The following is a 57,065-nucleotide window of genomic DNA, read 5'->3' as shown; positions in this document are numbered from 1 at the left end:
GACGGTTAATACCACGAAATCCAACAATCTCAACGCGTTCGAGAATCATATAGCCTCCGGAAATGCTAACTTTTTCCTTCAAGTTATCAGGAGTATAACGGCAAGCGGCGCTCAGGACACCCGATATCATCAGGAGGTTAATCGTAGGACCCCATAATATAAGAATATTCTTCTTATGTTTTACCTTGAATATTATTTCCGGACTCAATCATCGTCTTTTGTTAATTGAACTATGCTTCATTCATCCAATATTCAAAAAGGAATCACAACATATTGCCTTAAATCAAATTTTTTCATCAATTTAACTGGCGAAGGGATGATGTTTTTTTCTAAAATACCCGCTCTTTCATCATCGTCCCTTTTAGCGATGAATTACCGGGCGAGAAACACGAACCCGGAACTTTTAATTGAGGTGGTTATGTTCAGGAAATTAGCAGCCGAATTCTTCGGTACGTTTTGGCTCGTCTTTGGTGGGTGCGGCAGTGCAGTTTTGGCAGCCGCATTCCCGGAGTTGGGTATTGGGTTTGTCGGTGTGGCATTGGCGTTTGGTCTGACCGTACTGACTATGGCATTCGCGGTAGGTCATATTTCTGGTGGACACTTTAACCCAGCGGTAACCTTCGGTTTATGGGCTGGCGGCCGATTCCCGGCAAAAGACGTTATTGGTTACGTTATTGCTCAGGTTGTTGGCGGTATTGTTGCCGCTGCGGCTCTGTATCTTATTGCCAGCGGTAAAGCGGGTTTTGATGCAACAACCAGTGGTTTTGCCTCGAACGGCTTTGGTGAACATTCTCCGGGCGGTTATTCCATGCTTTCTGCCGTAGTGATTGAAATTATTCTGACCGCTGGTTTCTTATTAGTGATCCACGGCGCGACCGATAAACATGCTCCGGCAGGTTTTGCCCCCATTGCAATTGGTCTGGCGTTAACCTTGATCCACTTGATCAGTATTCCGGTTACCAACACGTCGGTGAACCCGGCGCGTAGTACCGCTGTCGCCATCTTCCAGGGCGGCTGGGCATTACAACAATTGTGGTTCTTCTGGGTTATGCCGATTATCGGTGGGGTCCTCGGCGGTCTTATTTACCGCACTCTGCTGGAAAAACGCGATTAATCGCTAACAAAAAAGGCCTGGCGTAAGTCAGGTCTTTTTTATCCTCTCTATATTTCCTTTTATTTGCAACTTTACTCCCCTCTTTGCTTTGAGTAGTGTGTGCTGGCGCATTTCGTCTTACTTCTCAGCAAGGATCTGATTTTCATGTTTTCAGGGCTGTTAATCATTCTGGTTCCCCTTATTGTGGGCTACCTTATTCCGCTTCGGCACAGGGCTGCATTAAAACTCATCAATCGCCTGTTAAGCTGGATCGTTTACCTTATTCTCTTTTTTATGGGTATCAGTCTGGCATTTCTGGATAATCTCGCCAGCAATCTGTTAGCCATTCTTCATTATTCTGCCGTCAGCGTGACGGTCATTTTGCTGTGTAATATTGCCGCACTGTTCTGGCTGGAGCGCTCGCTGCCCTGGCGACACAATCATAAGCAAGAAAAGCTACCTTCGCGAATCGCAATGGCGTTGGAGTCTCTCCAGCTGTGTGGCGTTGTCGTCGTGGGTTTCCTGCTCGGCCTCACCGGTATTTCCATTCTGCAGCACGCCACCGAAGCCAGCGAATATACGCTCATATTTTTACTGTTCCTCGTGGGTATTCAACTGCGCAACAGCGGCATGACCTTAAAGCAAATCGTGCTGAATCGCCGGGGGATGATTGTGGCGGTGGTCGTCGTTGCCAGTTCGATGTTGGCGGGGATTATCAATGCGTTGATTCTCGACCTGCCGATGAAAACCGCGCTGGCGATGGCATCAGGTTTTGGTTGGTACTCCCTGTCCGGTATTCTGTTGACCGAATCGTTCGGACCGGTGATTGGTAGCGCCGCTTTCTTTAACGATCTGGGTCGAGAACTGATCGCTATTATGTTGATTCCAGGCCTGGTCGGTCGCAGCCGCTCTACCGCGTTAGGGCTATGTGGCGCGACATCAATGGATTTCACCCTGCCCGTATTACAACGTAGCGGCGGTCTGGAAATGGTTCCCGCAGCCATCGTTCACGGCTTTATCCTGAGTCTGTTAGTGCCTCTGTTGATGGCCTTTTTCTCCGCCTGATACACAGACAAATACCTCTCTGGCGGTAGTCAGCTACCGCCAAAATTGCGCTAAATCAATCTCCCTGCAAGTTGTAGCAGAAATCTCTTTTATCCCTTCGCGCACAGGCATAACCTAAAACATGTATATCAAATATAACTTTAAAAGGTGTGACCATGTTTTGTGTGCAATGTGAACAAACCATCCGTACTCCGGCAGGAAACGGCTGCTCTTACGCGCAGGGTATGTGCGGTAAAACGGCCGAAACCTCCGATTTGCAGGATCTGCTGATTGCTGCCCTACAAGGTCTGTCTGCATGGGCTGTTAAAGCACGTGAATACGGCATCATCGACCATGAGGTTGATAACTTTGCGCCGCGTGCATTCTTCTCCACGCTGACTAACGTAAACTTCGATTCCCCGCGTATTGTTGGCTACGCGCGTGAAGCCATCGCCATGCGCGATGCCCTGAAAGCACAATGCCTGAATATCGACGCGAACGCAGCGGTCGCTAATCCGATGGCCGATCTACAACTGGTCAGCGATGATTTAGGCGACCTGCAACGTCAGGCGGCTGAATTTACCCCAAATAAAGATAAAGCAGCCATTGGCGAGAACATTCTCGGCCTGCGTCTGCTGTGCCTGTACGGCCTGAAAGGTGCCGCTGCCTATATGGAACATGCGCACGTTCTCGGCCAATACGACAACGCTATTTACGCGCAGTACCACAAAATCATGGCGTGGTTGGGTACCTGGCCTTCCGATATGAACGCTCTGCTGGAGTGCTCAATGGAAATCGGCCAGATGAACTTCAAAGTGATGAGCATCCTGGATGCTGGTGAAACCACGAAATATGGCCACCCGACCCCGACTCAGGTCAACGTTAAAGCAACCGAAGGTAAATGTATTCTGATCTCCGGCCACGACCTGAAAGATCTGTACAACCTGCTTGAGCAAACCGAAGGGACCGGCGTGAACGTCTATACCCACGGTGAAATGCTGCCGGCGCACGGCTACCCGGAACTGCGTAAGTTCAAACACCTGATCGGTAACTACGGCAGCGGCTGGCAGAATCAGCAGGTTGAATTCGCCCGCTTCCCAGGTCCAATCGTGATGACCTCTAACTGCATCATCGACCCAACCGTTGGCGCTTACGATGACCGTATCTGGACGCGTAGTATCGTCGGCTGGCCAGGTGTGAGCCACCTTGAAGGTGACGATTTCGGTCCGGTTATTGCTCAGGCGCAACAGATGGCTGGCTTCCCGTATAGCGAAATTCCGCACCTGATCACCGTTGGTTTCGGTCGCCAGACCTTGCTGGGTGCTGCTGATACGCTGATTGACCTGGTCAGCCGCGAAAAACTGCGTCATATCTTCCTGGTGGGCGGTTGTGACGGCGCACGCGGCGAACGTAACTACTTCACCGACTTCGCGACCAGCGTGCCAGACGACTGCCTAATCCTGACCCTGGCCTGTGGTAAATACCGTTTCAACAAACTGGATTTCGGTGATATTGAAGGTCTGCCGCGTCTGGTGGATGCCGGTCAGTGTAACGATGCTTACTCTGCCATCATCCTGGCGGTAACCCTGGCTGAGAAACTGGGTTGTGGCGTGAACGATCTGCCGCTGTCTCTGGTGCTCTCCTGGTTCGAACAGAAAGCGATTGTTATTCTGCTGACCCTACTGTCGCTTGGCGTGAAAAATATCGTTACTGGCCCGACTGCACCTGGTTTCTTCACGCCAGACCTGCTGGCAGTGCTCAACGAGAAGTTTGGTCTGCGTTCCGTAACCACTGTTGAAGAAGACATGAAGCAACTGCTGAGCGCGTAAGGAGTAAAGAATGACAATGCCAACTCATCAGTGCCCATGGCGGATGCAGGTTCATCACATCCATCAGGAAACGCCGGATGTATGGACAATTTCGTTGCTGTGCCACGACTATTATCCGTACCGCGCCGGGCAGTATGCACTGGTCAGCGTACGTAATTCAGCGGACACGCTGCGTGCTTACACTCTTTCTTCGACGCCGGGCGTTAGCGAATATATTACGCTGACTATCCGCCGGATTGACGAGGGTGCAGGTTCACAGTGGCTGACCCGCGACGTGAAACGCGGCGACTATATCTGGCTGTCCGATGCCATGGGTGAATTCACCTGTGAAGATAAAGCAGAAGACAAGTTCCTGATGCTGGCAGCCGGCTGCGGCGTTACGCCAATCATGTCAATGCGTCGCTGGTTGGCAAAATACCGCCCGCAGGTTGATGTGCAGGTGATCTTTAACGTTCGTTCGCCGCAGGATGTCATTTTTGCTGACGAATGGCATGAATATCCGGTGACGATAGTCGCTGAAAACAACGCCACTCACGGCTTTGTTTCTGGTCGACTGACTACCGAACTGCTGGAAAGCGTGCCAGATCTGACTTCGCGTACGGTAATGACCTGCGGCCCGGCGCCGTATATGGATCTGGTCGAAAAAGAAGTGAAAGCGCTGGGCGTGACGCGCTTCTTTAAAGAGCAGTTCTTCACCCCAGTGGCAGAAGCTGCCACCAGTGGTCTGAAGTTCACCAAACTGCAGCCGGCGAAAGCGTTTTACGCGCCGGCGGGTAGCACGCTGCTGGAAGCACTGGAAAGCAATAAAGTCCCGGTTGTCGCTGCCTGTCGTGCGGGCGTTTGCGGCTGCTGCAAAACCAAAGTGGTTGACGGTAACTACACGGTCAGCAGCACCATGACGCTGACCGACGCGGAAATCGCTGAAGGGTATGTGCTGGCCTGCTCCTGTCATCCGCAGGGTGATTTAGTGCTGGCGTAATTCGCTGACCTCTGATGTACAAAAGGCTGCCAGGCTCAACCGGGTAGCCTTTTTTTTATGCTGACAGGCGCTGCAAAATTCCGATTTTTCCCCCGCTTCGACAAAATTTTTCCTTCATCCCACAATTTATCGACCACACTTACTCTGCACTGATTAAGCAATATTCCCGACTACCACGTCGAACTTTCTACAAGGACCCCCATGAAAAAAGTGGCCATCGTCGGCGTCGGTCCCACCGGAATCTATACGCTTCATGCCCTGGTGGAACGTGGTGAACCGCTGGAAATAGAGCTTTATGAGCAAGTTGAGGAAGCAGGCGTCGGCATGCCTTACAACAGCGACAACAACGCAGACTTCATGCTGGCAAATATAGCCAGCATTGAGATCCCACCGATTTATATCAGTTATCTGACGTGGCTACAGAATCAAAGTGATGACTATCTGGCGCAGTTTAGGATTGAACGGACGTCTCTGCATGAACGGCAATTTTTACCCCGCGTGATCCTCGGTGACTATTATCGCGATCGTTTATTCGCTATCGTCGAGAAAGCGCGAGGCTCAGGCTTCACGATTAGCATAAACGAATCAAGCGAAGTCACCGACCTGCGCGCAAACCCGAATGGCGTCTCGCTGTGGATCAATCATGCTTCACAGCCAGTCGAGGTGGATTTCGCCGCCATTGCCACCGGTCATCTGTGGCCTGAAACGGATGTACAGACGCGGAAGTTTTTCCCCTGTCCGTGGACCGGTCTGATGGATGTACAGATTAGCGCTTGCCGGGTGGGAATTCTTGGCACCTCGCTCAGCGCGATTGACGCGGCGATGGCCGTGGCCTGCCAACACGGAGCCTTCACTACCGGGGCTGATAACGCACTCCAGTTTATCTGTAAATCCGACAGCCAAAGCCTGAAGCTGACCCTGATGTCGCGCAGCGGCGTGCTGCCTGAAGCGGATTTTTACTGCCCTCTGCCCTATGAATCGTTGAATATCGCAACGCCAGAAGCAATTGAAGACGCCATTGCCCGTGGGCAAAAAGGATTACTGGACCGTATTTTCCGGATTATTGCGCAACAATTACAAGATGCCGCTCCACAGTGGAGTCGAGAGATAGCACTTGAGGAACTTAATGCCGATACATTCCCAGAGGCCTACTTTGCCGACAGGCTCGAGCACGATCCTTTTGAATGGGCGAAGCGCAACCTGATTGAAGTTGAACGCAACAAACAGGAACAGCGCACCGTTGCGTGGCGCTATACCCTGCTACGACTACACGAGGTTATCGAAGAGATCGTCCCACATCTTGATCCGCTTGATGAAAAACGCTTTAAGCGAGGACTGGCGCGCGTATTTATTGATAACTATGCGGCAATCCCTTCTGAATCAGTACGCCGACTGCTGGCGCTCCACGACGCCGGACTGATTGAGATCCTCACACTTGGTGCGGATTATGAGCGCACGAATGCACAGGAAATGACGGTAATTTATCACCACGGCCGACGCAGCGAATTTGATGTGTTTATTGACGCCCGAGGGCAGCGGGCATTGCAGAGCAAAGATATCCCTTTCCCAACGTTACGCGCTCAGTTGCTGGCCTGTGGCGATAAGATCCCGGATATCGGTGAAGATTACACGCTGCAAGCGCCAGAAAATGCCCGCAACCGCCTTGCCTTTGGCGGGTTGCCGTGGTTAATGCACGATCGTCCCTTTATTCAGGGTCTGGTGGTTAGCGCTGAGATAGGCGCCGCGATGGCAAAGGCACTGACGCAACGTGCGCAAAGGCGTCGGCACAATCTGTGGGACACTGGCGAGCTGGATGAGTAAATGGATTTAATGGCGAGGCGGGCAAAATGTTAACGCGTTGCTGCCTCAGTATTGACGCTCAGATAGCAAACTACCGCCAGGTCGAATTCCCGGCAATGGAAAAAAGCCCGGGAAACCTTTCGCTATCAGCATGCCGCTGATGCCATCAATACCCGCGAACAGTTTATGCAGCCCATGAAACAGCATCAGTCAACCGACAGCAAGGCGTAACAAAAACTTGCCAAAACCCGCATGATCCCGCATCCAGTTAACTGTATTTAATAGTTTTATAACCATTTGAATTTATTACTTGTTTCACTATGTGCAATTAACAAACTACAGTTAATACAGATTAAATGAAACCTGCCGGAAATAAGGGGTAATGAGAAGCATAACGATTATCTTCATCTAAACTTGTAACCGGTATCACATCAGAGGAGAAGGAAAACCATGAAACAAACGGTTGCCGCTTTTATTGCTAAAACACTCGAACAAGCTGGCGTAAAACGCATTTGGGGTGTAACGGGTGACTCACTCAATGGCCTTAGTGACAGCCTTAATCGTATGGGAACAATTGACTGGATGCCAACCCGTCATGAAGAGGTTGCGGCCTTCGCCGCGGGCGCTGAAGCACAGTTATCAGGCGAGCTGGCTGTCTGCGCAGGCTCGTGTGGACCCGGAAACTTGCACCTGATCAACGGCCTGTTTGATTGCCACCGCAACCACGTCCCGGTGCTGGCGATTGCCGCGCATATTCCATCCAGTGAAATAGGCAGCGGTTATTTTCAGGAGACCCACCCGCAAGAGTTGTTCCGTGAATGTAGCCACTATTGCGAGCTGGTGTCCAGCCCTGAGCAGATCCCCCAGGTGTTAGCTATAGCTATGCGTAAAGCGGTGCTCAACCGTGGCGTCTCCGTGGTGGTATTACCCGGCGACGTGGCGCTGAAGCCCGCCCCTGAAAGCGCCACCACGCACTGGTACCATGCGCCGCTCCCGGTAGTCACCCCGGAAGAGGAAGAGCTGAGAAAACTGGCGCAACTGCTGCGCTACTCCAGCAACATCGCCCTGATGTGCGGCAGCGGCTGCGCCGGTGCGCATAAAGAGTTGGTTGAGTTTGCGGCTAAGATCAAAGCCCCGATCGTGCACGCTCTGCGCGGGAAAGAGCATGTTGAGTACGACAACCCTTACGACGTGGGTATGACCGGGTTAATTGGCTTTTCATCCGGCTTCCATACCATGATGAATGCCGACACGCTGATTTTGCTCGGCACCCAGTTCCCCTATCGCCCGTTCTATCCCACCGACGCCAAGATTATTCAAATTGATATCAACCCTGCAAGCATTGGTGCGCACAGTAAAGTTGATATGGCGCTGGTAGGCGATATTAAATCCACCCTCCGCGCCCTGCTGCCTTTGGTGGAAGAAAAAACCGAGCGGCAGTTCCTGGATAAAGCGCTGGAACATTATCGCGAAGCACGCAAAGGGCTGGATGATTTAGCCAAACCCAGTGATAAAGCCATTCACCCGCAATATTTGGCACAACAAATCAGCCACTTCGCCGCTGACGACGCCATCTTCACTTGCGACGTGGGCACACCAACGGTTTGGGCGGCGCGCTATCTGAAAATGAACGGCAAACGCCGCCTGATCGGCTCCTTTAACCACGGGTCGATGGCCAATGCCATGCCGCAGGCACTCGGCGCACAAGCGACTGAACCGGGACGTCAGGTCATCGCCATGTGTGGTGACGGCGGCTTTAGCATGCTGATGGGCGATTTTCTGTCGGTGGTACAAATGAAATTGCCGGTGAAAATTATTGTCTTCAACAACAGCGTGCTGGGATTTGTAGCGATGGAGATGAAGGCTGGTGGTTATCTGACCGACGGCACCGAACTGCACGACACGAATTTCGCGCGGATTGCCGAGGCCTGTGGTATCACGGGCATTCGCGTGGAGAAATCTTCAGAGGTTGATGAGGCGCTGCAAAGGGCGATGTCAATTGACGGTCCGGTGCTGGTCGATGTGGTGGTGGCAAAAGAAGAGCTGGCGATCCCGCCGCAGATCAAGCTCGAACAAGCCAAAGGTTTTAGCCTGTATATGCTGCGCGCTATCATCAGCGGACGCGGTGATGAAGTGATCGAACTGGCGAAAACTAACTGGCTCAGGTAAAACATCCTTATTAAACCACACACAAAATCATTCATGATGCATCAAGGCGGCAAGCCCGAAAATCCCCAGGAGCATAGGAATACTATGTGACTGGGGTTTGAGGGTGCGGCCAACGGCGAGGCAGCTTGAAGGATGAAGTGTAATAAGGAGATACCATGATTGATTTACGCAGTGATACTGTCACCCGACCCAGTCGCGCCATGCTCGAAGAGATGATGGCCGCCCCGGTCGGGGACGACGTCTACGGTGATGACCCTACCGTCAATGCCCTCCAGCAATACGCAGCCGAGCTTTCTGGTAAAGAAGCCGCAATTTTCTTACCTACCGGCACTCAGGCGAACCTGGTGGCCCTGCTCAGCCATTGTCAGCGCGGCGAAGAGTATATCGCCGGTCAGGGCGCGCATAACTATCTCTACGAAGCGGGTGGCGCAGCGGTGCTCGGCAGCATTCAACCGCAACCCATCGATGCCGCGCCGGATGGCTCCCTGCCGCTGGACAAAGTGGCAGCAAAAATCAAAGCAGACGATATCCATTTTGCCCGCACCCGTCTGCTCAGTCTGGAAAACACACATAACGGCAAAGTGCTGCCGCGTGAGTATCTGAAAGAGGCCTGGGAATTCACCCGGGAGCGCAACCTTGCCCTGCACGTCGACGGCGCGCGTATTTTTAACGCCATCGTCGCCTATGGCTGTGAGCTTAAAGATGTCACACAATACTGCGACTCGTTCACCATTTGTCTTTCCAAAGGTCTGGGAACGCCGGTAGGCTCGCTGCTGGTCGGCAGCCACGAGTACATCAAGCGTGCCATTCGCTGGCGAAAAATGACCGGCGGCGGAATGCGCCAGGCTGGTATTCTGGCGGCGGCCGGGCTGTATGCGTTGAAAAATAACGTGGCGCGTTTGCAGGAAGACCATGACAACGCTGCCTGGATGGCTGAACAGCTGCGCGAAGCAGGTGCGGACGTCATGCGCCACGACACCAACATGCTGTTTGTTCGCGTTGGCGAAGAGCACGCTGCCGCGCTGGGCGAATACATGAAAGCACAAGGCGTGCTGATTAACGCCTCGCCGATTGTGCGCCTGGTGATGCATCTGGACGTATCGCGTGAACAACTTGCTGAAGTCGTCGCCCACTGGCGCGCTTTTTTAACCCGCTAAGGAGATAGGTGTGCCGCAACGGATTTTGGTTCTTGGCGCCAGTGGCTACATTGGTCAGCATCTGGTAAAGGCACTCAGCCAACAAGGGCATCAGGTGCTGGCTGCGGCACGCCGCATTGAACGGCTGGAAAAGCAGCAACTCGCCAACGTCAGTTGCCATAAGATCGATTTAAACTGGCCAGATAATCTTGCGCCGCTGCTGATCGGTGTTGATACGGTCTATTATCTGGTCCACGGTATGGGTGAAGGCGGTGATTTTATCGCCCACGAACGCCAGGTGGCGATGAACGTACGCGATGCGCTACGTAATACCCCGGTCAAACAGCTTATTTTCCTGAGCTCATTGCAAGCTCCCCGGCATGAACAATCCGATCATCTGCGTGCGCGGCAAATAACCGCCGATACCCTGCGTGAATCAGGCGTACCGATGACGGAATTGCGTGCTGGCATCATCGTCGGGGCAGGTTCCGCTGCCTTTGAAGTGATGCGCGACATGGTCTACAACCTGCCGGTACTCACTCCTCCACGTTGGGTGCGTTCGCGAACAACACCTATCGCGCTGGAGAATTTGATGTATTACCTGGTGGCGCTGTTGGATCATCCCACACAACATAACCGCGTACTCGAAGCCGCCGGACCGCAGGTGTTGAGCTATCAGGAACAGTTCGAACATTTTATGGCGGTCAGCGGTAAACATCGCCTGCTGATCCCCATTCCCTTTCCTACCCGCTGGATTTCGGTTTGGTTTTTAAACGTCATTACGTCGGTGCCGCCGACCACGGCAAAAGCACTGATCCAGGGCTTAAAACACGACCTGTTGGCCGATGACACCGAATTACGTGCGTTGATCCCGCAAAAGCTGATTGCCTTTGATGACGCAGTGCGCAGCACGTTGAAGGAAGAGGAAAAGCTGGTCAACTCCAGCGACTGGGGTTACGACGCGCAGGCGTTTGCCCGCTGGCGTCCTGAATATGGCTATTTCGCCAAACAGGCTGGCTTTAGCGTCGAAACCTCCGCCAGCAAAAAAGCGCTGTGGCAGGTCGTGAATCAACTTGGCGGCAAAGAAGGCTACTTCTTTGGCAATATTTTATGGAAAACGCGTGCGGCGTTAGATCTGTTGGTCGGCCATAAGCTCGCTAAAGGCCGACCGCAACACCCGCTGTTACAAGTTGGCGATACTGTCGATAGCTGGAAAGTTATCATTGTTGAACCCGAGAAACAGCTGACGCTGCTGTTTGGAATGAAAGCGCCAGGTTTGGGTCGCCTGAGCTTCACGCTGGAAGATAAAGGCGATCACCGACGCATTGATGTACGCGCCTGGTGGCATCCACACGGCATGCCAGGTCTCTTCTACTGGTTGTTGATGATTCCAGCCCATCTGTTTATTTTCAGAGGTATGGCGAAGCGTATTGCCAAACTTGCAGAACAAATCACAGACTAATGCGAAAAAGAGACTGTATTCTTTCATGTTTCCCATTGCATACAGACGTAATTCACGGAAGAATGCGCACGACGTTTTTTAAACACAGTGGATTGATATGAAGGTACTGGTTACCGGAGCCACCAGCGGCTTAGGCCGAAACGCGGTTGAGTTCTTATGTAGCAGAGGCGTCAGCGTCAGAGCGACCGGTCGCAACGAAGCGATGGGCAAGCTGCTGGAGAAAATGGGCGCAGAATTTGTGCATGCCGATTTGACCGAGCTGGTTTCCTCGCAGGCAAAAGTGATGCTTGCCGGCATTGACACGCTGTGGCACTGCTCCAGTTTTACCTCACCGTGGGGAACTCAGGAAGCCTTCGATCTGGCCAACGTCCGCGCAACTCGCCGTCTGGGCGAGTGGGCAGTGGCCTGGGGCGTTCGTAACTTCATTCATATCTCCTCGCCGTCGCTCTATTTTGATTATCACCACCATCGTGATATCAAAGAGGACTTTCGTCCCCACCGCTTCGCCAATGAATTTGCCCGCAGCAAAGCGGCTGGCGAAGACGTGATCGCGTTGCTGGCACAGGCCAACCCGCAGACCCGTTTTACGGTATTGCGTCCGCAAAGTCTGTTCGGACCTCACGATAAAGTATTCATTCCCCGTCTGGCCCATATGATGTACCACTATGGCAGCATCCTGTTGCCGCACGGCGGAAGTGCACTGGTGGATATGACCTACTACGAAAATGCGGTGCACGCGATGTGGCTGGCAAGTCAGCAAGCCTGCGATAAGCTGCCGTCAGGTCGCGCGTACAACATTACCAACGGCGAGCATCGCACTCTGCGCAGCATTGTGCAGAAGCTCATCGACGAGCTGAATATTGATTGTCGGATCCGCTCCGTTCCCTACCCGATGCTGGACATGATTGCCCGCAGCATGGAACGTTTAGGCAATAAATCGGCAAAAGAGCCAAAACTGACGCATTACGGCGTCTCGAAGCTAAATTTTGATTTTACCCTGGATACTACCCGCGCTCAGGAAGAGTTGGGTTATCAGCCCATTGTGACGCTGGATGCAGGAATTGAACGTACCGCGGCCTGGTTACGTGACCACGGTAAGCTGCCGCGTTAGCCCTGCCCGTATTTCTCCAGTAACGCTTCGGCAATCGCCTGAGTTTCTGCATCCGCCACGCCGTTCCACAACGTCGGGCGGAAGTGCATCTGGAAGGCCATAATCACCCGCTGCTGTTCACGCGGCGTCATATCAGATTTTATCTCATAGCCGTAACGCGACAGCAGATCGAGTAAAGATTCGGTTGCTACCGGCGTGTGAGGCGCTCGCCCGGCAAGATAAAATGCCACACGCTGAGGGTCCGGCCACGCGCCAATGCCCTGTTCGGCCAGCACTTTCCATGGGAAAAGCGGTCCGGGATCGTCCTTTCGTTGCGGGGCGATGTCCGCATGGGCTACCACGTTCTGCGGTTTGATGTCGTAGCGGGCGATAATATCTTTCGCTAATGGGATCAGCGCCTGAATCTGCGCAGGCTCAAACGGCGCAAAATATTTTATCCCTGCCGATTTTTGCCAGCCGCGGTTTTCCAGCTCAATGCCAATTGAGGTATCGTTGATGCGCGTAGCGCCGCGCCAGAAGCTAATCCCCGCATGCCAGGCCAGATCTTGTTCGGGGACCAGTTGCCAGATGCGCGGTTTGCCGTGGTAGAGCGGCGGCACAGCCGGGATCAGATAGTGCGAACTGACGTTTTTATCCGTCAGCGTAGCCAGAGAAGAATCAAAATCATCCGCCGTGTAATGGATAACCAGCACTTTAATGCGCGGGTAAGCAGCCTGCGCCTTACGGCGGGTGTCTAACTGATACCCTTCTTTGTCGACAATGCCTTTTTCGCCAGCGCATCCCACCAGCAGCAGCGTAAATGCCAGTAGATACAGCAGACGCTTCATCGGCGGGTTTTCACCGCAGTGCCGCTGACGCTCACCATCAGCATACTGCCGTCTTTGCCCACGGTTTCGTAATCGATATCGATACCGACAACGGCATCAGCACCCAGCGCTTTAGCCTGTTCACCAAGCTCCTGAAAAGCAATTTCGCGCGCTTTTCGCAGCTCTTTTTCATACGCGCCGGAGCGACCGCCGACAATATCGCGGATGCCAGCAAAGAAATCGCGGAAGATATTCGCGCCTAGAATGGCTTCACCGGTAACAACACCGCAGTATTCCACGATGCTTTGCCCTTCCAGCGTAGGGGTAGTCGAAAACTGCATGTTTAATCTCCTTTTTGCGCTAAGAGCACGATCTCAAAAGCATTATCGAACCGATCCACTATCATTGAAAGGATATATTCTATCAACGTAGAACACTAATAGTAGAAAGCTAATAAGGAAATCATTATGCGCTACTCGAAACTCTCTCTGCTGGTCCCCTGTGCACTCCTTCTCAGCGCCTGTACTACCGTGACGCCGGTTTATAAAGATAACGGCGCACGTAGTGGTTCATGCGTAGAAGGTGGGCCAGACAGCGTGGCTCAACAATTCTATGATTACCGTATTCAGCATCGAAACAATGATCTTACCCCACTTCGTCCATACCTTAGTGACAACCTGGCTAAACTGCTGAACGATGCCAGTCGCGATAACGCGCATAGCGCTCTGTTTAACAGCGATCCGTTCTCCAGCCGCGCCACACTTCCGGACAGTGCCAGCGTCGCCAGCGCATCAACTATTCCGAATAGTGATGCACGCAACATCCCGCTACGCGTAGAGCTTAAACAAGGCGATCAAAGCTGGCGTGATGAAGTGCTGATGATCCGTGAGGGCCAGTGCTGGGTCATTGATGATGTCCGCTATTTGGGCGGCAGCGTACACGCGCCAGCCGGGACGCTGCGCCAGTCTGTCGAAAACCGTTAATCGCCCCATTTACTCGCCCAAATCATAACCCCCATTAATTGTCTGGCATTCTGCATAGAATGCCGACAATTATTCTTGCCCGCTGGTAGCCCCGCTATTTTGTGCTATGTTTAGATAAGAATGCGGTTTGCATTTAACTTTTAACGCATAAATATTGCATAACTATTCTGTCAAAGGTAGTATCTGCGGCTTCAATAGCTATCAGACTGCCAGTATCGAGTGTCAATGAGTATTCAATTAAACGGCATTAACTGCTTCTACGGCGCACATCAGGCGCTGTTCGATATCACGCTGGATTGCCCTCAGGGTGAAACACTGGTGTTACTTGGCCCAAGTGGAGCCGGGAAAAGCTCGCTACTGCGCGTACTCAACCTGCTTGAGATGCCGCGCTCGGGCACGCTCTCTATTGCAGGTAACCGTTTCGACTTCACAAAAACCCCGTCAGATAAAGCCATTCGGGATCTGCGTCAAAACGTCGGCATGGTCTTTCAGCAATATAATCTTTGGCCGCATCTCACGGTGGTGCAGAACCTGATTGAAGCGCCCTGCCGCGTACTGGGTCTGACAAAAGAGCAAGCGATGGCGCGTGCCGAGAAACTGCTGGAACGTCTGCGCCTTAAGCCATACAGCGATCGCTATCCGCTGCATCTCTCCGGTGGTCAGCAACAGCGTGTCGCCATTGCCCGTGCGTTGATGATGGAACCGCAGGTGCTGCTGTTTGATGAGCCTACCGCCGCGCTTGATCCGGAAATTACCGCCCAAATCGTCAGCATCATTCGTGAACTGGCGGAAACCAATATTACTCAGGTGATCGTCACCCACGAAGTGGAAGTTGCTCGTAAAACGGCCAGCCGTGTGGTGTACATGGAAAACGGTCATATCGTCGAGTTTGGGGATGCGAGCTGCTTTGCCAACCCGCAAACCGAAGCGTTTAAAAACTATCTTTCTCACTAAGATTCGGGACAATACAATGAAAAAAGTTCTGATTGCCGCGCTAATCGCAAGTTTTAGCCTTTCCGCTACCGCAGCCCAAACCATTCGTTTCGCCACCGAAGCGTCTTATCCTCCGTTTGAATCGATCGATGCTAACAACAAGATCGTAGGGTTTGACGTTGATCTGGCGAATGCGCTGTGTAAAGAGATTGACGCTACCTGTACCTTCACCAATCAGGCCTTCGACAGCCTGATCCCGAGCCTGAAATTCCGCCGTTTTGACGCGGTAATGGCCGGCATGGACATCACGCCTGAACGTGAAAAACAGGTTTTGTTCACCACTCCGTATTACGACAACTCTGCACTGTTTGTTGGCCAACAGGGTAAATACACCAGCATTGATCAGCTGAAAGGCAAAAAAGTTGGTGTTCAAAACGGTACTACGCACCAGAAATTCATCATGGATAAACATCCGGAAGTGACCACCGTGCCGTATGACAGCTACCAGAATGCCAAACTCGATCTGCAAAACGGGCGTATTGACGGCGTCTTTGGTGATACCGCTGTAGTGACTGAATGGCTGAAAGACAATCCAAAACTGGCCGCGGTTGGCGACAAAGTCACGGATAAAGATTACTTCGGCACCGGTCTGGGCATCGCTGTGCGCCAGGGCAATACCGAGCTGCAGCAGAAATTTAACGCTGCGCTGGAAAAAGTGAAAAAAGATGGGACTTACGAGACCATCTACAACAAATGGTTCCAGAAGTAATATTTGATGAATGAATTTTTTCCTTTAGCAAGCGCCGCCGGGATGACCGTCGGCCTTGCCGTTTGTGCGCTGATCATCGGCCTCGCGCTCGCCATGTTTTTTGCCGTCTGGGAGTCAGTAAAATGGCGCCCGGTGGCATGGACGGGTTCTGCCCTGGTCACCATCCTGCGCGGTCTGCCGGAAATTCTGGTGGTTCTGTTTATCTATTTCGGCTCCTCACAGCTGCTGCTGACGCTGGCCGATGGCTTTACGATCAATCTCGGTTTTGTACAAATCCCGGTGCAGATGCAGATCGAAAACTTCGACGTCAGTCCATTCCTGTGCGGTGTCATTGCACTGTCATTGCTGTATGCCGCTTACGCGTCGCAAACGCTGCGTGGCGCGCTCAAGGCCGTACCACTCGGGCAATGGGAGTCAGGTCAGGCGTTAGGTTTGTCTAAAGCTGCGATCTTCTTTCGTCTGGTGATGCCGCAGATGTGGCGTCACGCGCTGCCGGGACTGGGAAACCAGTGGCTGGTATTGCTGAAAGATACTGCGCTGGTCAGCCTTATCAGCGTCAACGATCTGATGCTGCAAACCAAGAGTATCGCCACGCGTACCCAGGAGCCATTTACCTGGTACATTGTGGCGGCGGCTATTTACCTGGTGATTACGCTGGTGAGTCAGTACATTCTCAAACGCATTGACCTGCGCGCGACACGTTTTGAGCGGAGACCGGGCTGATGCTTGAGTATTTACCTGAATTGTTGAAAGGGCTGCATACCAGTCTGACGCTGACGGTCGCCTCCATCGTAGTTGCTCTGGTGCTGGCGCTGATTTTCACTGTCATCCTGACGCTTAAGACGCCGATCGTGGTCTGGCTGGTTCGCGCCTATATCACGTTGTTTACCGGTACACCGCTGCTGGTGCAAATATTCCTGATCTACTACGGGCCAGGGCAGTTTCCGACGTTGCAGGAGTATCCGGTTCTATGGCATCTGCTCTCTGAACCGTGGCTGTGCGCTTTAATTGCCCTGTCGTTAAACAGTGCGGCCTATACCACCCAGCTGTTCTATGGCGCTATCCGTGCAATCCCGGAAGGCCAGTGGCAATCCTGCAGTGCGTTGGGGATGAGCAAGAAGGATACGCTGGCGATTCTGCTACCGTACGCCTTTAAACGCGCCCTATCTTCGTATTCCAACGAAGTGGTGCTGGTGTTTAAAAGTACTTCACTGGCATACACCATCACACTGATGGAAGTGATGGGCTATAGCCAGCTGCTGTACGGTCGTACTTATGACGTGATGGTTTTCGGCGCGGCTGGCGTGATTTATCTGATCGTTAACGGCTTGCTGACGCTGATGATGCGCTTAATTGAACGTAAAGCACTGGCGTTTGAACATCGTAATTAAGCGAAATAACTGCATAAACCTAAAAACACAAGACGGGCAAGTCTCATAACAGCCCGTCTTTTTTTACGTCAATAAAAATATTTAATCATTTTTATTGCATATAAATTCATTAAGTGGCATTGTTAGTCCACGCCGCAGACACGGTAAATAATCATAAGATAGACAGACGGGAGTTCCACCATGAAAAAGTTAGTACTGGCTGCATTACTTGCTACTTTCGCCGCTGGCGCCTCAGCTGCTGATAAAATTAATTTCGGTGTATCAGCGACTTACCCGCCATTTGAGTCGCTGGACGCCAGCAATAAAATTGTCGGTTTTGACATCGACCTGGCAACGGCGCTGTGCAAACAAATGCAGGCTGACTGTACTTTCACCAATCACGCTTTCGACAGCCTGATTCCCGCGCTGAAATTTAAGAAATATGATGCGGTAATTTCCGGAATGGATATTACGCCTGAGCGTAGCAAGCAGGTTGCATTTACTCAGCCTTACTATGCCAACTCCGCGCTGGTGATTGCGAAAAAAGACACCTATAAAACCTTTGCCGACCTGAAAGGTAAACGCATCGGTATGGAAAACGGCACCACGCACCAGAAATACCTGCAGGACAAGCATCCTGAGGTGAAAACCGTGGCCTACGATAGCTATCAGAATGCGATTATCGACCTGAAAAATGGTCGTATTGATGGCGTATTTGGCGATACCGCCGTGGTTAACGAGTGGCTGAAAACCAATCCGCAGTTAGGCGTAGCCACTGACAAAGTGACCGACCCACAATACTTCGGAACAGGCCTTGGCATCGCGGTTCGCCCGGATAACAAAGCCCTGCTGGAAAAACTAAACAGCGCGCTGGCGGCCATCAAAGCGGACGGCACGTACCAGAAAATCAGCGATCAGTGGTTCCCCCAGTAACGTCTGTCCAATCTGAAAAGCCGCTCTCTGCGGCTTTTTTTATCTCTTCGCCTGCGCTTTCAGTCAGTTCTTACGCCATAAATGCATTCCTGGCATACACTTGTTAAAACGAAAAAAAGTGAGGCAAAAGGATGATAGCATTCCCTGCCAGTTTACTGATCCTCAATGGAAAAAGTGCTGATAATCTTCCCCTGCGTAACGCTATTACACAGTTGCGTGATGAGGGCGTGGAAATCCATGTTCGCGTTACCTGGGAAAAAGGTGACGCCCAACGCTACGTTGATGAAGCTCGTCAGTTGGGCGTTGAAACGGTGATTGCCGGCGGCGGCGACGGCACAATAAACGAAGTCTCGACGGCGCTAATCCAGTCGCAGGGCGGCAATATACCGGCGCTGGGTATTTTACCGTTAGGAACGGCAAATGACTTTGCCACCAGCGTAGGTATACCCGACGACATTGATAAGGCATTAAAGCTGGCTATCGCCGCAAATGCGACGGCGATCGATATGGTGCAGGTCAATGATAAAACCTGTTTTATCAACATGGCGACCGGCGGCTTCGGCACACGCATCACTACCGAGACACCAGAAAAACTCAAGGCTGCGTTGGGTGGCGTATCATACTTTATCCACGGATTAATGCGCATGGATACGCTCAAACCCGACGTCTGCGATATTCGTGGAGAAGATTTTCACTGGCAGGGTAAGGCGCTGGTGATTGGTATCGGTAATGGTCGTCAGGCTGGTGGCGGGCAACAGCTTTGCCCGACGGCGCTGATCAACGATGGTCTGCTGCAACTGCGCATTTTTACCGGCGAAGAACTGTTGCCAGGGCTGCTTTCGGCGTTAACACAATCCGAAGACAACCCTAACATCATCGAGGGCGCATCATCATGGTTTGATATCCGCGCCCCACACGAAATTACCTTTAATCTCGATGGCGAACCGCTCAGCGGACAGGAGTTTCATATTGAAATCCTGCCCGCGGCGTTACGTTGCAGACTGCCGCCGGGTTGTCCACTGTTGCGCTAACACGACAACATCCCGGCTGGAATCAGGCGATAGTGACTTTGCTGTCCAGATAAACATCCTGCACGGCGTTAATCAGCTTAACGCCGTCGGCCATGGTTTTCTTGAATGCTTTGCGTCCAAGAATCAGCCCCATGCCGCCTGCTCGTTTGTTAATCACTGCCGTACGTACCGCATCACTGAGATCGGTTTCGCCGCCAGCCGCGCCGCCGGAGTTAATCAACCCGGCACGCCCCATATAGCAGTTCGCCAGTTGATAACGCACCAGGTCAATTGGGTTGTCGCTGGTCAGCTTACTGTAGACGCGATCGTCGGTGTAGCCAAAGTTAACCGCTTTATACCCGCCGTTGTTTTCCGCCATTTTCTGCTTAACAATATCCGCCCCAATAGTGGCCGCCAGATGGTTAGCCTGCCCGGTGAGATCGGCAGAAACATGGTAATCCACGCCGTCTTTCTTAAACGCTGAGTTACGCAGGTACGCCCACAGTACGGTGACCATCCCCAGCTCATGAGCACGCTCGAACGCGGCAGAAATCTCCTCAATCTGGCGACGAGACTCTTCTGAACCGAAATAGATGGTTGCCCCTACCGCTACCGCGCCCATATTGAATGCCTGTTCTACGCTGGCATACAGCGTCTGATCGAACGTATTAGGGTAGCTCAGCGTTTCGTTGTGGTTAATCTTCACGAGGAACGGAATGCGGTGCGCGTAGCGACGGGAAACAGAAGCCAGCACGCCATAGGTCGACGCCACACAGTTACACCCTGCTTCAATAGCCAGCTCCACAATATTCTTCGGATCAAAGTACAGCGGGTTAGCCGCAAATGATGCCCCAGCGGAGTGCTCCACGCCCTGGTCCACCGGTAGAATCGACAGATAACCTGTCCCGGCCAGTCGCCCCGTGTTATACAGCGTCTGCATATTACGCAGCACGGCTGGCGGACGGTTGTTATCCACCATCACGCGATCGACGTAATCATGTCCGGGCAGGTAAAGTTGGTCAGAAGGAATGGTCATACAACGATGCTGTAAAAGGTTGTCGGCGTCTTTGCCAAGCAACTGCGCAATATCAGTCATAGCTATGCTCCCGTAATTTCCGATTTGAAACCGGAATGTGGATTGTCCTGACCCGCTTTGTTGCGGGCAGCAATAAGCCTGGTACCGACTGCCCTTTTTTTCCATCTTTAGCGCACTTTTCAGCAACTTCTGCTGGCTCGATTCAGGAGGAAATAATGTTAAGGCGGTCAAATTTAGACCACAAAGGTATTTTAAAGGTATTATCAAATGGTACTATCAATGCGTACCTTACCTGTCATGAAGGATTTAAAGATGAAAACTACAGTTAAGCTGTCGTTCATGATGTTTGTAGAGTGGTTTATCTGGGGCGCCTGGTTTGTACCGCTGTGGCTATGGCTGAGTAAAAGTGGCTTTAGCGCCGGGGAGATCGGCTGGTCTTACGCCTGTACCGCGATAGCCGCGATCCTGTCACCCATCCTGGTCGGCTCTGTCACTGACCGTTTTTTCTCCGCACAAAAAGTCCTTGCGGTGTTGATGTTCGTCGGCGCTGTTTTGATGTACTTCGCCGCACAACAAACCACCTTCGCCGGTTTTTTCCCGCTGTTACTTGCCTATTCGCTGACCTATATGCCGACGATTGCGCTGACCAACAGCATTGCTTTTGCCAACGTCCCGGACGTTGAACGTGATTTCCCGCGTATCCGCGTGATGGGCACCATTGGCTGGATTGCTTCAGGTTTAGCCTGCGGTTTCTTACCGCAAATGCTTGGCTATAGCGACATCTCACCCACCAATATTCCTCTGCTTATTACTGCCGGAAGCTCAGCACTGTTGGGCGTCTTTGCGTTCTTTTTGCCGGATACACCGCCGAAAAGCACCGGCAAAATGGATTTCAAAGTCATGTTGGGTCTGGATGCGCTGATCCTGCTGCGGGATAAGAACTTCCTCGTCTTTTTCTTTTGCTCTTTCCTGTTTGCGATGCCGCTGGCGTTCTATTACATCTTCGCCAACGGTTACCTGACGGAAGTCGGGATGAAAAACGCCACCGGTTGGATGACACTGGGCCAATTCTCTGAAATCTTCTTTATGCTGGCGCTGCCGTTTTTCACCAAACGTTTTGGCATTAAAAAGGTATTACTGCTTGGTCTTATTACTGCGGCTATCCGCTACGGATTTTTCGTTTACGGCGGCGCGGAAGAATATTTCACTTATGCCCTGCTATTTCTCGGCATTCTGCTTCATGGCGTCAGTTACGACTTCTACTATGTCACGGCCTACATCTATGTCGACAAAAAAGCGCCGGTACATATGCGCACCGCAGCGCAAGGGCTTATCACCCTCTGCTGTCAGGGATTCGGCAGCCTGCTCGGATACCGTCTGGGCGGCGTAATGATGGAAAAAATGTTTGCTTACAAGGAGCCAGTTAATGGTCTTACCTTTAACTGGGCAGGCATGTGGGGATTTGGCGCGATCATGATCGCCATTATTGCCGTGCTGTTTATGATTTTCTTTCGCGAATCAGATGGAGAAATCACCGCCATTTCGGTGGATGATCGCGATGTAGCATTGAAACAAGGGGAAGTAAAATGAAAGCAGAACGTATTCTCGGAGCTCTTTATGGGCAGGCGTTAGGGGATGCGATGGGCATGCCATCGGAACTGTGGCCAAGAACCCGGGTTAAAGCCCATTTCGGTTGGATCGACAGTTTTTTGCCTGGTCCGGCTGAAAATAATGCCGCCTGCTACTTTAACCAGGCAGAGTTTACTGATGATACGTCTATGGCACTGTGCCTGGCAGATGCCCTGCTTGAGTGCGATGGAGAGATTGTACCCGATGTTATTGGCCGCAATATTCTGGCCTGGGCAGAGCGTTTTGATGCCTTTAATAAAAACGTGCTCGGCCCGACCTCAAAAATTGCACTCAAAGCCATTCGCGACGGCAAACTTGTCGCCGAACTGGAGAATAATGGTGTGACCAACGGGGCGGCAATGCGCGTTTCACCGCTGGGTTGCCTGCTGCCCGCCCGCTGTCTTGATGCGTTTATTGATGATGTAGCATTGGCCTCCAGCCCGACGCATAAATCGGATCTGGCGGTGGCCGGTGCGGTCGTGGTCGCATGGGCGGTATCACGCGCCATTGATGGCGAAAAATGGTCAGAGATTGTCGACGCGCTGCCTGCCATTGCCCGGCATGCCCAGCAAAAAAGGATCACCACCTTTAGCGCCTCGCTCTCGGCACGCCTTGAGCTGGCACTGAAAATCGTCCGTAATGCCGACGGCATTGAGTCCGCCTGCGAGCAGCTGTATCAGGTGGTGGGAGCCGGAACCAGCACCATTGAATCCGTGCCTTGCGCCATCGCCATGGTCGAACTGGCGCAGACCGATCCCAACCGCTGCGCCATTCTGTGTGCGAATCTGGGGGGCGATACTGACACCATCGGGGCGATGGCAACCGCCATTTGTGGCGCGCTGCACGGCATAAACGCGATTAACCCGGCCCTGAAACATGAGCTCGATGCGGTAAATCAGCTGGACTTTATGCGCTACGCCAGCGGATTACTGCGACTGCGCGAGCAACGGGAGGCGCTATGAGCACCACGCGTCTGCAACAACTTCTCCCGCAGTTACGCACACAGCGGCCGGTGACGGTGGTAGGCGCGGCGGTGATTGATGTCATTGCCGATGCGTATGCCCTTCCCTGGCGCGGATGTGACATTGAACTCAAACAGCAAGGGGTGAACGTTGGCGGCTGTGCGCTCAATATTGCCGTAGCGCTCAAACGTTTAGGTATCGACGCCAGTAATGCGTTACCGCTGGGTCAGGGGGTATGGGCCGATATTATCCGCAACCGGATGGCAAAAGAGGGACTGCAAAGTTTAATCGACAATGCTGAAGGCGATAACGGCTGGTGCCTGGCACTAGTGGAGCCTGATGGTGAACGTACCTTTATGTCCTTTAGCGGCGTTGAGAATCAATGGAATGCAGACTGGCTGGCGCAGCTTGATATCCCTCGCCACAGCCTGGTTTATCTTTCGGGCTATCAGTTAGCCTCTGGATGCGGTGAACTGCTGGTGCAGTGGCTGGAAGGTCTGGATGAAGTGATGCCATTTATCGATTTTGGACCACGTATAGGTGACATTTCCGAGGCCTTGATGACCCGCATTATGGCCTGCCGCCCGCTGGTATCACTCAATCGTCAGGAGGCGGAGATTGCCGCCGAGCGGTTTGCATTGAGTCAGGATGTAGAAGGTTTTGGCGCAGAGTGGGTACGACGTTTCGCCGCGCCGGTGGTGGTCCGTCACGATAAAGACGGTGCGTGGTATTTCAGCGCGCAGACATCCGGTTGCGTACCGGCATTTGCGACGACGGTTGTTGATACCATTGGTGCAGGTGACAGCCATGCTGGCGGCATGCTGGCCGGGCTGGCATCTGGCTGGACGCTGGCGGAAGCCGTACTGCTGGGTAACGCGGTAGCGTCCTGGGTAGTCGGGCATCGCGGCGGCGATTGCGCACCCTCGCGCGAGGCGCTACTCCTCGCACACAAAGACGTATAGATCGCTTCGACAGTAGCTGATGCTGTATTCAATGGGCCGTTGCTGTTGGTCAAGCGCTACCTGCTTGATCACCAGTACCGGCACTTTGCTGTCCATTTGTATATGTGCCTGAAACTCTGCGTCAGGCATTCGGGCGCTGACGCGTGAGCGCGTGCGCTGCGGGAAGATATGCTGGCTGCGAAAATAGTCATACAGTGAAACGCCGATGGCATCGACATCATGGATTAGATGGACAGGAACCCATGACTCTTCAATAGAAACCGCGTCTTCATCTACATAGCGAATGCGCTTGAGCAGAAAGACGTCACTCCCTACGGCAACCGCCAGATGCTGGGCCACCTCTTCCGGGCAGGGCACAATGCGCTTGTTGACCCACAACGTATCTGGTTTTTTACCGCGCAACACCACCTGCTGGGAAAAACCACGCGCCTCTTTGAGCGAATACTCGAAAATGTTGTTGATCTGTGTCCCATAACCACGGGCACGCGTCACTACGCCTTCTTCTTCCAGGGCCTGCATCGCCTTACGCACCGTAATTCGCGAAACGCCGGTCAACTGACTGAGATCGCGCTCGCCCGGCAGGATATTCCCATGCTCCAGAACCCCGCTGCGCACAGCGTTTTTCACCGTTTGGGCAAACTTCAGATACAGCGGTGTGTTATCAGCCGCTGAAATGCGCTCATTCAGTTGCGCGATAAGCTGGGTATGCGCTTGTTCCATTTATCTTTTCCTGCAGCCGTTTCTGCAGCCAGTATACCGATTACCACCACGCGTGGAAATGATGTACCGGACCTATTCCCTCGCCAACTTCCAGGGTGTCGGCTTGCGCCAGCGCAGCTGAAAGCCACAGCTTTGCCTCCTGTACTGTTTCTGCCCAGTTATCATGACGTGGGCGCAGCGCCGCCAGCGCCGCCGAGAGCGTACAGCCGGTGCCATGGGTATTTTTGGTCATCGCCCTTGGCGCGGTAAAACGCTGTTCACCCTCACGGGTAAAGAGCCAGTCCGGGCTTTGCACATCATCGAGATGTCCCCCTTTCATTAACACCGCCTCACAGCCCAGCGCCCGTAGCGCCCTTCCCTGCTCTAACATCTCCTGCTCAGTTTGCGCATGCGATGCCCCGAGAAGTGCCGCGGCTTCGGGTAAATTTGGTGTGATAATCGAGACCTGTGGCAGCAAACGGGTACGCAGCGTTTCTACCGCAGAAGGAGATAACAGCGGATCGCCGCTTTTCGCCAGCATCACCGTATCCAGCACCACATTTCGTACTCGATGACGACGCAAACGTTCGGCAACCGCTTCAACAATATCCGTCTCCGCCAGCATACCAATTTTGGTTGTGTCGATACGTACATCACTAAACACCGAGTCCAGTTGTGCAGCAACAAAGTCAGGTTCAATGCGATACACCGACTGCACCCCGCGCGTATTTTGTGCCACCAACGCGGTAATAACCGAGCAGCCGTATGCGCCAAGCGCCGAGAAGGTTTTTAAATCGGCCTGAATACCTGCGCCACCGCTTGGATCGGTTCCTGCGATCGTTAATGCGTTAATCCGTTTCATGCTTGCTCCTGGGCGGTCAGGTTATAGAGGGCGTCGATAAATGCCGGAACAAAACTTCCCGGTCCGGTTGATTGTTCTGTAGCTATTTGTCCGGCCTGTTTCATCCAGCTGCAGGCTGAAGCGACGTTATCAAGTCTGTCACCACGCAAAGCACAACTGGCCGCAACAACCGCCGACAGCGCACATCCGGTACCCACCACTCGGGTCATCAACGGGTCACCGCCGTTCACGCAGACGGTACGCTGACCATCGGTAACGTAGTCAACTTCGCCGGTAACCACGACAACGGTCCCAACCTGACGCGCCAGCGCCTGCGCAGCCGGGAGGGCTACCGCTGGTGTATCAGTCGTGTCTACACCGCGCCCTCCACCGTTCATCCCCGCCAGCGCAAGGATTTCCGAGGCATTACCGCGAATAGCGGCGGGCTGTAGCGCCAGTAAATCCAGACAGAAGCGACGACGATACGCCAGTGCGCCTACGGCAACGGGATCGAGCGTCCAGGGAGTATTAGCCCGCAGCGCCTGTTCGACCGCCGCGCGCATGGCAATGGCGCGGCTCTCGGTCAGCGTACCCACGTTAATTAGCAGCGCACTGGCGATAGGCGCAAACTGGCTGGCTTCTTCAGGTTCGATCACCATCGCTGGTGATGCGCCAAGTGCGAGTAACGTATTGGCCGTAAAGCTTTGCACAACCTCGTTGGTCATACAGTGTGTGAGTGGGGAAAGCGTTCTAAATTGATGTAAGGTGTGGGCCGCAAGCGCGCGGCAGTGCAGGTCAGGCTGCATGGTTCAGCTCCTGCCCGCGCGAAGAAGGGACACGAGCAGTGTCAGACTTCCCTACGCTGGCATTATCCAGATCAGGTGGTACGGGTATTTCTCAGCCTTCACCAGGAAGGGCACCCCGAGTCGTTGAAACCGAAACATGTTACACCGGTTTCAGCGACAGGATACTGTCTGCACGCCATGTTGTAAATTGCGGGCCAACATTGCCGCATATCTGCACTTCATTTACACTTTTTACGAAATAACTGGAGTACTCACAAAATAGTGCTTGTCAGATATCCTGTAAGCCAGAAATGATACACGACTGATTTTGACGACCCGAATAAGTAGAGAGGATGGGTATGAAAAATAAAATGTTGCTGAGCGCACTTCTGCTTGCGAGCAGTGTCGTCTGGGCCGCACCGGCCACAAAAGCTGCCCCCACCGGAATTGATAAGTATGAGCTGAGCAGCTTTATTGCTGACTTCACCCATTTCAAACCCGGTGACAAGGTTCCACCACTGTATCTCACCGACGAATACACCATAAAGCAGTGGAATCTGCGCAACCTGCCCGCACCGACGGCAGGCACCCACTGGACCTACATGGGCGGCGCGTATGTGCTGGTCAATGATGCCGATGCTAAGATCATTAAAGCCTACGACGGCGAGATTTTTTATCATCGTTAATAGAATAAAAACACGTACTTTCAGCAAGAAAGTACGTGAAATAACCACCAATCAATCAGTCGTAAGATACCGCAAAGATCACTTTACTTTGTACCTCACCAGGCTGTAGTGATTCTCCTGTTACGCGAACATATTTCGCGGTGATGGGGAACGTGTAGCCACTTTTGATTTCAGTCAGTTTAGGTATTTTGTTCATCAGCGTATCCCCCAATTTCAACGGCGAGGTCGCACTGCCGTTGTAAATCTGGAAACCTACGCCCTTTGCACCACCCGTTAAAGTATTTATCAATATTGTCCCACTATCATTCCAGTCGCCACGCGCAACTTTAAAACTGACTGGATTGGTAGTGACGCCGTTGATACCTTCGCAACTCAGTGTGAGATCTGTAGAACCTGATTTAGTATTGTTTGCACTTAATATTTCTTTTAGCGTCGTATCCGGCATTTTTATCTCATATGTAGTTTTTGAGAAACGACAGGTTGTTGGTTTGTGCGTTACAGTGAAGTTCATATTCTGGGTAAAGGTTGAAGTATTCGACAACCGCTTTGTAGCCCAACAAAAAAGATAAGCTAACCAGTTTGCTGTGCAGTCATTTTCAGCAGTAATACTGACCGCTGAATCGCTCAAACTAAACGCATCGCCAGATACCGTCTGTTTTGCGGTACCTGAACTCAAATAACTTGCTGTAATGGTGAAATTCTTGGTATTTAGTGTTTCACCGGCACTTACAGTTGTTCGACCAATACTGACAGGAAAATCGTTACTCGTTAAATTAATACTAATTAATACCTTCTTACCGCTGCTCCCCTGGATAGCAACAATATAATCCTTGAGGGGTGTTGCATAATATAAACTATCGGTATTAGCAGTACATGTTATATTGCCACTGGCATTGAGATTTACTTTTGCTGTCGCCTTACCGGATGTCATATCCAGATTGATTGTCGATGTTCCCCCGTTTAATGACTGAAACGTACATCCCGCCTGTACCCCAAAGGATGACAATAGCAAAAATAGTAAATACAGATACTCTTTCATATTTCGCATCCTTATCGGCAAATATAGACTTCATTCTCATCAATCGCCTTATCGAAGGTAATCGTGCAGAATTGTCCCAGCTGTTTATTAACCGCGACGCGTACCGACGCAGGAATGTCGTTGGTGCGAATAAATAACCGACTGCCCTGGCCGACCAGACCAATGTTATTACCCGCACTATCTTCAACCTCATAGCCAAACGATAACGGAGAGCCGTCCGGACGCTGGGCAAGAAAATACCAGGGTTTACGCCTGTCAGTTTCATACTCCGCCAGTACAACCGCACCGCGATAAGGTACCGCACCTTTGCGGTTGCCAAGTAAGGCAACATCGCTGTGGCTGTCAGAAAGATCCAGCATCAGCATATTTTCGCGATACGGGGTCAGGCCGTCATAAACCGCGTAACCTTTGCTGTTCGTCGTTAAGTAACGCTGTCCCTGCACCGCCGCCCCCTGTAACCCCGGCGCTTTAACAATGGCGAAAGTATCGGAAAGCCGGGACGTCAGCGCCACACCGTCAGACCACACCACAACACCGCCCTGAATATTACCGCTGGCCTGTTGATACTTATTCGACTGGCTGTAGCTGCCGCCCACAGTCGCCATTGCCGCGCGCCAGACCATGCTACCGCCCGCCGTTGTCTCGTTCTCTTGTCGTTGGTGACTGAGGTTGGCGCCATAGCTGAATTGATCGCGATTACCCGCCACCCCGCTTAAGCTGGCGTTATTCGACTGATAACCATCATCATCAAACGTTGTTGAGTTAGAAACGAACAGATCGCGCCGAGGAGCGGAAATACCGTCCCCCCACGAAAACGGGATGGAAATGTACAGGTTAAAACGCTTATCCTCGTGATTATCCTGATCGTACGTTTGGCTAACGGCAAAGGTATAGCTAACTCGCTGCCACGTGTTCGAATAACTCAACTGATAATCTTTTCCCGTTCCACTACGTTGCCAGTAGTCACGCCACAAACCGCTGACGGCCAGAAATCCCCAATCAGCAGCCAGTGCCTGGTTGATGTTCAGAGAAAAACTGTTCTTACGGCCAAAGTCGTTCTGATAGTAGTCCGCAAGGTCATAAACATCATTTTCATCGCGGTGATAGTGATTTTTATTATTCGCCCACACGTAGTCATTAAAGCTACGATAATCCCGCGATGAATAACGATAAGCTGCCAGCGCAAACTGCGTGCTGGTCTGGGCGACATACTTGTTCCACGCAACCTGATAGCTCTGACCATCAAAAACATCACCATTATCCTGTTCGCTATGTGATCGCGTGGCATCTACCAATACCGAGCCAATAGGTGTATTCCAGCCGGTCCCGAGCACAAATGAAGAATAATTCTGCGACAGCATTGTACCGCCATAGACCGTTAGCAAATTGTTCATACCATACTGATAACTGCCCTGTAGGAAATCATACTGATTGCCAGCCCCCTCAATATGGCTACGCCCGGCAGCAAAATCATATTTTGATACGCCTGACTGCAGCATATTCGGCACAGATGAATAAGGCACCAGGTAATGGGATACTGAGCCGTCGGCCTCTTTCACGCTCACATCTAAATCCGCGCCGCCGCCAGCAAGTTGCAGATCATCAATAGCAAATGGGCCTGGTGGAACTTCTTTCTGATAAATAACAAAGCCGTTTTGTTCGATGGTTACCAACGCGTTGCTCTGGGCAATCCCATGTACTACTGGGGTAAAATTCTGTTTTGAGTTCGGTAACATTTGCATATCACGCCAGATACGCACACCGCGAAAACGTACCGCGTCAAAGATATCCGAACCGGTGTACATATCTCCGGTACGTAGCGTGCCAAGTATTTGCGGGATACCGCGCTCCATATATAACGTGTTACTTTTCCAATTACCGCTGTTCTCGTTGCCTTTTATATAGTTGGCATTTGAGTGCAACTGCCATCCAAGCAGGTTCAACCCGCTATTCAGGTTCACATAGCTACTTTTATCATCGCCGCCGTGTTTATAATTACTGTAATACTGGCTGGCGTAATAAGATGTATAAAAAGCGTTAACCCCGCGTTCCCAGGTTTCAGGCGACATATATCCTGACTCATGTTCAAGCACATACGCATGCGGCACGCTTAGATTCAGAATAAATTGCCCTATGTCATAACCGACACTGCCGCCCTGAACTGCCGCGCGCAGCGGTACACACTCTACAGTTTTATCTGCTTTAATCCCCTCAGTACGAATACCAATTTTCTGCAACTGCGCCCAGGGTAAGCATGCCGCATCCGGATCGGATTTAATATTAATATTATAATGACCCCGCCAATGATTATTTACATAAACATCCATTTCATACATTCCGGGCATTGGCTTATCGCCATCAATTTGATAGCGGGATATTTTTTCACCATTTAAACCACCGATCATAAAGTGGGTATCAAAGGTTTCTTCTTCAGCCCATGCAGATGATGAGGCCGTCAGCACCGACAGGATGGCCAGTGTAATCGAATTGATCTTTAACATAGCCAGTCCTTAAGCTATTTTTCAGTTTCTATTCTTTCACTCAAATAATTACCGTAATCGTCAATAAGTGTAACCTTGTAGTCACTAACAACAGCGGTAGTACTTAACATTTTCTCTGACCACGGTGCTAACAGTAACGTCTCTTTATTAATTTTTGAACTACCTATCAATTCAGGAATAGTAATCCAGTTAGCAGAATTATTTTTAATTCTTATCCCACCACTAGCATGACTGACATTCAGATGGGTAAAACTTTTTTTATCGACACCAGAAACACCCGGTGGGCGATAAATAAATTTGATGCGGTTCTGCATAGCAAATTTAATTATATTTTTACCTTCTGATTCCGCTGAATTAGGAGGTATATCGAGCACATTAAGAAAAAAAAGGCTTTCACGATCTTTCGGTAACGTATTTGCTAACTGCTTAATTTTCAGCTGCTGGCCGGAACCACCGCTAACCTTTGCTACTGGCGGAGTCATCACAAACGGTACCTGAATTTTCTCTGGCGGCAGGCTGGTATCACCATCGTCAATCCACGACTGAACCAGAGCACCACGACTGCCTTCGTTCATGATTTGCACGGTAATTTCTTTTTTCTGCGCCGGATAAATGACACGAGTGCCGTAAATATAAATACCTCCCCACGCCGGCATTACCGAGCCAGCAAAAAATAATATTAATAACTTTTTCATTATAATTATCCTTACTACAGCAAAAACCGGCGACCACAGCCGCCGACAAACAGGATTGTAATCTTAATCAGTAACTACAGTCATCGTCAGCGAAGAGGCCACATCACCAGCGGTGACGTCAGTTGAACCCACTTTCGCGTAGCGCGCGCTAAAGTCCAGAACATATTTATTGTCTGCGGTTTTCGTTAAATTAATACTTGAATCAGGATTAACCTGTTTATCACCATAATAGACCGCAAAACCAGCACCATTATTTGATGCGGTATTTCGTGTAATGTGTTTATTATTACTGTCAAATTGCGAGCTGGAGAAAGTTATTTTCGGCGCTGCAGTACCAGTACATTCAACGGTTAAGGGAACGGTGGTTTTATTTGAGTATCCATCATAAACACCACCAGCGCTTAAGGTATTTAATCTGTCAGCACCAATTTGGTTCATACCAATGGTCGCCGTACTATCGCCCGTAAATTTACAGGTAGTTCCCACCACCTTACCAGTAATAATCAGTTCACCCTGATCGGTATCAGCAGCAAAAGCCCCTGCGCTCATAAATACAGCAGAAAGAACAGTAGCAGAAATGATTGAAGCTTTCATAATATCTTCCTTAATGAATTAATTTCTATTATTAAGAGGTGGTATTTCTTGAAATTAAATTCTCACAGGAAAAAAGTTACCGCAATGTAAACGCGTTGTTTTATTGACTTAACTCAAATTAATCATTGCAATATAATCACAACAAATAAGTGACAGTTTAAGTTATTATTAGAATTAATAACTTAATGGCATTAACTAGCTGGGGCGAGATTCTTCAAACAAATATAAAACTAGGCATCATTCTTCAAAACTATATCTAGCCATGAATAAAAAGAAACTTTTTTAATCATAGCTATTTAGCACGATCTGGCGCGAACTATCACCATGAACAATAACAATATCAGTCACCACGCCTCGCGCAGGCGAAGACGTCACATTGTTGATAGTTGAAAGATGAAGAGTTTCTCCACATCGTTGATGTATTTCATTATTTACAACATCAGTACTACAAGTCGGTTCGACTACCCTGCCGTCGATGGTTAAAGAGGCAGTATCGGAAGCAAAAACACTCATTCCATAAGTCAGAATTATAATTCCCATCAGCCAATGTTTTTTCATTTGATCATAACTCCTGTGGTTAACATCAAATAACATGCAGATGGCCTGTTAAGTGACAGTATGGGCGAAATACACCGCTCAATCCAATCGGAATTGTAGATTGATGGGATCAGATTGATCAATTTAAATGATGTATTAAAGAGGATTATTCAGAAAAAGACATGAATTATACAGGCTGGATAAATATCAGGGTTCAACTTTTCACTAAATCCATTCACCGCATCAATATATTATTGATACGGCGAATGGATTAAAAACCACGGCTACAGCTAAAATTACACTGCGCGGAAGGCGATCTCACCAGGGATAACTTCTCCCTGCCAGTAGAGCTGGGCAGCGACACGCCCTGCCAGGCTGCGGTAAATGGCAGTAAATTCGCTGTCAGGACGGCTGATGACCGTCGGCATACCACGATCGAGGTCCTCACGCAGGGAAATATGCAGCGGCATCTGTCCCAGCAGTTGAGTGTGATACTGCTCTGCCAGCTTCTGCGCCCCACCGGTGCCAAAGATTGGCTCGTGATGACCGCAGTTGCTGCAAATATGCATACTCATATTCTCAACAATACCCAGCACCGGTACTTCGACTTTTTCGAACATCACAATGCCTTTTTTGGCATCGATTAGTGCAATGTCCTGCGGAGTGGTCACCACAACAGCTCCCGTTACCGGAATGTTCTGCGCCAGCGTCAACTGGATGTCACCCGTACCCGGCGGCATATCCAGTACCAGGTAATCAAGATCCGGCCATAAGGTTTCCTGCAGCATCTGCAGCAGCGCTTTGCTGGCCATCGGGCCGCGCCACACCATGGCGTTATCGTCAGTGACCAGATAACCAATGGAGTTCGTCGCCAGACCGTGAGACATGATCGGCGCCATGTGCGTACCGTCAGGTGAGGTTGGACGCTGGTTTTCCGCGCCGAGCATTGTCGGAATAGACGGGCCATAAATATCGGCGTCCAGAATACCTACCTTCGCTCCTTCAGCAGCCAGCGCCAGCGCCAGGTTCACGGCGGTAGAGGATTTACCTACACCACCTTTACCCGAGCTGACTGCGATGATGTTTTTTACACCATTTATGCCCGGCTGGTTTTTCACGCGTTTTAACGTCGCGATGTTATGCGACAGTTTCCAGTCGATCGCTTTCGCACCGGTAATGCGCAGCAGGTCGGCACTACATTGCTCTTTTAAGTCCTCAAACGCGCTATGCCAGACGAACGGCATGACCAGCTCAACGTGCAACGTGTCATCCATCCAGGCGACGTGATGCAACGCTTTAAGCGTCGTCAGATTATGCTTCAGGGTTGAATGCTGAAAATTCGCCAGCGTCCCGGCAACCATGGCGCGCAGGGTCTCTGGTGATTTGGCCTGGGATTGTGCGTTCATCCCGACTCCTTTTTGTTGTTCTGAATATACAATAGTCACCGCTAGTTTACTCCAACGGCAACAATTATTCATTTACGGATAAATGCCCTTATCGCTTGGCGCAGTAATTACCATTTTGGTACTATCAAAGCCCTTTTCACTACAAAAGAAGTAATTGCCTACTATGACTCAAGTCGCGAAGAAAATTCTGGTAACGTGCGCGCTGCCGTACGCCAACGGCTCTATCCACCTCGGCCATATGCTGGAGCACATCCAGGCTGATGTCTGGGTCCGTTACCAGCGAATGCGCGGCCACCAGGTTAACTTCATCTGCGCAGACGACGCACACGGTACGCCAATCATGCTGAAAGCGCAGCAGCTTGGGGTCACGCCAGAGCAGATGATCGGTGAAATGAGTCAGGAGCATCAGACTGATTTTGCGGGTTTTGACATCAGCTATGACAACTACCACTCTACGCACAGCGAAGAGAACCGTGAGTTGTCTGAGCTGATTTACACACGTCTGAAGGAGAACGGTTTTATTAAGAACCGTACTATCTCCCAGCTTTACGATCCAGAAAAAGGCATGTTCCTGCCGGATCGTTTCGTTAAAGGCACCTGCCCGAAATGTAAATCTCCGGATCAGTACGGCGATAACTGTGAAGTGTGCGGCGCAACCTACAGCCCTACCGAGCTTATCGAGCCGAAATCTGTGGTTTCTGGCGCGACGCCGGAAATGCGTGACTCCGAACACTTCTTCTTTGACCTGCCGTCATTCAGCGAAATGTTGCAGGCGTGGACGCGCAGCGGTGCGTTGCAGGAGCAAGTGGCGAACAAAATGCAGGAATGGTTCGAATCCGGCCTGCAGCAGTGGGATATTTCCCGCGATTCCCCGTACTTCGGTTTTGAAATCCCGAACGCGCCCGGCAAGTACTTCTACGTCTGGCTGGATGCGCCAATCGGCTATATGGGCTCGTTCAAAAACCTGTGCGACAAGCGCGGTGACACGACCAGCTTTGATGAGTACTGGAAGAAGGATTCCGACGCCGAGCTGTATCACTTCATCGGTAAGGATATCGTCTACTTCCACAGCCTGTTCTGGCCTGCCATGCTGGAAGGCAGTAACTTCCGTAAGCCGACTAACCTGTTCGTTCACGGGTATGTGACGGTAAACGGCGCGAAGATGTCTAAATCTCGCGGCACTTTCATTAAGGCCAGCACCTGGCTGAAGCACTTTGACGCCGACAGCCTGCGCTACTACTACACGGCGAAGCTTTCGTCACGTATTGATGATATCGACCTGAACCTGGAAGATTTTGTCCAGCGCGTCAACGCTGATATCGTCAACAAAGTGGTCAACCTGGCGTCCCGTAACGCGGGCTTTATCAGTAAGCGCTTTGACGGCGTGCTGGCGGCTGAACTGGCCGATCCTGCGCTGTATAAAACCTTTACAGACGCTGCAGTGGTGATTGGTGAAGCGTGGGAAAACCGTGAATTCGGTAAAGCAATCCGCGAAATCATGGCGCTGGCCGACGTAGCTAACCGCTACGTTGACGAACAGGCTCCGTGGGTCGTGGCTAAACAGGAAGGCCGTGACGCCGACCTGCAGGCAATTTGCTCCATGGGCATTAACCTGTTCCGCGTCCTGATGACCTGGCTGAAGCCGGTACTGCCGACGCTTGCTGAACGTGTCGAAGCATTCCTCAACAGCGAACTGACCTGGGATGGCATCGAACAACCGCTGCTCGGTCATAAAGTCAACACCTTTAAGGCGCTCTACAACCGCATCGACATGAAACAAGTTGAAGCGCTGGTTGAGGCGTCGAAAGAAGAAGTGAAAGCCGCTGCCGCACCGGTAACCGGCCCACTGGCGGATGATCCAATTCAGGAAACCATCACTTTTGACGATTTCGCCAAAGTTGATCTGCGCGTGGCGCTGATTGAAAACGCAGAGTTCGTGGAAGGTTCCGATAAACTGCTGCGCCTGACGCTGGATCTCGGCGGCGAGAAGCGCAACGTTTTCTCTGGTATTCGTTCTGCTTATCCGGATCCGCAGACCCTGATTGGGCGTCAGACCATTATGGTTGCCAACCTGGCTCCTCGTAAGATGCGCTTCGGCATTTCTGAAGGGATGGTGATGGCAGCAGGTCCTGGTGGGAAAGATATCTTCCTGTTAAGCCCGGATGAAGGTGCAAAACCAGGCCAACAGGTGAAGTAAGTTAGAAACAACAAGCGCTGCAACCGCAGCGCTTTTTTATTGCATCAATTCTTCCCCTAATCTGAAATTCTCCCCTGCTCCATTTCCGGACTGCTCAGCCACTGCTATTCGCCTTATTCTATCTCTCACTGGTATTCAATATTCATAAAATGGAGTTTTACATGAAAGCGTTGCAAAAATTTGTTTCTCTCGCTGTTGCGTCGATTGTTGTTTTTTTCCTGGCGGGATGTGGTGATAAAGAAGAAACGAAAACATTCAATGCCAATCTTAACGGTTCTGATATCACCGTTTCTTACACGTATAAAGGTGATAAGGTCCTGAAGCAAATCTCTGAAAGTAAAATCAGCTATGCGTCAGTCGGTGCCAGCAATAAAGAAGAAGCAGCAATAGTATTCAACGCGTTAAGCACCAAATATCAAAACATTACTGGTATAGAAGAAAAACTTACCTATTCAGATACCTACGCGCAAGAAAATGTCACTATCGATATGGAAAAAGTTGATATAAAAGCGTTGCAGGCCATTTCAGGGATTAAACTATCTGAAAACGCCGATAAAAACATCAGCATGAAGCAAATGCAAACGGTAATGGAATCGGCGGGTTTTAAAGAAGTGAAGTAAAGCATCGGCGACCCGATTTTGATCGTGGTCGCCAGCGCTGCTTTACGCTTTCTTTTTATGCTCTCGCGACGTTAAACCACGCAGGAAATAACGCAGGAACTGATCGCCGCATTCGCGATAATTCTTATGGTCCGGTGCGCGCATCATAGCGGTAATTTCCGGCATCGACACACGGAATTTCTGCTCGGTCATAATCGCCAGAATATCATCGGTTTTCAGCGAAAAGGCGATACGCAGCTTTTTCAGCACCGTATTGTTATTAACACGACGCTCAAGCGCCAGTTCCGGCGCAGAATCATCTTTGCCGCGCAGATGATAAATCAGACCGTTTAAAAAACCGGAAAGAATGATATCCGGGCAGCGAACAAACCCGTCTTCATCTTCTTTTGTCGTCCAGGTATCGAAATTTGCGGAGATGGATTCCATGTCAGCAAGCGCAAGAATACGCACCATGTCGTTATTGTTCGCTTTCAGGGTGTAGCGCAGGCTACGAAGAATATCGTTACTTAGCATAGAGCCTTCAACTGTCGGTGATGCAATGGCGCGCAGTGTATCAGTTTTACAGTCCAATCGCCTCTTTTAGACTTTTAAGATAACGACGACTTACCGGAACCGTCAGACCGTTACGTAAAATCAACTCGGCCTGGCCATTGTCTTCCAGGCGTATCTCCTGTAATTGCGCCATATTCACCAGGTATTGTCGATGACAGCGCAACAGCGGCGTGCGACTCTCCAGCGTTCTGAGTGTAAGCTCGGTAAAGCCTTCTTTGCCGTCGCTGCTGGTCACATACACGCCACTCATACGGCTGCTGATAAACGCCACGTCATCCATTTGCAGTAAATAAATTCGGCTGTGGCCGCTGCACGGAATAAATTTCAGCGCCTGTTGATTCTCTGGCAGTAGCGAAACATCCTGTTTCGTGCGTTCCTGACGCAAACGGCTCAGCGTTTTTTCCAGCCGCGCCTCTTCAATCGGCTTGAGAAGATAATCAAACGCGTGTTCTTCAAATGCTTTCACCGCATATTCATCAAAAGCGGTCAGGAAAACAATGTACGGGCGATGCTCGGGATCAAGCATGCCAACCATTTCCAGACCGCTGATACGCGGCATCTGAATATCAAGGAACAGGACATCCGGACGCAGTTTATGTACCGCGCCGATGGCTTCCACCGCATTCGAACATTCGCCGACAATCTCGATGTCGCTTTGCTCTTGCAACAGGATCCGCAGATTCTCCCGCGCTAACGGTTCGTCATCGACAATCAGCACTTTGATCATGCCAGTTCCTCCAGAGGAAGTCGTAAAGTGATTCGGGTAAAGCGGTCAGGTTCACACGCTACGCTGATGCCAAAATCATCGCCAAACCGCTCGCGCAGTCGTTTATCAACCAGACTCATACCCAATCCGCTGGCCTCAGACGTTGGCTGATACAACCCGGCATTATCTTCAATATCCAGCATCAGATACTGTCCTTCGCGACGGGCGGTAATCGACACTTCCCCGGTATCCAGCAGCTGAGAGGTACCGTGCTTGATAGCATTCTCCACAATAGGTTGTAGGGTAAAGGCGGGTAATTGCTGATACGAAAGCGCATCCGGCACCGTCAAAGTTACCTGCAGGCGCGACTGAAACCGTGCCTTTTCAATTTGCAAATAAGCGTTAACGTGTTCAATTTCATCGGCCAGCGTCACAATCTCCGATGGGCGTTTTAAGTTTTTGCGAAAGAACGTCGACAGATACTGCACCAGTTGGCTGGCCTGCTCGCTATCACGTCGGATCACGGCTTTGATCGTGTTGAGCGCATTAAACAGAAAATGGGGATTCACCTGCGCATGCAGTAGTTTGATTTCCGACTGCGTGAGCATCGCTTTTTGCCGCTCATACTGCCCGGCCAGTATCTGCGCCGAAAGCAGTTGGGCGATCCCTTCCCCCAACGTGCGGTTGATCGAGCTAAAGAGACGGTTTTTGGCCTCATACAATTTGATGGTCCCCATCACCCTCTGGTTCTCTCCCCGCAAAGGGATCACTAGCGTCGAGCCTAATTTGCATTGCGGATGCAAAGAGCAGCGATAAGGGACTTCATTGCCGTCGGCATAAACCACCTCTCCGGTTTCAATCGCCCTCTGAGTGTACGAGGAAGAGATAGGTTTACCCGGCAGATGATGGTCGTCACCGATACCGGTAAACGCCAGCAGCTTCTCGCGGTCGGTAATCGCCACGGCACCGATGTCCAGCTCTTCATACAGCACCTGAGCGACTTTCATGCTGTTAACCTCGTTGAAGCCCTGGCGCAAAATCCCTTCCGTTGAGGCGGCAACTTTGAGCGCGGTGGCGGAAAAAGCCGAAGTATATTTTTCAAACATCGCTCGTTTATCGAGCAAAATACGCATAAACAAGGCCGCGCCCACGGTATTCGTCACCATCATCGGCGCGGCGATATTGCTGACCAGTCGATAGGCATCATCAAACGGCCGGGCGATTAATAAGATGATCAACATCTGCACCAGTTCGGCGACAAAAGTTATGGCACCCGCCGTCAACGGGCTGAAGACTTTATCGGTACGGCCACGGCGGGTAAGCACGCTATGCACCAGCCCGCCAAGCAAACCTTCCACAATGGTCGAAATCATGCAGCTAAGTGCCGTCATTCCGCCCATCGAATAACGATGCAAACCGCCGGTCAGGCCAACTAAACCGCCGACCACCGGGCCGCCAAGCAACCCGCCCATTACAGCGCCAATAGCGCGAGTGTTCGCAATGGAGTCATCAATGTGCAGCCCGAAATAGGTGCCCAAAATGCAGAAAATGGAAAAGGTAACGTAGCAAAGCAGTTTGTGCGGCAACCGGATAGTCACCTGCATCAGCGGAATAAACAAACGCGTTTTGCTCATGAGCCACGCGATAACGAGAAACACGCACATCTGCTGAAGCAGCAGCAACACCAGATTAAACTCGTACATACCCGCCAACCACACATCACTTAAAAGCGCGTAACATACATGGGCTGCGCGTAACTTTCTTTGAAGTGATGCAAAAAAAAAGGAATTTGTGAGAACGATCACTCGAAAGCGCGAGCATGACTACAAACCCATCCATTTATTGATCAAAAAACAGCCAAAACTACCTGGTTCGCAAAAGAGCGTCTAAAGTAAAACTGGGACCTCGCAAGCATAAGTGAGACAACGATGGCGCTTTACACAATAGGTGAAGTGGCTTTGCTTTGTGATATCAACCCTGTCACTTTACGCGCGTGGCAGAGGCGTTACGGATTACTGAAACCGCAGCGGACAGATGGCGGGCATCGCCTGTTCAACGACGCGGATATCGACCGGATCCGTGAGATAAAACGCTGGATCAACAATGGCGTTCAGGTCAGTAAGGTAAAAACGTTGCTCAGCAATGAAAATATTGATGTGCATAACGGCTGGCGCGAACAACAAGAGACGCTGTTGAGCTATTTGCAAAGTAGTAATCTGCACAGCCTCAGAATGTGGATCAAAGAGCGTGGTCAGGATTATCCCGCACAAACGCTCAACACCCATTTATTCATTCCGTTACGCCGACGTCTGCAATGTCAGCAGCCGATCCTCCAGGCGTTACTGGGGATCCTCGACGGCGTCCTCATTAATTACATCGCGATTTGTCTGGCTTCGGCACGCAAGAAACAGGGCAAAGATGCCTTGGTTGTCGGCTGGAATATTCATGATACCACCCGCTTATGGTTGGAGGGGTGGGTCGCCAGCCAGCAGGGATGGCGCGTTGACGTCCTCGCCCACTCACTGAACCAATTGCGACCAGAGCTGTTTGCAGGCCGCACCTTACTTATCTGGTGCGGCGAAAGCCAAACGCCCGCTCAGGAGCAACAGTTAAGCGAATGGCGCGCGTTAGGTCACGATATTTATCCACTCGGTATTTAGAGCCTACTGGGATAAGCTCTTAATATTTTATTAACAAAAGTGTACAATCCTTAGATTCACATAAGGAGTGCATAATGAACGCAGCTAAAATCGGTGTCATCACCCTCTTCCTGCTGATGGCCATCGGCGGTATCGGCGGTGTCATGCTGGCAGGTTACACATTCATTTTACGTGCAGGGTAAGGCAGCTCGCTAATCGTTCAAATCCGCGGTCGACAATTACCGCCGCCAGCGCGACCAGCAGCGCTCCCTGAATCACATAGGCGATATTGAACCCGCTAAGCCCGATGATAATCGGCGTGCCCAGCGTATTTGCCCCGACGGTTGAAGCTATCGTTGCGGTGCCAATATTAATAATGACCGACGTGCGAATGCCCGCCAGAATAACCGGTGCCGCCAGCGGCAACTCCACTTTACGCAGCCGCTGCCCCTGACTCATGCCCATTCCACTGGCGATATCCATCACGCTGGAAGAAATGCCGCCAAGTCCCGCCAGAGTTGCCTGTAAGATCGGTAATACCCCATACAGGATCAGCGCAATAATTGCAGGCTCAGGACCAAACCCCATCACCGGTACGGCAATAGCCAGCACAGCGACCGGAGGAAATGTCTGCCCCACGGCGGCAATGGTTTCCACTATCGGCCTGAATTCTGTGCCCCAGGATCGGGTTACCGCAATACCCGCCCCAACGCCAATCAATACGGCGATAAGGCTTGAGATCCCCACCAGAGAAAAATGGGCCAGCGCCAACGCCATAAAACTTTCCTGCTGATACACGGGGCGCGGCAACGCAGGGAACAGCGAACTAAACAGGGCCTGACTGTGAGGCAACCCCACCAACAGGATCAGGAACACGACAATAAGCCATAGCAGCGGATCAGCAAGACGTTTCACGGGTCGGCGTCTCCGAAAGCAAATCGCGAAAATGAAGCGTACCGCAGGACAATCCCTGCGTGGTCACGACCGGCAATACGTCGCAGCCCCGCGCCACAAACACCGACAACGCATCACGAAGCGTCATTTCATCCACCAGCGGCTCGCCGTCCGAGTGTTCGCCGCGACGGATAAAATCACCTACCGTACGCAACGACAACAGCCGTACGCCCAGTTCACTGCGGCCAAAAAAAGTTTGCACGAAATCATTCGCTGGCGCGGTCAGCATCGACAGCGGTGTACCTTGCTGGACAACCTTTCCAGCATCCATCAGGACCAGATGCTCAGCCAGCCTTAGCGCCTCGTCGATATCATGCGTCACTAACACAATAGTACGCCCCAGCAAACGGTGAATACGCGTCATCTCCTGCTGTAGCGCACCACGGGTGACAGGATCCAGCGCGCCAAAAGGCTCATCCATCAGTAGTACCTGCGGATCTGCCGCCAACGCGCGCGCAACCCCGACCCGTTGCTGCTGTCCGCCGGAAAGCTGATGCGGATAACGGTGACGCAAATTCGCCTCAAGGCCCAGCAGGGCCATCAGTTCATCTGTGCGGTCATCAATACGTGAGCGCGACCACTTTTGCAGCTGCGGTACGGTGGCGATGTTCTGCGCGACGGTCCAATGGGGAAACAAACCAATAGACTGAATCGCGTACCCCATGCGCCGCCTTAGCTCCAGCACCGGCAGGCTACGAATTTCTTCTCCGGCAAAACGGATCTGCCCACTGTCGTGCTCAACCAGTCGGTTAATCATCTTCAGCGTGGTGGACTTCCCCGAACCTGACGTACCGATTAACACCGAAAAGCTGCCCTCCCCTAACTGCAGGTTAAGGTCATCGACGGCTTTTTGCTGACCATAGATTTTACTGACGTGACGAAATTCAATCATTATTCGATACCTTTAGCAGCGCGAGCCCTAAATCAAACAGCGCATCAATCAACACTGCCAAGACAACAACCGGGATCACACCCAACAGCACTAAATCAACGGCGCTACTGAGCAATCCCTGAAAGACCAGGGTGCCAAATCCCCCTGCGCCAATCAGCGCGGCTATCACGGCCATCCCCACCGTCTGGACCATCACCACGCGCAAACTGCGTAAGAAGACCGGCAGCGCCAGGGGAAATTGCACTGAGATAAACCGCTGACGAGTGCTCATCCCCATCGCCCGGGCGCTTTCCAGCACATCGCGCGGAACCTGATTCAGGCCAGCAACGACGCCACGAACCAGCGGTAACAGCGCATACAACACCAACGCAATAAGCGCAGGCGTCAGACCGGTTCCGGCAACACCGAGCGAGCCCAACACGGGAAAGTGCTTCACCAGCCCGGCCAGCGGCGCAATTAACAGGCCAAACAGCGCGACGGAGGGAATGGTCTGGATGATGTTCAGTAGTGCGAAAACTGGCCCCTGGCGGGCGACGGAAAAAGCACACCAGACGCCCATCGGCACGCCAATAAGCAACGCGGGCACCACGGTTGCGAACAGAATCGTCAAATGTTGCGCCAGCGCATCGTTAAAGACGTCCTGACGGTTGGCATACTCTTTAAGCAGAGAAAGATCGTTAAGCGTGCCGGAGAACAAAAGCACCAGCGGCACAATGAATATTTGCGCATGCAGCACCCAACGCCACAGCGCCTTAGCGGTGATGCGACGAATAGCGTCACTGGCGGCCAGCAGCATCAGCCCCACGCCTAACCAGAACCCGCTGCCCAGGCTGGTTCTGGCCAGCGGACTACCCGTCTTCGCCAGATACGTTGCCTTTGTACCTGCGGTTACCAGCGCGGCAATCACCAACAGTTGGCAAACGATAAGCGCCAATATATTGCCGGACCTTCCCGGTACAACGCTCAGTACACACAGCAGCAAACAGGCCACCGCCAATCCCCATGTCGTGTAGGAGCTGATATCCCAGAGTTGACGACCTTCGCCGGACACCAGGCGATTGGGAGCATAGCTAATAAAAGGAAGCGCTGCCGCCGCGAAAGTAAGAAACACCAGCAGCAACAGCACCCGATTGACTGAAAAATTCGACAAAACACCCACCCGCTGCAGACGCCGTTACTTAACCCATCCTTTTTGCTTCAGGTAATCTGCTGCGACTTTTTTCGCATCCAGTCCCTCCACGGCAATGCTGGCATTCAGCTGTTGCAACGTTTTTTCATCCAGGCTGGCAAATACCGGTTGCAGCCATTCTCCCATTTGCGGGTAGTCCTTCAGCACCGATTCACGCACGACGGGCGCTGGCGCATAAATGGGCTGGACGCCTTTTGGATCGCTCAATGTTTGCAAACCCAACGCCGCAACCGGACCATCGGTGCCATAGGCCATCGCCGCATTGACCCCTGAGGTCTGCTGCGCCGCTGCTTTAATCGTCACCGCGGTATCCCCTCCCGCCAGCGACAGCAGCTGATTCTGATTCAGTTTGAAATCATAGGCTTTTTCAAACGCAGGCAGCGCGTCAGCCCGCTCGATGAATTCCGCAGAGGCGGCAAGTTTGAACGTCCCTCCCTCTTTCAGGTAGCGGCCTAAATCAGCCAGGGACTCAAGTTTGTTCTTTTGCGCGACATCCTGACGTACCGCAATGGTCCAGGTGTTGTTGGCGGGTGCAGGCGTTAGCCAGACCAGTTTATTTTTCTCAGCGTCCAGCTTTTTCACTTTTTCATAACCAGCGCTGGCATTTTTCCACGCCGGATCATTTTCATCTTTAAAAAAGAATGCCCCATTGCCGGTGTATTCCGGATAAATATCCAGCTCACCAGAGGTAATTGCCCCACGCACCACCGGAGTAGTCCCCAGCTGCACTTTATTGACGGTTTTCACGCCATGGCTTTCGAGCACCTGCAAAATAATATTGCCGAGCAGCGCGCCTTCGGTATCTATTTTTGAACCGACCGTGACGGGTGACGCGGCCTGTAAGGGCATGCTCACCACCGCTAACAACGCCAGCGAACCCACCCAAACTTTTGAGATTATCATGCAGCTCTCCTCATTCTTTTACGGCTCCTTTCAGAGACTTGAGGAAAAAGCATAGTCGAAAAATCAGGCATTAACCTGGCAATTGGGTAATAACGCTGAGAGATATTCTCGATAAGGCGATGATAAAATAAAAAAAATCCGGCAAACCCAAAGTGAATTTGCCGGATGATCTGATTTTGCAGGCCCGATAAGTGTATCCATCAGGCATGATGCGTGGCGTTATTAATTACAGCAGTTCAAACTCGCCCTGCTTCACTCTGGCGGAATCCACACCGATAAAGACGTTAAACTTGCCCGGTTCTGCATCGTATTGCATACGCTGATTCCAGAACTTCAGCGCTTCAATGTCGATCGGGAAGCTGACTGTCTGGGTTTCGCCCGGCTTAAGATTCACTTTCTCAAAACCTTTCAGCTGTTTTACCGGACGACTCATGGAAGCGGTCACGTCCTGTAAATACATCTGAATCACCGTCGCACCTTCGCGCTTCCCGGTGTTGGTCACCTGCACGCTGGCCGTCACGGTCCCGTCACGTTTCATCGTTGGAGAAGAAAGCTTCACATCAGAAACGGTGAACGTGGTGTAGCTCAGGCCATAGCCAAAGGGATACAACGGACCATTCGCTTCATCAAAGTAGCGCGATGTGTACTTGTTCGGCTTGTCCGCATTATACGGGCGTCCAGTATTAAGATGGCTGTAATAGACCGGGATCTGTCCGACAGAGCGCGGGAAAGACATCGGCAGCTTACCTGACGGGTTGTAATCGCCAAACAGCACATCGGCGATGGCGTTACCGCCTTCAGTCCCGGCAAACCAGGTTTCGAGGATCGCATCGGCCTGTTGATCTTCTTTAACCAACGCCAACGGACGTCCGTTCATCAGCACCAGAACCAGCGGTTTACCCGTTGCTTTGAGGGCGGCAATCAGGTCACGCTGACTCTGTGGAATAGTGATATCGGTGCGGCTGGAGGCTTCATGCGCCATGCCCTGCGCTTCGCCGACCACCGCAACCACCACGTCAGACTGCTTCGCGGCGTTCACGGCTTCATCGATCATCGCCTGCGGCGAGCGAGGATCAACCTTCACAGCCTCTTCATACAGGTTGAGGAAATCGACAATGCCTTTGTCGTTGGTGATATTCGCCCCTTTGGCGTACACCACTTTCCCCTGCTCGCCGAGGGCATTTTTAATTCCCGTCAGCACTGTTACTGACTGTTCGGCAACACCGGCAGCGGACCAACTGCCCATAACATCACGCTTGCTATCGGCCAGCGGACCGACGACTGCTACGGTGGCGGATTTTTTCAGCGGCAAGGTTTCCAAACGGTTTTTCAGCAGCACCAGGCTTTCACGCGCCACTTCACGCGCCTCTTTGCGATGCAAACGGCTTTCCGCGTTGGTGTCCTGCGGGTCAGACTCTTTAGCCCCCAGATGGCTGTACGGATCGTTAAACAGCCCCATATCATATTTTACGTTCAGCACATGACGCGCGGCGTCGTCCAGCTCCGCCATCGTCACTTTGCCTGACTTAATCAACCCCGGCAGGTATTTGCTGTAATACTCATCGCTCATACTCATGTTGATACCGGACTTGATCGCCACGCGCACCGCGTCCTCAGGATCGGCAGCGGCACCGTGCTTAATCAGTTCCTTAATCGCACCGTGATCGGAAACGGTGATGCCCTTAAAGCCCCACTCATCGCGCAGCACGTCTTTTAACAGCCAGGCATCCGACGTCGCCGGTGTACCGTTCAGCGAATTAAGACCCACCATTACCGCACCGCTACCGGCGTCCAGCCCGGCTTTGTACGGTGGCATATAATCATTGAACAGACGCTGTGGACTCATATCGACGGTGTTGTATTCCTTCCCACCTTCAACCGCGCCATATGCGGCGAAGTGCTTGACGCTGGTCATTACCGAATACCTGTCTGCCGGGCTTTTCCCCTGCATCGCTTCCACCATGGTTTTGCCCATCGTGGCGGTCAAATAGGTATCTTCACCAAACCCTTCCGAGGCGCGCCCCCAGCGAGGATCGCGTGAGACATCGACCATCGGCGCCCAGGTCATATTCAGACCATCATCGGCAGCTTCATAGGCGGAAACCCGCCCCACGGTTCTGACCGCATCGAGATTAAAGGAGGATGCCAGACCGAGGCTTATCGGGAACACGGTACGCTGGCCGTGTAATACGTCGTAGGCAAAAAAGAGAGGAATTTTCAGGCGGCTAAGTTCCATCACCTGATCCTGCATTTTGCGGATATCCTGGCGCGTGACGGTGTTAAAAATTGCCCCAACCTGCCCGTCTTTGATCATCGCGCGGATGGCTTCTTTCGGGTTATCAGGCCCGACGCTTATCAAACGAAGTTGCCCAATTTTCTCATCCACGGTCATCTGCTTAAGTAAATCGGTAACGAAGGCATCCCGCGCTTCTGGCGTCAGTGGATGGTTACCAAACAGAGTGTCCGCCAACGCGGGCTGCAACGCCAGACTCACCGCGACACCTACAGAACATAGCCATTTCATGTTGATTCTCTCTTTATTTTTTCCCGACGGAGCAGCGAAAATATAACAAAAACCGCAGTTTGCCGTAAGACTAAACGGGAGTGATAAAGAAAGCTAAGGTTATTCTCCTAATTTTCAAAACCAGCGCAAATCATTAGAAGACGAACCAGAGACAATATGAATGAGAAAGCGTATTGTCATACAAAGCGCTATGCTTGTTCCTGATATTGAGTCCCACCACAAGGAGTGGAGAATGTCTTCCATTACAACCGATAATAAAGCTTTCCTTAATGAACTGACCCGTCTGGTGGGTCATTCTCACCTGCTCACTGAACCTGCTAAAACTGCCCGCTATCGCAAGGGATTTCGCTCCGGTCAGGGCGAGGCGCTCGCCGTTGTATTCCCGGGCTCGCTTTTAGAACTGTGGCGCGTCCTCAACGCTTGCGTCACCGCAGATAAAATTGTCCTCATGCAGGCCGCCAATACCGGCCTGACCGAAGGATCTACGCCGAGCGGTAATGATTACGACCGCGAGATTGTCATTATCAGCACCCTGCGTCTGGATAAACTGCACGTCATCGGCAAAGGCGAACAGGTGCTGGCTTATCCCGGTACAACGCTGTATTCGCTGGAAAAGGCGCTCAAACCGTTTGGCCGTGAGCCGCATTCAGTGATCGGATCCTCCTGTATTGGCGCTTCGGTAATTGGCGGCATTTGCAACAACTCCGGCGGCTCGCTGGTACAACGCGGCCCGGCATACACCGAGATGTCGCTGTTTGCACGTATTGACGAACAGGGCAAATTGCAGTTGGTCAACCATCTGGGTATCGAGCTGGGCCAGACCCCGGAGCAGATCCTGAGCAAACTTGATGACGAACGGATTAAAGATGACGATGTCCGCCACGACGGGCGACACGCGCACGATCACGACTACGTCACCCGCGTCAGAGATATTGAGGCGGACACGCCAGCCCGCTATAACGCCGACCCGGATCGCTTGTTTGAATCATCCGGTTGTGCAGGTAAGCTCGCGGTTTTCGCCGTGCGTCTGGACACCTTCGAGGCCGAAAAAAATCAGCAGGTCTTTTACATCGGCACCAATCAGCCTGAGGTGCTAACGGAAATTCGCCGTCATATTCTGGCAAAATTTGAGCATCTGCCGGTCGCTGGTGAATACATGCACCGCGACATTTACGATATCGCAGAGCAATACGGCAAAGATACGTTTCTGATGATCGACAAGCTCGGCACCGACAAAATGCCGTTCTTCTTCACCCTGAAAGGCCGCACCGATGCGATGCTGGAAAAAGTGAAAATTTTCCGTCCGCACTTTACCGATCGCGCCATGCAGAAGTTTGGCCATTTGTTCCCCAGCCACTTACCGGCGCGCATGAAAAGCTGGCGCGATAAATACGAACATCACCTGCTGTTAAAAATGGCCGGTGGCGGCGTGGCTGAAGCACAAAACTGGCTCAGCGAGTATTTCAAAACCGCTGAAGGTGACTTCTTTGCCTGTACGCCGGAAGAAGGCAGCAAGGCATTTTTGCATCGTTTTGCGGCGGCTGGCGCGGCGATACGTTATCAGGCCGTGCATGCAGATGAAGTGGAAGATATTCTGGCGCTGGATATCGCGCTACGCCGTAACGACACCGAATGGTACGAGCATCTGCCGCCAGAGATCGACAGCCAGCTGGTGCACAAACTCTATTACGGTCACTTTATGTGTTACGTCTTCCATCAGGATTACATCGTGAAAAAAGGCGTGGATGCGCATGCGCTGAAAGAGCAGATGCTGGAACTCCTGCGCGAGCGCGGGGCGCAGTACCCGGCAGAGCATAACGTCGGGCATCTGTATCAGGCACCGGAAACCCTGACCCGTTTTTACCGTGAGAATGATCCGACCAACAGTATGAATCCGGGTATCGGTAAAACGAGTAAGCTGAAATACTGGAAAGAGTCGTAAACCGGGAAAAGATAAGCGCCCCCGGACATGTTGCCGGAGGCGCTTTGCTTGCCTGACCTACAGCAACATGAGTGCCATGTAGGCCAGATAGCGTCTTATTTAATCGTTTTGCGCGGTTTGCTCACCCGTCGCAGTACCTGCCGACGCCATCTGAGCCGCTTTTTGCTTTTTATAGCTCAGCGCCGCCGCCGGAACCGGCATTACCTTGCCCGTTTCGATCCAGGTACGTAAACGGCTGGCATCGGCAAAGTGGGTATATTTGCCAAAGGCATCCATCACCACCAGTGCAACCGGTTTGTTGTTAATCACCGTGCGCATCACCAGACAGTGGCCCGCCGCATTGGTAAACCCGGTTTTGGTTAACTGAATATTCCAGTTATCGCGGTATACCAGATGGTTGGTGTTACGAAACGGCAGCGTATACGCCGGGTTGGCAAATGTCGCCATATCTTCACGCGTCGTACTTAGCTGGCCAATCAGCGGATACTGTTTGCTGGCAATCAGCAGTTTGGTTAAATCACGGGCGGTCGAGACGTTATGGATCGATAACCCGGTGGGTTCCACAAAGCGTGTCTGGGTCATGCCCAGCGCTTTCGCTTTGGCATTCATGGCCTTGATAAACGCGTTATACCCGCCCGGGTAATGATGCGCCAGGCTCGCCGCCGCGCGGTTTTCTGATGACATCAGCGCCAGCAGCAGCATGTCTTTGCGGCTGATTTCACTGTTCAGTCGTACGCGAGAGTAAATGCCTTTCATCTCCGGCGTCTGGCTGATATCCACTTTCAGCTTTTCATTCAGCGGCAGTCGCGCGTCAAGCACCACCATCGCCGTCATTAATTTGGTAATCGACGCAATCGGACGCACCAGGTCCGGGTGGTTCGAATAGATAACTTTGTTGGTATTCAGATCAACAATCATCGCGCTACCGGACGCTATCTCAGGTTGAGAAGCCGCTGCGGTAGTTGCCGTTTTCGCCACGGCTTGGGGTGCAAAAGGAACAGCCAGCACCAGGGCAAGGCTTAATAATGAAACTCGGAATTTCAGCATGATGAGATTTCTGATAATGGTTTACGCACGTCACAACGCACACCGCCAGAGATTAAGTATTATCTCAAGCTAGCTCAGGCATCATAGCGATCCGGCAGGTTTGCCGCCACAGGAGAATCGTCTCGAAATGCTGCGTTGCTGACTTTTACGGCAACAACGCAGCGCAGACAGGTTTATCCGTCAGAATAACCGATAGCCATAACCCCACAGGATCACCGTAATAGCCAGCAGAACCTCCAGTACCAGTACACCAATCGCCAGCGTCGAGCTGGAAAAGCTTAACCCTTCCTCGCGGGTGATATTCAGGAATGTCGGAATGCCGAGATAAAGTAGATAACCGGTGTAAAACAGCGCGATAGTTCCGACCAATGCGCACAGCCAGACCAGCGGATAAAGTGCGACCAGTCCGCTTAAAAATAGCGGCGTCGCGACATATCCAGCAAAGACCATACAATGTGCCAGCGACGGACGTTGCGAGTAATTACGCGCCATCCACCAGATTACCCGGCCCATAATGGCGACGCCTGCCAGCATCACCCCGTAAAACAGAATTGCCATTGCAAATCCGGTCAACAGGGATAACTTCAGGACATTGCCATCGCCGAAACTCCAGCCAATTTGTGTGGTACCAATAAACGCGCAAATAACCGGGATTGCCGCCATCAGCAGTACATGATGGGTATAGTGATGCGAAACGCTTTCGTTTTCGCTGTTGATCACATGCATTTCACGATCGGGATGGGAAAACAGCCCCCAGACATGGTTCATACCGCCCCCTTCTTGCCAGCTCCGGACCTCAACAGTTCAAGTATAATTCAGCTTTGGATTAATTTTTGTACAACAACAAAAATGACGAACTGCTAATTCCACGCTTTTAAACCCAACGATGATTCACAGGGTGTATGCTTGATGTCAGGAGGTCATCCAGACGTATGGATATAAACAATCTTATTGCACATTACGGTTACGCCGCGTTGGTCATTGGCAGTTTGGCCGAAGGCGAAACCATTACCCTGCTGGGCGGCGTAGCGGCGCATCAGGGGTTACTTAAATTTCCTTTGGTGGTTATCTCGGTGGCCCTGGGCGGGATGATTGGCGATCAATTGCTGTATCTGCTGGGGCGTCGTTACGGTGGCAAAATTTTGCGTCGTTTCTCAAAACATCGCGACAAAATCCGCCGGGCACAGAAAATGATCCAGCGCCGTCCCTATTTGTTCGTGATTGGTACCCGTTTTATGTACGGTTTTCGCGTGATCGGCCCATTGCTGATTGGCGCAAGTCATCTGCCGCCTAAAATTTTCCTGCCGTTGAATATTCTGGGAGCGCTGGCATGGGCGCTGATATTTACCACGCTGGGCTATGTGGGAGGAGAAGTCATCGCGCCGTGGCTACACAATCTCGACCAACACATTAAGCATTGGATATGGCTGGTTCTGGTAATTGCGCTGGTAGTGGGCGCTCGGTGGTGGTTAAAAAAACGCAGCAGCAAAAGTACAGCCCGGTAGGGTGATATCTACCGGGCCGGTGCGTTACGACGCGTGGTAACCGCCCCCCAACGCGCTGGTCAACTGGATGGAAGCATCCAGCCACTGTCCCTGTAAAATCAGAGCATTACAATGTTCGCGTAGTGCTGGGATCTTTGCCTGACTGACCCGGGAACCGGCAATAATTCCGGCATTAAAGCGCGCCTGCGCCAGCCCCACTACGCGCTGCGCATCATGCTCAATCTGCTGCTGATGCTGATTCTTCTGCGCCAGGGTTGCCACTTGCGATACTGCACGCGCCACGTCATTCACCGCATCCACCACGGCTTTGTTGTAATTCGCCACCGTCAGGTTACTTTGCGCTTTCGTTATGTCGAGATTCGCGTTCAGCCTGCCGCTGTCAAAGATAGGCAGCGTCAGCCCGGCCGTTACGCCCAGTTGCTGCGCGGAATGACGGAAAAGATCACTCAGATGCAACGCATCCTGTTGTAAAAATGCCATCAGATTCACATCGGGATAAAACGCTGCTTTCGCGGCATCAATGCTGCTCAGGGATGATTCAATGTACCAGTGCGCCGCCTGTAAATCCGCTCGGCGAGCCAGCAACGAATAACCTAACCGGGGCGGGAGCTGACTTTCAACGGCGGGCAGCGTAGTTGAATGCAGCTTCAGGGCAGTGGACTGCGCGTTGGTTAGCGCGCTCAGCCGCGCTTCAATTACCTTCATTTTACCGCTGACATCGTTCAGCTGTTGTTCCGTCTTGCTGGAATCAATATCGGTTTCAACGCCTTCCACCGAAGACGTAATACCGTTTTGGTACAGCTGACGATCGACGGCAATGATATTCTTCTGCTCGGTTTCGATTTGCGTCAAAACGGTTTTCAGGGCTGCCTGCGTTTGCCATTCCCAGTACAGACGAGAGACGCCGCTCGCCAACAGTTGTCGGGTTTGTTCGCGCTCGGCTTCACGCGCCTTAACGACCCCAATACGCGCCGTCACTTCGGCCCTGTTTTTCCCCCACAGATCCAGATTCCAGCCTGCAGTTAATCCAAAGGTGCCGTTGGTGTACCACGGCCCTGTCGTCCCGGCAGCCGGATCGGTAAGCGCAAACGGCCCCATCAACCCTTCCGCGGACATTCTCTGACGTTCTACGTCCGCAGAGAAATCAATTTCCGGGCCATCCTGCGCCTCTACGGCCTTAGCCTGTGCCTCCGCCAGTTGAATACGTTGTTCCGCTACCTGCATATCTGGAGAATTTCGCAACGTGCTGTCAATCAACGCATTAAGCTGGGGATCGTGATATGCCTTCCACCATTGGCTGTCCGGCCAGCCATTTTTTAACGCAGCAGGCAATGTAGTATCGGCATTCGTTGCTGGGGTCTGCTGTGAAAGAGACTGGCGATCATCATGCATGGGCGCGCAGCCTGACATAAAAATAAAAAGCGGCAATAATGCCGTAGTAATAAAAAGGGAATTGCGATTCATGGAGAGATACTGGTAAGAAAAGATGTGCAGAGATTACGACGTGTCGCTATTGCTTTTTTAGTTACGCGTGGCAATACACCTTTGGCAATAAAAATATATAATCAGAAAAATATAGGCCAAACAAATAAGATAGATTAATTAATTTTAATAATTTATAGATGGAGATATCATGTCACAGAATATCTATGACAACCCCGAGTTCTTTGCCGGATATGCCACACTGGATCGTTCAGTAAAAGGACTCGACGGCGCGCCAGAATGGCCGACAATACAAGCGATGCTCCCCGCTCTGCAGGGAAAAAATATACTCGATTTGGGCTGTGGATATGGCTGGTTTTGCCGCTACGCGCGCGATAACCATGCAGCCAGCGTAGTGGGGCTGGATATTTCACAAAAGATGTTAACCCAGGCGCAGAGTATGACACAGGGTGATGGCATCATCTATCAGCGTGAAGATCTTGAAACGCTTACCCTGTCACCGAATTCCTTTGACCTGGTTTACAGCTCGCTTGCCTTGCACTATTTGCGCGATATAGAGCGATTATTAGTAACGATTTACCAGTCGTTAACACCGGGAGGTATGTTGGTTTTCTCTGCCGAGCATCCCATTTATACCGCGCCGCTTAATCAGGGCTGGATAAAAGACAAAACCGGGCAACAATCCTGGCCGGTCAATCATTATCAGCAGGAAGGTGAGCGCATCAGTAACTGGTTCGCGGATGGCGTCATAAAGCAGCACCGTAAGCTGGCGACCTGGATTAATGCGCTGATTGCCGCCGGATTCGAAATCGTCTGTGTCGATGAATGGGGGCCGTCTGCAGAACAGATTGCTGAAAACCCGGCGCTGGATGAAGAAAAAGAGCGGCCAATGGTGTTTCTGCTCAGCGCACGTAAACCTGGGTAAGGTCATTACAGGAAGATTTCAGATGCTTTCCTATACTTAACCTGAACTCACCAAAAAGGAACGCTGATGAAAATCTTATTGTGGATTATTTTAATTATTTTTCTGATTGGGTTATTGGTGGTAACTGGCGTGTTTAAGATGATTTTTTAAAGAAACAGGCCACTCCGGTGGCCGCTTAATTTGTTAATGCAATTTAGCTATATCAATGGCCTGAATCGCGCGGGCGATATCCGGGGAATTGTTTAGCGCGCGAATTTCCTGAAACAGCGCGGTTGCCTCTGAATATTCTTTGCGCAAATACCCTAACCATTGCTTAATCCGCGCCACGTGATACAGCCCGGTATCCCCCTGCTTTTCAAGACGGGTATATTTTTGCAATAGTGTTACGACATCAGGCCACGGCATACGCGGCTCGTTATACTTCACTACCCGGCTCAGGTTAGGAATATTTAATGCTCCCCGACCGATCATCACCGCATCGCAGCCGGTGATAGCCATGCAATCCTGAGCACTTTGCCAGTTCCAGATTTCGCCATTCGCGATAACCGGAATGGTAAGCCGCTGGCGAATCTCACCGATCGCCTGCCAGTTGATATGTTCGGCCTTGTAACCCTGCTCCTTGGTTCGGCCATGCACCGCCAGCTCGCTGGCGCCAGCCTGCTGGACGGCATCAGCAATTTCAAACTGTCGATCGCTGTTGTCCCAGCCCAGACGCACTTTCACCGTCACGGGCAGGTGATCAGGAACCGCCTCGCGCATGGCTTTTGCTCCGCGGTAAATAAGCTCAGGATCCTTCAGCAACGTTGCGCCACCGCCGCTGCCGTTGACCAGTTTTGACGGACAACCGCAGTTCAGATCGACACCGTATGATCCCAGTTCTACCGCACGCGCCGCATTCTCCGCCAGCCACTGCGGGTATTGCCCCAACAGCTGTATGCGAACCTGCGTACCGGATGACGTGCGGCTATTGTTATGCAGTTCCGGGCAGAGCCGATGGAATACTTTTGCCGGCAGGAGCTGATCCACCACGCGCACAAACTCGGTGATGCACAGATCGTAATCATTCACTTCAGTCAGCAGCTCGCGCACCAGTGAGTCGAGCACGCCTTCCATCGGCGCCAGTAAAACACGCATATCGTCACCCGTAAAAAAAGAGGCGCTATGGTAGCGCCTCCGTTCGGGAGATTAAAGAGGCTCAACGTGGCAGCAGGCAGTTATCTTCTTTCCAGCCGTATAACCATTCCATTGCGCGATAAAATTCCGCCTGCGATTTGTCTTTCCATAACAGATTACGCACCTGACGCTCGACGCCTGCGGCGTGGTAAACACGCCCCATTTCGCGTGTTGACCAGACAATGCGTGCCGTGCGTGGAATACGCACCGACTCATACAAAGCAAAGGCATCAGCCGCATCACCGTCACACTGGTGTATCGCCCTACCGAGGGTGACAGCATCTTCCAGCGCCATACAGGCCCCCTGCGCCATATATTGCGCCACCGGATGCGCGGCGTCCCCTACCAGGGTAATTCGGTCACTTCCCCATTTATCTACCGGTTCGCGGTCAGCGGTTGACCAGCGACGCCATGACGTTGGTTTATCCAGCATCTGACGCGGACGCGCATGGATCCCGGCAAAATAGGAGAGCACTTCCTCTTTACTGCCATCCTTCACGCCCCACTCTTCCTGCTGACGACTGTGGAAGGTCACCACCAGGTTGTATTGTTTACCGCCACGCAGTGGATAGTGCACCAGGTGACAATGCGGTCCGGCCCACAGCACCGGCGCGTTAATGCGCAAATCTTCCGGCATATCATCACAATCAATCACGGCACGATAAACGACGTGCCCGGTCACGCGTGGCGCATCGCCAATCAGATACTGACGAACAACCGATTTCACGCCGTCACAGCCCACCAGGATATCCGCCGTCCAGCTGTTGCCCTGCTCGTCAAAGACCGTTACGTCATCTTCTGTCTGGCGAATATCCACCACGTTAGTTGACGTGCGATACTCAACGTTGGGATGAACCAGCGCCGCTTCCCAGACGCTGGCGTGAATATCCACCCGATGGATAACCGCATAAGGACCGCCAAAGTGATCGCGAAACGCCTGCCCGGTTTCAATGCGTACCACCTCTTTGGCGTTTACCGCATCCATCATGGTGATGTGATCGGTAAAAACGGCACGCTGACGGGCGGCTTCCCCCACGCCGAGGCTATCCAGAGCAGAGAAGGCGTTCGGCCCGAGCTGAATACCCGCGCCAATTTCACCAATCTCGTGCGCTTTCTCCAGCAACATCACTTTAATGCCCTGACGGGCCAGCGATAGCGCGGTCGCCGCGCCGCCAATCCCACCACCCACGATAATTGCGCGTGTCACTTTAGCCATTGTCGTTCTCCTTATCAGGCTGGAATTTTGTCTTGTTGATTCTCAGGCGCGGCGGCGATAAACGCCGGAAGCTGGGTACAGGCATCATATACCGCCTGACAGCGCGGATATCCGCTCAGATCGCAACCCATCCGTAAGGCGTTTGCCCACTGCGGGATCAGACAGCAATCCGCCAGCGTCGGCGCGTCTCCCACGCAGAACGTCCCCGAGTGACTCTGGCGTAGCATCTGTTCCACCGCGCTTAACCCTTGCTGGATCCAGTGGGCATACCAGCGTTTTTTATCTTCTTCACTGACCTTTAGCTCTTCGCTCAGATAGCGCAGCACCCGCATGTTATTCACGGGGTGGATATCACAGGCGATGGCATAAACAATTTCCAGCACCTTACTGCGCGCCGGGTAGCTAACAGGCAGCAGCGGCGACTGTGGAAAGTGATGATCCAGCCAGTCGGTTATCGCCAGCGACTGTCCGAGCGATTCGCCATCATCGGTGACCAACGTTGGCACCAGCCCCACCGGGTTCATCCGCCGGTAGGCCAGCGCGTTCTGCTGACCAATACGAATGTTGACACCCACCGTCTGGTAATCGAGCCCCTTCAGCGCCAGCGCAATACGCACGCGATATGACGCGGAGCTATTAAAGAAACTGTACAGCTTCATCATCCACCTCAGACAATCTTCACGGCGATGGGGGTTAAACCGTCTACGTTGCCGGTGATCACATCGCCTTTCACCACCGCACCCACGCCTTCCGGTGTACCGGTGTAAATCAGATCGCCCGGCTGCAGTTCGAAAAAGCCGGACAGATAGCTAATGGTTTCATTGACTGACCAGATGAGA

55 protein-coding genes, 1 pseudogene and 1 riboswitch (2 of these 57 only partly in view) are annotated in these 57,065 nt (G+C 51.9%); of the genes and pseudogenes, 27 read left to right on the top strand and 29 right to left on the bottom strand.

What is annotated here, in order from left to right; genetic code table 11:
- A protein-coding gene (locus tag NMD08_RS09550) for an ATP-dependent endonuclease (RefSeq protein ID WP_151224705.1) crosses the window boundary here: on the bottom strand, nt 1–49 show its 5' portion. 1,610 nt of this gene lie to the left of the window's left edge; 49 of the gene's 1,659 nt are visible here — the first part of the coding sequence; it begins with the start codon at nt 47–49; the stop codon falls past the left edge of the window.
- A gap of 369 nt (nt 50–418) precedes the next feature.
- Here NMD08_RS09550 and aqpZ point away from each other — a divergent pair, with 369 nt between their 5' ends.
- From aqpZ to NMD08_RS09525, 5 genes are all read left to right on the top strand, one after another.
- Nucleotides 419–1,114 carry an aquaporin Z gene (gene aqpZ / locus NMD08_RS09545; RefSeq protein WP_151219783.1) on the top strand — a complete coding sequence of 232 codons (696 nt, stop codon included), beginning with the start codon at nt 419–421 and terminating at the stop codon, nt 1,112–1,114.
- A 144-nt stretch (nt 1,115–1,258) separates the two neighbouring features.
- Nucleotides 1,259–2,158, top strand: coding sequence for a lysine exporter LysO family protein (locus NMD08_RS09540; protein WP_286544305.1), 900 nt, complete (start codon nt 1,259–1,261; stop codon nt 2,156–2,158).
- Nucleotides 2,159–2,313: 155 nt separating this feature from the next.
- Nucleotides 2,314–3,966 (top strand): hydroxylamine reductase, encoded by a 1,653-nt coding sequence (gene hcp / locus NMD08_RS09535; RefSeq protein WP_151224706.1) that lies wholly within the window; start codon nt 2,314–2,316, stop codon nt 3,964–3,966.
- 10 nt (nt 3,967–3,976) lie between these two features.
- Entirely contained in the window at nt 3,977–4,945 is a 969-nt protein-coding gene (hcr, locus tag NMD08_RS09530; protein ID WP_370620033.1) for an NADH oxidoreductase, read from the top strand.
- Nucleotides 4,946–5,146: 201 nt separating this feature from the next.
- Entirely contained in the window at nt 5,147–6,766 is a 1,620-nt protein-coding gene (locus tag NMD08_RS09525) for an FAD-NAD(P)-binding protein (protein ID WP_370620031.1), read from the top strand.
- A 102-nt stretch (nt 6,767–6,868) separates the two neighbouring features.
- Here NMD08_RS09525 and NMD08_RS09520 read toward each other — a convergent pair.
- Nucleotides 6,869–7,042 (bottom strand): annotated as a pseudogene (locus tag NMD08_RS09520) (DoxX family membrane protein); the annotation flags it as partial.
- Between the two features lie 153 nt (nt 7,043–7,195).
- Between NMD08_RS09520 and poxB the strand changes: the two are divergent.
- The 4 genes from poxB to NMD08_RS09500 all read left to right on the top strand — a co-directional run bounded on the left by poxB (nt 7,196) and on the right by NMD08_RS09500 (nt 12,623).
- Nucleotides 7,196–8,914 carry a ubiquinone-dependent pyruvate dehydrogenase gene (gene poxB, locus NMD08_RS09515; protein ID WP_151219788.1) on the top strand — a complete coding sequence of 573 codons (1,719 nt, stop codon included), beginning with the start codon at nt 7,196–7,198 and terminating at the stop codon, nt 8,912–8,914.
- Nucleotides 8,915–9,069: 155 nt separating this feature from the next.
- Entirely contained in the window at nt 9,070–10,071 is a 1,002-nt protein-coding gene (gene ltaE / locus NMD08_RS09510; RefSeq protein ID WP_061067664.1) for a low-specificity L-threonine aldolase, read from the top strand.
- Nucleotides 10,072–10,081: 10 nt separating this feature from the next.
- Nucleotides 10,082–11,512, top strand: a complete 1,431-nt coding sequence (locus NMD08_RS09505) for a DUF2867 domain-containing protein (protein WP_370620029.1) — start codon at nt 10,082–10,084, stop codon at nt 11,510–11,512.
- A gap of 97 nt (nt 11,513–11,609) precedes the next feature.
- Nucleotides 11,610–12,623, top strand: a complete 1,014-nt coding sequence (locus NMD08_RS09500; protein ID WP_115643591.1) for an NAD(P)-dependent oxidoreductase — start codon at nt 11,610–11,612, stop codon at nt 12,621–12,623.
- Here NMD08_RS09500 and NMD08_RS09495 read toward each other — a convergent pair.
- Both NMD08_RS09495 and NMD08_RS09490 read right to left on the bottom strand, forming a co-directional pair.
- On the bottom strand, nt 12,620–13,450 hold the full coding sequence (locus NMD08_RS09495) for an N-acetylmuramoyl-L-alanine amidase (protein WP_370620027.1): 831 nt from the start codon (nt 13,448–13,450) through the stop codon (nt 12,620–12,622). The two genes, NMD08_RS09500 and NMD08_RS09495, sit on opposite strands and share 4 nt — an antisense overlap.
- Entirely contained in the window at nt 13,447–13,770 is a 324-nt protein-coding gene (locus NMD08_RS09490) for a heavy metal-binding domain-containing protein (RefSeq protein ID WP_001160725.1), read from the bottom strand. The genes NMD08_RS09495 and NMD08_RS09490 overlap by 4 nt, the downstream gene beginning before the upstream one ends.
- Nucleotides 13,771–13,896: 126 nt before the next feature.
- Here NMD08_RS09490 and NMD08_RS09485 point away from each other — a divergent pair, with 126 nt between their 5' ends.
- The 7 genes from NMD08_RS09485 (at nt 13,897) to yegS (ending at nt 19,448) form a co-directional block, all read left to right on the top strand.
- A complete protein-coding gene (locus NMD08_RS09485) occupies nt 13,897–14,412 on the top strand; it encodes a lipoprotein (RefSeq protein ID WP_370620025.1) in 516 nt (171 codons plus the stop codon).
- A 225-nt stretch (nt 14,413–14,637) separates the two neighbouring features.
- Nucleotides 14,638–15,366 (top strand): arginine ABC transporter ATP-binding protein ArtP, encoded by a 729-nt coding sequence (artP, locus tag NMD08_RS09480; RefSeq protein ID WP_003027295.1) that lies wholly within the window; start codon nt 14,638–14,640, stop codon nt 15,364–15,366.
- Between the two features lie 16 nt (nt 15,367–15,382).
- Nucleotides 15,383–16,114 (top strand): arginine ABC transporter substrate-binding protein ArtI, encoded by a 732-nt coding sequence (gene artI, locus NMD08_RS09475; protein WP_187253389.1) that lies wholly within the window; start codon nt 15,383–15,385, stop codon nt 16,112–16,114.
- Nucleotides 16,115–16,120: 6 nt separating this feature from the next.
- Nucleotides 16,121–16,837: an arginine ABC transporter permease ArtQ gene (gene artQ / locus NMD08_RS09470; protein WP_016153668.1), complete on the top strand. Its 717-nt coding sequence runs from the start codon at nt 16,121–16,123 to the stop codon at nt 16,835–16,837.
- A complete protein-coding gene (gene artM / locus NMD08_RS09465; protein ID WP_151219792.1) occupies nt 16,837–17,505 on the top strand; it encodes an arginine ABC transporter permease ArtM in 669 nt (222 codons plus the stop codon). Before artQ ends, artM begins: the two co-directional genes overlap by 1 nt.
- 180 nt (nt 17,506–17,685) lie before the next feature.
- On the top strand, nt 17,686–18,417 hold the full coding sequence (gene artJ, locus NMD08_RS09460) for an arginine ABC transporter substrate-binding protein ArtJ (protein ID WP_151219793.1): 732 nt from the start codon (nt 17,686–17,688) through the stop codon (nt 18,415–18,417).
- A gap of 131 nt (nt 18,418–18,548) precedes the next feature.
- Nucleotides 18,549–19,448 carry a lipid kinase YegS gene (gene yegS / locus NMD08_RS09455; protein WP_151219794.1) on the top strand — a complete coding sequence of 300 codons (900 nt, stop codon included), beginning with the start codon at nt 18,549–18,551 and terminating at the stop codon, nt 19,446–19,448.
- Between the two features lie 22 nt (nt 19,449–19,470).
- On the opposite strand, the gene fbaB is transcribed toward yegS, so the two are convergent.
- Complete coding sequence (gene fbaB / locus NMD08_RS09450; RefSeq protein WP_016153672.1) at nt 19,471–20,523, bottom strand: class I fructose-bisphosphate aldolase; 1,053 nt, start codon at nt 20,521–20,523, stop codon at nt 19,471–19,473.
- A 252-nt stretch (nt 20,524–20,775) separates the two neighbouring features.
- Here fbaB and NMD08_RS09445 point away from each other — a divergent pair, with 252 nt between their 5' ends.
- Genes NMD08_RS09445 through NMD08_RS09435 form a run of 3 tightly spaced genes read left to right on the top strand, consistent with a single transcriptional unit; the run spans nt 20,776 to nt 24,016 of the window.
- Nucleotides 20,776–22,053 (top strand): nucleoside permease, encoded by a 1,278-nt coding sequence (locus NMD08_RS09445; protein WP_370608078.1) that lies wholly within the window; start codon nt 20,776–20,778, stop codon nt 22,051–22,053.
- Nucleotides 22,050–23,054: an ADP-ribosylglycohydrolase family protein gene (locus NMD08_RS09440; RefSeq protein ID WP_252837756.1), complete on the top strand. Its 1,005-nt coding sequence runs from the start codon at nt 22,050–22,052 to the stop codon at nt 23,052–23,054. Before NMD08_RS09445 ends, NMD08_RS09440 begins: the two co-directional genes overlap by 4 nt.
- Nucleotides 23,051–24,016: a PfkB family carbohydrate kinase gene (locus NMD08_RS09435; RefSeq protein ID WP_151219796.1), complete on the top strand. Its 966-nt coding sequence runs from the start codon at nt 23,051–23,053 to the stop codon at nt 24,014–24,016. The genes NMD08_RS09440 and NMD08_RS09435 overlap by 4 nt, the downstream gene beginning before the upstream one ends.
- Here the strand turns inward: NMD08_RS09435 and NMD08_RS09430 are convergent.
- Genes NMD08_RS09430 through thiM form a run of 3 tightly spaced genes read right to left on the bottom strand, consistent with a single transcriptional unit; the run spans nt 23,990 to nt 26,362 of the window.
- Nucleotides 23,990–24,736: a GntR family transcriptional regulator gene (locus NMD08_RS09430; protein WP_151219797.1), complete on the bottom strand. Its 747-nt coding sequence runs from the start codon at nt 24,734–24,736 to the stop codon at nt 23,990–23,992. The two genes, NMD08_RS09435 and NMD08_RS09430, sit on opposite strands and share 27 nt — an antisense overlap.
- A 40-nt stretch (nt 24,737–24,776) precedes the next feature.
- Nucleotides 24,777–25,577, bottom strand: coding sequence for a bifunctional hydroxymethylpyrimidine kinase/phosphomethylpyrimidine kinase (gene thiD / locus NMD08_RS09425; protein ID WP_252837757.1), 801 nt, complete (start codon nt 25,575–25,577; stop codon nt 24,777–24,779).
- A complete protein-coding gene (gene thiM, locus NMD08_RS09420; RefSeq protein WP_151219799.1) occupies nt 25,574–26,362 on the bottom strand; it encodes a hydroxyethylthiazole kinase in 789 nt (262 codons plus the stop codon). Before thiM ends, thiD begins: the two co-directional genes overlap by 4 nt.
- Before the next feature lie 31 nt (nt 26,363–26,393).
- A riboswitch (TPP riboswitch) is annotated at nt 26,394–26,490 on the bottom strand.
- A gap of 204 nt (nt 26,491–26,694) precedes the next feature.
- On the opposite strand from thiM, the gene NMD08_RS09415 reads away from it, so the two are divergent.
- Nucleotides 26,695–27,027 (top strand): RcnB family protein, encoded by a 333-nt coding sequence (locus tag NMD08_RS09415; protein ID WP_187253394.1) that lies wholly within the window; start codon nt 26,695–26,697, stop codon nt 27,025–27,027.
- Nucleotides 27,028–27,082: 55 nt separating this feature from the next.
- Here NMD08_RS09415 and NMD08_RS09410 read toward each other — a convergent pair whose 3' ends face one another.
- The 6 genes from NMD08_RS09410 to apbC form a co-directional block, all read right to left on the bottom strand.
- Nucleotides 27,083–28,066, bottom strand: coding sequence for a fimbrial protein (locus NMD08_RS09410; protein ID WP_151219801.1), 984 nt, complete (start codon nt 28,064–28,066; stop codon nt 27,083–27,085).
- 11 nt (nt 28,067–28,077) lie between these two features.
- Nucleotides 28,078–30,567 (bottom strand): fimbrial biogenesis outer membrane usher protein, encoded by a 2,490-nt coding sequence (locus NMD08_RS09405; RefSeq protein WP_151219802.1) that lies wholly within the window; start codon nt 30,565–30,567, stop codon nt 28,078–28,080.
- A gap of 14 nt (nt 30,568–30,581) precedes the next feature.
- Nucleotides 30,582–31,262, bottom strand: coding sequence for a fimbrial assembly chaperone (locus NMD08_RS09400; protein WP_370620022.1), 681 nt, complete (start codon nt 31,260–31,262; stop codon nt 30,582–30,584).
- A gap of 63 nt (nt 31,263–31,325) precedes the next feature.
- Complete coding sequence (yehD, locus tag NMD08_RS09395; RefSeq protein WP_151219803.1) at nt 31,326–31,856, bottom strand: fimbrial protein YehD; 531 nt, start codon at nt 31,854–31,856, stop codon at nt 31,326–31,328.
- 282 nt (nt 31,857–32,138) lie between these two features.
- Nucleotides 32,139–32,414 carry a DUF2574 family protein gene (locus NMD08_RS09390; RefSeq protein WP_151224717.1) on the bottom strand — a complete coding sequence of 92 codons (276 nt, stop codon included), beginning with the start codon at nt 32,412–32,414 and terminating at the stop codon, nt 32,139–32,141.
- Between the two features lie 275 nt (nt 32,415–32,689).
- Nucleotides 32,690–33,799, bottom strand: a complete 1,110-nt coding sequence (apbC, locus tag NMD08_RS09385; protein ID WP_048211189.1) for an iron-sulfur cluster carrier protein ApbC — start codon at nt 33,797–33,799, stop codon at nt 32,690–32,692.
- Nucleotides 33,800–33,962: 163 nt separating this feature from the next.
- Here apbC and metG point away from each other — a divergent pair, with 163 nt between their 5' ends.
- A complete protein-coding gene (metG, locus tag NMD08_RS09380) occupies nt 33,963–35,996 on the top strand; it encodes a methionine--tRNA ligase (RefSeq protein ID WP_151224718.1) in 2,034 nt (677 codons plus the stop codon).
- 161 nt (nt 35,997–36,157) lie between these two features.
- Complete coding sequence (locus NMD08_RS09375; protein ID WP_187253397.1) at nt 36,158–36,616, top strand: YehR family lipoprotein; 459 nt, start codon at nt 36,158–36,160, stop codon at nt 36,614–36,616.
- Nucleotides 36,617–36,658: 42 nt separating this feature from the next.
- On the opposite strand, the gene NMD08_RS09370 is transcribed toward NMD08_RS09375, so the two are convergent.
- Genes NMD08_RS09370 through NMD08_RS09360 form a run of 3 tightly spaced genes read right to left on the bottom strand, consistent with a single transcriptional unit; the run spans nt 36,659 to nt 39,577 of the window.
- Entirely contained in the window at nt 36,659–37,129 is a 471-nt protein-coding gene (locus NMD08_RS09370) for a DUF1456 family protein (protein ID WP_003027346.1), read from the bottom strand.
- 46 nt (nt 37,130–37,175) lie between these two features.
- Nucleotides 37,176–37,895 (bottom strand): two-component system response regulator BtsR, encoded by a 720-nt coding sequence (gene btsR, locus NMD08_RS09365; RefSeq protein WP_103770480.1) that lies wholly within the window; start codon nt 37,893–37,895, stop codon nt 37,176–37,178.
- The gene (locus tag NMD08_RS09360) at nt 37,892–39,577 is read right to left on the bottom strand and encodes a sensor histidine kinase (RefSeq protein WP_151219809.1); all 1,686 of its coding nucleotides are present in this window, start codon (nt 39,575–39,577) and stop codon (nt 37,892–37,894) included. The genes btsR and NMD08_RS09360 overlap by 4 nt, the downstream gene beginning before the upstream one ends.
- Before the next feature lie 225 nt (nt 39,578–39,802).
- Between NMD08_RS09360 and mlrA the strand changes: the two genes are divergently transcribed.
- Both mlrA and NMD08_RS09350 read left to right on the top strand, forming a co-directional pair.
- Nucleotides 39,803–40,534: an HTH-type transcriptional regulator MlrA gene (gene mlrA / locus NMD08_RS09355; protein WP_151219810.1), complete on the top strand. Its 732-nt coding sequence runs from the start codon at nt 39,803–39,805 to the stop codon at nt 40,532–40,534.
- Nucleotides 40,535–40,608: 74 nt separating this feature from the next.
- Nucleotides 40,609–40,716: a protein YohO gene (locus NMD08_RS09350; RefSeq protein WP_151219811.1), complete on the top strand. Its 108-nt coding sequence runs from the start codon at nt 40,609–40,611 to the stop codon at nt 40,714–40,716.
- Here the strand turns inward: NMD08_RS09350 and NMD08_RS09345 are convergent.
- From NMD08_RS09345 to bglX, 5 genes are all read right to left on the bottom strand, one after another.
- Entirely contained in the window at nt 40,697–41,428 is a 732-nt protein-coding gene (locus NMD08_RS09345; RefSeq protein WP_370620020.1) for an ABC transporter permease, read from the bottom strand. The two genes, NMD08_RS09350 and NMD08_RS09345, sit on opposite strands and share 20 nt — an antisense overlap.
- Nucleotides 41,412–42,359, bottom strand: a complete 948-nt coding sequence (locus NMD08_RS09340; RefSeq protein ID WP_187253399.1) for an ABC transporter ATP-binding protein — start codon at nt 42,357–42,359, stop codon at nt 41,412–41,414. Before NMD08_RS09340 ends, NMD08_RS09345 begins: the two co-directional genes overlap by 17 nt.
- The gene (locus NMD08_RS09335) at nt 42,352–43,518 is read right to left on the bottom strand and encodes an ABC transporter permease (RefSeq protein ID WP_370620018.1); all 1,167 of its coding nucleotides are present in this window, start codon (nt 43,516–43,518) and stop codon (nt 42,352–42,354) included. Before NMD08_RS09335 ends, NMD08_RS09340 begins: the two co-directional genes overlap by 8 nt.
- A 15-nt stretch (nt 43,519–43,533) precedes the next feature.
- Complete coding sequence (locus NMD08_RS09330; RefSeq protein ID WP_252837763.1) at nt 43,534–44,451, bottom strand: ABC transporter substrate-binding protein; 918 nt, start codon at nt 44,449–44,451, stop codon at nt 43,534–43,536.
- Nucleotides 44,452–44,677: 226 nt separating this feature from the next.
- Nucleotides 44,678–46,975, bottom strand: coding sequence for a beta-glucosidase BglX (bglX, locus tag NMD08_RS09325; RefSeq protein WP_370620016.1), 2,298 nt, complete (start codon nt 46,973–46,975; stop codon nt 44,678–44,680).
- A gap of 232 nt (nt 46,976–47,207) precedes the next feature.
- Here bglX and dld point away from each other — a divergent pair, with 232 nt between their 5' ends.
- Nucleotides 47,208–48,917 carry a D-lactate dehydrogenase gene (gene dld, locus NMD08_RS09320; RefSeq protein ID WP_151219816.1) on the top strand — a complete coding sequence of 570 codons (1,710 nt, stop codon included), beginning with the start codon at nt 47,208–47,210 and terminating at the stop codon, nt 48,915–48,917.
- A 99-nt stretch (nt 48,918–49,016) separates the two neighbouring features.
- On the opposite strand, the gene pbpG is transcribed toward dld, so the two are convergent.
- Nucleotides 49,017–49,964, bottom strand: coding sequence for a D-alanyl-D-alanine endopeptidase (gene pbpG, locus NMD08_RS09315; protein ID WP_151219817.1), 948 nt, complete (start codon nt 49,962–49,964; stop codon nt 49,017–49,019).
- 180 nt (nt 49,965–50,144) lie between these two features.
- Nucleotides 50,145–50,732 (bottom strand): Yip1 family protein, encoded by a 588-nt coding sequence (locus NMD08_RS09310; RefSeq protein WP_252837765.1) that lies wholly within the window; start codon nt 50,730–50,732, stop codon nt 50,145–50,147.
- A 164-nt stretch (nt 50,733–50,896) separates the two neighbouring features.
- Between NMD08_RS09310 and NMD08_RS09305 the strand changes: the two genes are divergently transcribed.
- Nucleotides 50,897–51,469 (top strand): DedA family protein, encoded by a 573-nt coding sequence (locus NMD08_RS09305; protein ID WP_151219819.1) that lies wholly within the window; start codon nt 50,897–50,899, stop codon nt 51,467–51,469.
- Between the two features lie 24 nt (nt 51,470–51,493).
- Here NMD08_RS09305 and mdtQ read toward each other — a convergent pair whose 3' ends face one another.
- Nucleotides 51,494–52,933: a multidrug resistance outer membrane protein MdtQ gene (gene mdtQ / locus NMD08_RS09300; protein ID WP_187253405.1), complete on the bottom strand. Its 1,440-nt coding sequence runs from the start codon at nt 52,931–52,933 to the stop codon at nt 51,494–51,496.
- Between the two features lie 169 nt (nt 52,934–53,102).
- On the opposite strand from mdtQ, the gene NMD08_RS09295 reads away from it, so the two are divergent.
- Nucleotides 53,103–53,837 carry a bifunctional 2-polyprenyl-6-hydroxyphenol methylase/3-demethylubiquinol 3-O-methyltransferase UbiG gene (locus tag NMD08_RS09295; RefSeq protein WP_151219820.1) on the top strand — a complete coding sequence of 245 codons (735 nt, stop codon included), beginning with the start codon at nt 53,103–53,105 and terminating at the stop codon, nt 53,835–53,837.
- Nucleotides 53,838–54,020: 183 nt separating this feature from the next.
- Here the strand turns inward: NMD08_RS09295 and dusC are convergent, their stop codons facing one another.
- The 4 genes from dusC to NMD08_RS09275 form a co-directional block, all read right to left on the bottom strand.
- On the bottom strand, nt 54,021–54,971 hold the full coding sequence (dusC, locus tag NMD08_RS09290; RefSeq protein WP_151219821.1) for a tRNA dihydrouridine(16) synthase DusC: 951 nt from the start codon (nt 54,969–54,971) through the stop codon (nt 54,021–54,023).
- A 61-nt stretch (nt 54,972–55,032) separates the two neighbouring features.
- The gene (locus NMD08_RS09285; protein ID WP_151219822.1) at nt 55,033–56,226 is read right to left on the bottom strand and encodes a 3-hydroxybenzoate 6-monooxygenase; all 1,194 of its coding nucleotides are present in this window, start codon (nt 56,224–56,226) and stop codon (nt 55,033–55,035) included.
- A gap of 14 nt (nt 56,227–56,240) precedes the next feature.
- Nucleotides 56,241–56,885, bottom strand: coding sequence for a maleylacetoacetate isomerase (maiA, locus tag NMD08_RS09280; RefSeq protein WP_210904568.1), 645 nt, complete (start codon nt 56,883–56,885; stop codon nt 56,241–56,243).
- A gap of 8 nt (nt 56,886–56,893) precedes the next feature.
- On the bottom strand, nt 56,894–57,065 hold the final stretch of the coding sequence (locus tag NMD08_RS09275) for a fumarylacetoacetate hydrolase family protein (RefSeq protein WP_151219823.1). 530 nt of this gene lie beyond the right edge of the window; 172 of the gene's 702 nt are visible here — the last part of the coding sequence; its start codon lies beyond the right edge, outside the window; it ends in the stop codon at nt 56,894–56,896.

This window comes from Citrobacter meridianamericanus, from assembly GCF_041320245.1.
In the GTDB taxonomy this organism is placed as follows: domain Bacteria; phylum Pseudomonadota; class Gammaproteobacteria; order Enterobacterales; family Enterobacteriaceae; genus Citrobacter; species Citrobacter meridianamericanus.
The sequence above is the reverse complement of the archived record's forward strand: the minus strand, read 5'-3'. Positions and strand labels throughout refer to the sequence as shown.

What these genes read in the sequence shown, in the direction of transcription:
- NMD08_RS09305 (WP_151219819.1), top strand. Translation starts at nt 50,897, where the DNA reads ATGGATATAAACAATCTTATTGCACATTACGGTTACGCCGCGTTGGTC.
- hcr (WP_370620033.1), top strand. Translation starts at nt 3,977, where the DNA reads ATGACAATGCCAACTCATCAGTGCCCATGGCGGATGCAGGTTCATCAC.
- artJ (WP_151219793.1), top strand. Translation starts at nt 17,686, where the DNA reads ATGAAAAAGTTAGTACTGGCTGCATTACTTGCTACTTTCGCCGCTGGC.
- bglX (WP_370620016.1), bottom strand. Translation starts at nt 46,975, where the DNA reads ATGAAATGGCTATGTTCTGTAGGTGTCGCGGTGAGTCTGGCGTTGCAG.
- fbaB (WP_016153672.1), bottom strand. Translation starts at nt 20,523, where the DNA reads ATGACTGATATTGCGCAGTTGCTTGGCAAAGACGCCGACAACCTTTTA.
- NMD08_RS09295 (WP_151219820.1), top strand. Translation starts at nt 53,103, where the DNA reads ATGTCACAGAATATCTATGACAACCCCGAGTTCTTTGCCGGATATGCC.
- mdtQ (WP_187253405.1), bottom strand. Translation starts at nt 52,933, where the DNA reads ATGAATCGCAATTCCCTTTTTATTACTACGGCATTATTGCCGCTTTTT.
- apbC (WP_048211189.1), bottom strand. Translation starts at nt 33,799, where the DNA reads ATGAACGCACAATCCCAGGCCAAATCACCAGAGACCCTGCGCGCCATG.
- poxB (WP_151219788.1), top strand. Translation starts at nt 7,196, where the DNA reads ATGAAACAAACGGTTGCCGCTTTTATTGCTAAAACACTCGAACAAGCT.
- artI (WP_187253389.1), top strand. Translation starts at nt 15,383, where the DNA reads ATGAAAAAAGTTCTGATTGCCGCGCTAATCGCAAGTTTTAGCCTTTCC.
- NMD08_RS09490 (WP_001160725.1), bottom strand. Translation starts at nt 13,770, where the DNA reads ATGCAGTTTTCGACTACCCCTACGCTGGAAGGGCAAAGCATCGTGGAA.
- artP (WP_003027295.1), top strand. Translation starts at nt 14,638, where the DNA reads ATGAGTATTCAATTAAACGGCATTAACTGCTTCTACGGCGCACATCAG.
- NMD08_RS09435 (WP_151219796.1), top strand. Translation starts at nt 23,051, where the DNA reads ATGAGCACCACGCGTCTGCAACAACTTCTCCCGCAGTTACGCACACAG.
- artQ (WP_016153668.1), top strand. Translation starts at nt 16,121, where the DNA reads ATGAATGAATTTTTTCCTTTAGCAAGCGCCGCCGGGATGACCGTCGGC.
- yehD (WP_151219803.1), bottom strand. Translation starts at nt 31,856, where the DNA reads ATGAAAGCTTCAATCATTTCTGCTACTGTTCTTTCTGCTGTATTTATG.
- NMD08_RS09445 (WP_370608078.1), top strand. Translation starts at nt 20,776, where the DNA reads ATGAAAACTACAGTTAAGCTGTCGTTCATGATGTTTGTAGAGTGGTTT.
- NMD08_RS09310 (WP_252837765.1), bottom strand. Translation starts at nt 50,732, where the DNA reads ATGAACCATGTCTGGGGGCTGTTTTCCCATCCCGATCGTGAAATGCAT.
- thiD (WP_252837757.1), bottom strand. Translation starts at nt 25,577, where the DNA reads ATGAAACGGATTAACGCATTAACGATCGCAGGAACCGATCCAAGCGGT.
- NMD08_RS09350 (WP_151219811.1), top strand. Translation starts at nt 40,609, where the DNA reads ATGAACGCAGCTAAAATCGGTGTCATCACCCTCTTCCTGCTGATGGCC.
- dld (WP_151219816.1), top strand. Translation starts at nt 47,208, where the DNA reads ATGTCTTCCATTACAACCGATAATAAAGCTTTCCTTAATGAACTGACC.
- btsR (WP_103770480.1), bottom strand. Translation starts at nt 37,895, where the DNA reads ATGATCAAAGTGCTGATTGTCGATGACGAACCGTTAGCGCGGGAGAAT.
- NMD08_RS09285 (WP_151219822.1), bottom strand. Translation starts at nt 56,226, where the DNA reads ATGGCTAAAGTGACACGCGCAATTATCGTGGGTGGTGGGATTGGCGGC.
- NMD08_RS09540 (WP_286544305.1), top strand. Translation starts at nt 1,259, where the DNA reads ATGTTTTCAGGGCTGTTAATCATTCTGGTTCCCCTTATTGTGGGCTAC.
- NMD08_RS09430 (WP_151219797.1), bottom strand. Translation starts at nt 24,736, where the DNA reads ATGGAACAAGCGCATACCCAGCTTATCGCGCAACTGAATGAGCGCATT.
- NMD08_RS09360 (WP_151219809.1), bottom strand. Translation starts at nt 39,577, where the DNA reads ATGTACGAGTTTAATCTGGTGTTGCTGCTGCTTCAGCAGATGTGCGTG.
- thiM (WP_151219799.1), bottom strand. Translation starts at nt 26,362, where the DNA reads ATGCAGCCTGACCTGCACTGCCGCGCGCTTGCGGCCCACACCTTACAT.
- NMD08_RS09495 (WP_370620027.1), bottom strand. Translation starts at nt 13,450, where the DNA reads ATGAAGCGTCTGCTGTATCTACTGGCATTTACGCTGCTGCTGGTGGGA.
- mlrA (WP_151219810.1), top strand. Translation starts at nt 39,803, where the DNA reads ATGGCGCTTTACACAATAGGTGAAGTGGCTTTGCTTTGTGATATCAAC.
- NMD08_RS09415 (WP_187253394.1), top strand. Translation starts at nt 26,695, where the DNA reads ATGGGTATGAAAAATAAAATGTTGCTGAGCGCACTTCTGCTTGCGAGC.
- dusC (WP_151219821.1), bottom strand. Translation starts at nt 54,971, where the DNA reads ATGCGTGTTTTACTGGCGCCGATGGAAGGCGTGCTCGACTCACTGGTG.
- NMD08_RS09330 (WP_252837763.1), bottom strand. Translation starts at nt 44,451, where the DNA reads ATGATAATCTCAAAAGTTTGGGTGGGTTCGCTGGCGTTGTTAGCGGTG.
- pbpG (WP_151219817.1), bottom strand. Translation starts at nt 49,964, where the DNA reads ATGCTGAAATTCCGAGTTTCATTATTAAGCCTTGCCCTGGTGCTGGCT.
- NMD08_RS09485 (WP_370620025.1), top strand. Translation starts at nt 13,897, where the DNA reads ATGCGCTACTCGAAACTCTCTCTGCTGGTCCCCTGTGCACTCCTTCTC.
- artM (WP_151219792.1), top strand. Translation starts at nt 16,837, where the DNA reads ATGCTTGAGTATTTACCTGAATTGTTGAAAGGGCTGCATACCAGTCTG.
- NMD08_RS09400 (WP_370620022.1), bottom strand. Translation starts at nt 31,262, where the DNA reads ATGAAAAAGTTATTAATATTATTTTTTGCTGGCTCGGTAATGCCGGCG.
- NMD08_RS09375 (WP_187253397.1), top strand. Translation starts at nt 36,158, where the DNA reads ATGAAAGCGTTGCAAAAATTTGTTTCTCTCGCTGTTGCGTCGATTGTT.
- yegS (WP_151219794.1), top strand. Translation starts at nt 18,549, where the DNA reads ATGATAGCATTCCCTGCCAGTTTACTGATCCTCAATGGAAAAAGTGCT.
- NMD08_RS09440 (WP_252837756.1), top strand. Translation starts at nt 22,050, where the DNA reads ATGAAAGCAGAACGTATTCTCGGAGCTCTTTATGGGCAGGCGTTAGGG.
- aqpZ (WP_151219783.1), top strand. Translation starts at nt 419, where the DNA reads ATGTTCAGGAAATTAGCAGCCGAATTCTTCGGTACGTTTTGGCTCGTC.
- NMD08_RS09500 (WP_115643591.1), top strand. Translation starts at nt 11,610, where the DNA reads ATGAAGGTACTGGTTACCGGAGCCACCAGCGGCTTAGGCCGAAACGCG.
- NMD08_RS09390 (WP_151224717.1), bottom strand. Translation starts at nt 32,414, where the DNA reads ATGAAAAAACATTGGCTGATGGGAATTATAATTCTGACTTATGGAATG.
- maiA (WP_210904568.1), bottom strand. Translation starts at nt 56,885, where the DNA reads ATGAAGCTGTACAGTTTCTTTAATAGCTCCGCGTCATATCGCGTGCGT.
- NMD08_RS09410 (WP_151219801.1), bottom strand. Translation starts at nt 28,066, where the DNA reads ATGAAAGAGTATCTGTATTTACTATTTTTGCTATTGTCATCCTTTGGG.
- ltaE (WP_061067664.1), top strand. Translation starts at nt 9,070, where the DNA reads ATGATTGATTTACGCAGTGATACTGTCACCCGACCCAGTCGCGCCATG.
- NMD08_RS09525 (WP_370620031.1), top strand. Translation starts at nt 5,147, where the DNA reads ATGAAAAAAGTGGCCATCGTCGGCGTCGGTCCCACCGGAATCTATACG.
- NMD08_RS09370 (WP_003027346.1), bottom strand. Translation starts at nt 37,129, where the DNA reads ATGCTAAGTAACGATATTCTTCGTAGCCTGCGCTACACCCTGAAAGCG.
- metG (WP_151224718.1), top strand. Translation starts at nt 33,963, where the DNA reads ATGACTCAAGTCGCGAAGAAAATTCTGGTAACGTGCGCGCTGCCGTAC.
- NMD08_RS09405 (WP_151219802.1), bottom strand. Translation starts at nt 30,567, where the DNA reads ATGTTAAAGATCAATTCGATTACACTGGCCATCCTGTCGGTGCTGACG.
- NMD08_RS09340 (WP_187253399.1), bottom strand. Translation starts at nt 42,359, where the DNA reads ATGATTGAATTTCGTCACGTCAGTAAAATCTATGGTCAGCAAAAAGCC.
- hcp (WP_151224706.1), top strand. Translation starts at nt 2,314, where the DNA reads ATGTTTTGTGTGCAATGTGAACAAACCATCCGTACTCCGGCAGGAAAC.